This is a genomic window from Chryseobacterium sp. 2P, assembly GCF_059579425.1.
In genome coordinates, this window is sequence record NZ_CM184194.1 from 1,211,099 (window position 1) to 1,268,769 (window position 57,671).

The 57,671-nt window shown below is 35.9% G+C and carries 53 protein-coding genes (2 of these 53 running past the window's edge); 37 read left to right on the plus strand and 16 right to left on the minus strand.

Annotation, left to right across the window (positions count from 1 at the left end):
- Positions 1–1,967 carry the 5' portion of a TonB-dependent receptor gene (locus AC52CF_RS05515; protein ID WP_496517918.1) on the minus strand. It extends 835 nt beyond the left edge of the window, so only the first 1,967 of its 2,802 coding nucleotides appear in the window; its start codon is at positions 1,965–1,967; its stop codon lies off the left edge, out of view.
- Between the two features lie 192 nt (positions 1,968–2,159).
- Between AC52CF_RS05515 and AC52CF_RS05520 the strand changes: the two genes are divergently transcribed.
- The 10 genes from AC52CF_RS05520 (at position 2,160) to AC52CF_RS05565 (ending at position 13,042) form a co-directional block, all read left to right on the plus strand.
- Entirely contained in the window at positions 2,160–2,837 is a 678-nt protein-coding gene (locus tag AC52CF_RS05520) for a response regulator transcription factor (RefSeq protein ID WP_076396546.1), read from the plus strand.
- Between the two features lie 45 nt (positions 2,838–2,882).
- On the plus strand, positions 2,883–3,914 hold the full coding sequence (locus AC52CF_RS05525) for a sensor histidine kinase (protein ID WP_076396548.1): 1,032 nt from the start codon (positions 2,883–2,885) through the stop codon (positions 3,912–3,914).
- Between the two features lie 130 nt (positions 3,915–4,044).
- Positions 4,045–4,644, plus strand: coding sequence for an IS1096 element passenger TnpR family protein (locus AC52CF_RS05530; RefSeq protein ID WP_214590501.1), 600 nt, complete (start codon positions 4,045–4,047; stop codon positions 4,642–4,644).
- 316 nt (positions 4,645–4,960) lie between these two features.
- Complete coding sequence (locus AC52CF_RS05535) at positions 4,961–6,310, plus strand: alpha-amylase family glycosyl hydrolase (RefSeq protein ID WP_496517919.1); 1,350 nt, start codon at positions 4,961–4,963, stop codon at positions 6,308–6,310.
- Between the two features lie 342 nt (positions 6,311–6,652).
- Positions 6,653–7,093, plus strand: a complete 441-nt coding sequence (locus AC52CF_RS05540; protein WP_375180769.1) for a hypothetical protein — start codon at positions 6,653–6,655, stop codon at positions 7,091–7,093.
- A gap of 114 nt (positions 7,094–7,207) precedes the next feature.
- Positions 7,208–8,002: a thymidylate synthase gene (locus tag AC52CF_RS05545; protein ID WP_496517920.1), complete on the plus strand. Its 795-nt coding sequence runs from the start codon at positions 7,208–7,210 to the stop codon at positions 8,000–8,002.
- Positions 8,002–8,922: a hypothetical protein gene (locus tag AC52CF_RS05550; protein WP_375191076.1), complete on the plus strand. Its 921-nt coding sequence runs from the start codon at positions 8,002–8,004 to the stop codon at positions 8,920–8,922. Before AC52CF_RS05545 ends, AC52CF_RS05550 begins: the two co-directional genes overlap by 1 nt.
- Positions 8,923–8,970: 48 nt before the next feature.
- Complete coding sequence (locus tag AC52CF_RS05555) at positions 8,971–10,290, plus strand: serine hydrolase domain-containing protein (RefSeq protein ID WP_375180766.1); 1,320 nt, start codon at positions 8,971–8,973, stop codon at positions 10,288–10,290.
- Between the two features lie 4 nt (positions 10,291–10,294).
- Positions 10,295–10,513, plus strand: coding sequence for a hypothetical protein (locus AC52CF_RS05560; RefSeq protein WP_375180765.1), 219 nt, complete (start codon positions 10,295–10,297; stop codon positions 10,511–10,513).
- Positions 10,514–10,528: 15 nt separating this feature from the next.
- A complete protein-coding gene (locus AC52CF_RS05565) occupies positions 10,529–13,042 on the plus strand; it encodes a M1 family metallopeptidase (RefSeq protein WP_214590494.1) in 2,514 nt (837 codons plus the stop codon).
- Positions 13,043–13,307: 265 nt separating this feature from the next.
- Here AC52CF_RS05565 and AC52CF_RS05570 read toward each other — a convergent pair whose 3' ends face one another.
- Positions 13,308–13,940: a hypothetical protein gene (locus AC52CF_RS05570; RefSeq protein WP_375180764.1), complete on the minus strand. Its 633-nt coding sequence runs from the start codon at positions 13,938–13,940 to the stop codon at positions 13,308–13,310.
- A 107-nt stretch (positions 13,941–14,047) separates the two neighbouring features.
- On the opposite strand from AC52CF_RS05570, the gene lipA reads away from it, so the two are divergent.
- On the plus strand, positions 14,048–14,914 hold the full coding sequence (gene lipA / locus AC52CF_RS05575) for a lipoyl synthase (RefSeq protein WP_214590493.1): 867 nt from the start codon (positions 14,048–14,050) through the stop codon (positions 14,912–14,914).
- Positions 14,915–14,973: 59 nt separating this feature from the next.
- Here the strand turns inward: lipA and AC52CF_RS05580 are convergent, their stop codons facing one another.
- From AC52CF_RS05580 to AC52CF_RS05595, 4 genes are all read right to left on the minus strand, one after another.
- Entirely contained in the window at positions 14,974–15,513 is a 540-nt protein-coding gene (locus AC52CF_RS05580) for a lipocalin family protein (protein WP_394666679.1), read from the minus strand.
- 277 nt (positions 15,514–15,790) lie between these two features.
- On the minus strand, positions 15,791–16,525 hold the full coding sequence (locus AC52CF_RS05585) for a LytR/AlgR family response regulator transcription factor (protein ID WP_496517921.1): 735 nt from the start codon (positions 16,523–16,525) through the stop codon (positions 15,791–15,793).
- 42 nt (positions 16,526–16,567) lie between these two features.
- Positions 16,568–17,284 carry a PA3715 family protein gene (locus AC52CF_RS05590; RefSeq protein WP_496517922.1) on the minus strand — a complete coding sequence of 239 codons (717 nt, stop codon included), beginning with the start codon at positions 17,282–17,284 and terminating at the stop codon, positions 16,568–16,570.
- Between the two features lie 7 nt (positions 17,285–17,291).
- A complete protein-coding gene (locus AC52CF_RS05595; protein WP_496517923.1) occupies positions 17,292–19,070 on the minus strand; it encodes a tetratricopeptide repeat-containing sensor histidine kinase in 1,779 nt (592 codons plus the stop codon).
- Between the two features lie 130 nt (positions 19,071–19,200).
- Here AC52CF_RS05595 and AC52CF_RS05600 point away from each other — a divergent pair, with 130 nt between their 5' ends.
- The 4 genes from AC52CF_RS05600 to AC52CF_RS05615 all read left to right on the plus strand — a co-directional run bounded on the left by AC52CF_RS05600 (position 19,201) and on the right by AC52CF_RS05615 (position 23,196).
- Positions 19,201–20,586 (plus strand): vWA domain-containing protein, encoded by a 1,386-nt coding sequence (locus AC52CF_RS05600; protein WP_375180761.1) that lies wholly within the window; start codon positions 19,201–19,203, stop codon positions 20,584–20,586.
- A gap of 123 nt (positions 20,587–20,709) precedes the next feature.
- The gene (locus AC52CF_RS05605; protein WP_375180760.1) at positions 20,710–21,063 is read left to right on the plus strand and encodes a hypothetical protein; all 354 of its coding nucleotides are present in this window, start codon (positions 20,710–20,712) and stop codon (positions 21,061–21,063) included.
- Positions 21,064–21,324: 261 nt separating this feature from the next.
- On the plus strand, positions 21,325–21,999 hold the full coding sequence (locus tag AC52CF_RS05610; protein WP_375180759.1) for an SIMPL domain-containing protein: 675 nt from the start codon (positions 21,325–21,327) through the stop codon (positions 21,997–21,999).
- A 12-nt stretch (positions 22,000–22,011) separates the two neighbouring features.
- Positions 22,012–23,196 (plus strand): VWA domain-containing protein, encoded by a 1,185-nt coding sequence (locus AC52CF_RS05615; RefSeq protein ID WP_496517924.1) that lies wholly within the window; start codon positions 22,012–22,014, stop codon positions 23,194–23,196.
- Positions 23,197–23,403: 207 nt separating this feature from the next.
- Here AC52CF_RS05615 and AC52CF_RS05620 read toward each other — a convergent pair whose 3' ends face one another.
- A complete protein-coding gene (locus tag AC52CF_RS05620; RefSeq protein ID WP_214590485.1) occupies positions 23,404–24,609 on the minus strand; it encodes an NAD(P)/FAD-dependent oxidoreductase in 1,206 nt (401 codons plus the stop codon).
- A 111-nt stretch (positions 24,610–24,720) separates the two neighbouring features.
- Between AC52CF_RS05620 and AC52CF_RS05625 the strand changes: the two genes are divergently transcribed.
- Complete coding sequence (locus AC52CF_RS05625) at positions 24,721–25,101, plus strand: SpoIIAA family protein (protein WP_214590484.1); 381 nt, start codon at positions 24,721–24,723, stop codon at positions 25,099–25,101.
- A 176-nt stretch (positions 25,102–25,277) separates the two neighbouring features.
- Positions 25,278–25,622, plus strand: a complete 345-nt coding sequence (locus AC52CF_RS05630; RefSeq protein ID WP_214590483.1) for a mannan-binding lectin — start codon at positions 25,278–25,280, stop codon at positions 25,620–25,622.
- 53 nt (positions 25,623–25,675) lie between these two features.
- Here AC52CF_RS05630 and AC52CF_RS05635 read toward each other — a convergent pair whose 3' ends face one another.
- The gene (locus AC52CF_RS05635; RefSeq protein WP_496517925.1) at positions 25,676–26,878 is read right to left on the minus strand and encodes an MFS transporter; all 1,203 of its coding nucleotides are present in this window, start codon (positions 26,876–26,878) and stop codon (positions 25,676–25,678) included.
- Positions 26,879–27,048: 170 nt separating this feature from the next.
- On the opposite strand from AC52CF_RS05635, the gene AC52CF_RS05640 reads away from it, so the two are divergent.
- Positions 27,049–27,912 (plus strand): AraC family transcriptional regulator, encoded by an 864-nt coding sequence (locus AC52CF_RS05640; protein ID WP_496517926.1) that lies wholly within the window; start codon positions 27,049–27,051, stop codon positions 27,910–27,912.
- A gap of 206 nt (positions 27,913–28,118) precedes the next feature.
- On the opposite strand, the gene AC52CF_RS05645 is transcribed toward AC52CF_RS05640, so the two are convergent.
- Positions 28,119–28,595, minus strand: coding sequence for a DUF7832 domain-containing protein (locus AC52CF_RS05645; RefSeq protein ID WP_496517927.1), 477 nt, complete (start codon positions 28,593–28,595; stop codon positions 28,119–28,121).
- A 111-nt stretch (positions 28,596–28,706) separates the two neighbouring features.
- Here AC52CF_RS05645 and AC52CF_RS05650 point away from each other — a divergent pair, with 111 nt between their 5' ends.
- From AC52CF_RS05650 to AC52CF_RS05710, 13 genes are all read left to right on the plus strand, one after another.
- Positions 28,707–29,960, plus strand: coding sequence for a CinA family nicotinamide mononucleotide deamidase-related protein (locus AC52CF_RS05650; RefSeq protein ID WP_496517928.1), 1,254 nt, complete (start codon positions 28,707–28,709; stop codon positions 29,958–29,960).
- Positions 29,961–30,044: 84 nt separating this feature from the next.
- Positions 30,045–33,443, plus strand: coding sequence for a trifunctional glycoside hydrolase family 18/polysaccharide deacetylase/glycosyltransferase family 2 protein (locus tag AC52CF_RS05655; RefSeq protein ID WP_496517929.1), 3,399 nt, complete (start codon positions 30,045–30,047; stop codon positions 33,441–33,443).
- Positions 33,444–33,770: 327 nt separating this feature from the next.
- On the plus strand, positions 33,771–35,798 hold the full coding sequence (locus tag AC52CF_RS05660) for a M13 family metallopeptidase (protein WP_496517930.1): 2,028 nt from the start codon (positions 33,771–33,773) through the stop codon (positions 35,796–35,798).
- Between the two features lie 578 nt (positions 35,799–36,376).
- Complete coding sequence (locus AC52CF_RS05665) at positions 36,377–38,476, plus strand: M13 family metallopeptidase (protein WP_496517931.1); 2,100 nt, start codon at positions 36,377–36,379, stop codon at positions 38,474–38,476.
- A gap of 156 nt (positions 38,477–38,632) precedes the next feature.
- A complete protein-coding gene (locus tag AC52CF_RS05670) occupies positions 38,633–39,181 on the plus strand; it encodes a type VI secretion system contractile sheath small subunit (RefSeq protein WP_214590475.1) in 549 nt (182 codons plus the stop codon).
- 21 nt (positions 39,182–39,202) lie between these two features.
- Positions 39,203–40,564 carry a DUF5458 family protein gene (locus AC52CF_RS05675; protein ID WP_214590474.1) on the plus strand — a complete coding sequence of 454 codons (1,362 nt, stop codon included), beginning with the start codon at positions 39,203–39,205 and terminating at the stop codon, positions 40,562–40,564.
- Positions 40,565–40,639: 75 nt separating this feature from the next.
- Positions 40,640–41,092, plus strand: a complete 453-nt coding sequence (locus AC52CF_RS05680) for a hypothetical protein (RefSeq protein WP_375180750.1) — start codon at positions 40,640–40,642, stop codon at positions 41,090–41,092.
- Between the two features lie 136 nt (positions 41,093–41,228).
- Positions 41,229–42,272 carry an A/G-specific adenine glycosylase gene (gene mutY / locus AC52CF_RS05685; RefSeq protein WP_336733284.1) on the plus strand — a complete coding sequence of 348 codons (1,044 nt, stop codon included), beginning with the start codon at positions 41,229–41,231 and terminating at the stop codon, positions 42,270–42,272.
- 1,281 nt (positions 42,273–43,553) lie between these two features.
- The gene (gene gldD, locus AC52CF_RS05690) at positions 43,554–44,111 is read left to right on the plus strand and encodes a gliding motility lipoprotein GldD (RefSeq protein ID WP_087709026.1); all 558 of its coding nucleotides are present in this window, start codon (positions 43,554–43,556) and stop codon (positions 44,109–44,111) included.
- A gap of 28 nt (positions 44,112–44,139) precedes the next feature.
- Complete coding sequence (locus tag AC52CF_RS05695) at positions 44,140–45,063, plus strand: PfkB family carbohydrate kinase (protein ID WP_214590471.1); 924 nt, start codon at positions 44,140–44,142, stop codon at positions 45,061–45,063.
- Positions 45,064–45,150: 87 nt separating this feature from the next.
- Entirely contained in the window at positions 45,151–46,521 is a 1,371-nt protein-coding gene (locus AC52CF_RS05700) for a peptidylprolyl isomerase (protein ID WP_214590470.1), read from the plus strand.
- A 126-nt stretch (positions 46,522–46,647) separates the two neighbouring features.
- A complete protein-coding gene (locus AC52CF_RS05705) occupies positions 46,648–47,592 on the plus strand; it encodes an NAD(P)H-dependent flavin oxidoreductase (RefSeq protein WP_214590469.1) in 945 nt (314 codons plus the stop codon).
- 17 nt (positions 47,593–47,609) lie between these two features.
- Positions 47,610–48,392, plus strand: coding sequence for an alpha/beta fold hydrolase (locus AC52CF_RS05710; protein WP_214590468.1), 783 nt, complete (start codon positions 47,610–47,612; stop codon positions 48,390–48,392).
- Between the two features lie 99 nt (positions 48,393–48,491).
- On the opposite strand, the gene AC52CF_RS05715 is transcribed toward AC52CF_RS05710, so the two are convergent.
- The 3 genes from AC52CF_RS05715 to AC52CF_RS05725 form a co-directional block, all read right to left on the minus strand.
- Positions 48,492–49,109, minus strand: coding sequence for an HD domain-containing protein (locus AC52CF_RS05715; protein WP_496517932.1), 618 nt, complete (start codon positions 49,107–49,109; stop codon positions 48,492–48,494).
- A 33-nt stretch (positions 49,110–49,142) separates the two neighbouring features.
- On the minus strand, positions 49,143–49,442 hold the full coding sequence (locus tag AC52CF_RS05720) for a rhodanese-like domain-containing protein (RefSeq protein ID WP_214590466.1): 300 nt from the start codon (positions 49,440–49,442) through the stop codon (positions 49,143–49,145).
- 75 nt (positions 49,443–49,517) lie between these two features.
- Entirely contained in the window at positions 49,518–50,732 is a 1,215-nt protein-coding gene (locus AC52CF_RS05725) for a tRNA modification GTPase (RefSeq protein WP_214590465.1), read from the minus strand.
- Between the two features lie 88 nt (positions 50,733–50,820).
- On the opposite strand from AC52CF_RS05725, the gene queG reads away from it, so the two are divergent.
- The 4 genes from queG (at position 50,821) to AC52CF_RS05745 (ending at position 54,830) form a co-directional block, all read left to right on the plus strand.
- Positions 50,821–51,765: a tRNA epoxyqueuosine(34) reductase QueG gene (gene queG, locus AC52CF_RS05730; RefSeq protein WP_214590464.1), complete on the plus strand. Its 945-nt coding sequence runs from the start codon at positions 50,821–50,823 to the stop codon at positions 51,763–51,765.
- A 350-nt stretch (positions 51,766–52,115) separates the two neighbouring features.
- Positions 52,116–52,799, plus strand: coding sequence for a TIGR02117 family protein (locus AC52CF_RS05735; protein ID WP_214590463.1), 684 nt, complete (start codon positions 52,116–52,118; stop codon positions 52,797–52,799).
- Positions 52,800–52,805: 6 nt separating this feature from the next.
- On the plus strand, positions 52,806–53,453 hold the full coding sequence (locus AC52CF_RS05740) for a murein L,D-transpeptidase catalytic domain-containing protein (RefSeq protein ID WP_214590462.1): 648 nt from the start codon (positions 52,806–52,808) through the stop codon (positions 53,451–53,453).
- A gap of 78 nt (positions 53,454–53,531) precedes the next feature.
- On the plus strand, positions 53,532–54,830 hold the full coding sequence (locus AC52CF_RS05745; RefSeq protein ID WP_214590461.1) for a cryptochrome/photolyase family protein: 1,299 nt from the start codon (positions 53,532–53,534) through the stop codon (positions 54,828–54,830).
- A gap of 21 nt (positions 54,831–54,851) precedes the next feature.
- On the opposite strand, the gene AC52CF_RS05750 is transcribed toward AC52CF_RS05745, so the two are convergent.
- Together AC52CF_RS05750 and AC52CF_RS05755 are read right to left on the minus strand one after the other, a co-directional pair.
- Positions 54,852–55,349 (minus strand): hypothetical protein, encoded by a 498-nt coding sequence (locus AC52CF_RS05750; protein ID WP_214590460.1) that lies wholly within the window; start codon positions 55,347–55,349, stop codon positions 54,852–54,854.
- Between the two features lie 206 nt (positions 55,350–55,555).
- Positions 55,556–55,855: a helix-turn-helix domain-containing protein gene (locus AC52CF_RS05755; protein ID WP_214590459.1), complete on the minus strand. Its 300-nt coding sequence runs from the start codon at positions 55,853–55,855 to the stop codon at positions 55,556–55,558.
- A gap of 159 nt (positions 55,856–56,014) precedes the next feature.
- Here AC52CF_RS05755 and AC52CF_RS05760 point away from each other — a divergent pair, with 159 nt between their 5' ends.
- Entirely contained in the window at positions 56,015–56,239 is a 225-nt protein-coding gene (locus tag AC52CF_RS05760; protein ID WP_496517933.1) for a hypothetical protein, read from the plus strand.
- Between the two features lie 93 nt (positions 56,240–56,332).
- Positions 56,333–56,587, plus strand: a complete 255-nt coding sequence (locus AC52CF_RS05765) for a hypothetical protein (RefSeq protein ID WP_496517934.1) — start codon at positions 56,333–56,335, stop codon at positions 56,585–56,587.
- Positions 56,588–56,748: 161 nt separating this feature from the next.
- Here the strand turns inward: AC52CF_RS05765 and AC52CF_RS05770 are convergent, their stop codons facing one another.
- The gene (locus AC52CF_RS05770) at positions 56,749–57,165 is read right to left on the minus strand and encodes a very short patch repair endonuclease (RefSeq protein WP_496517935.1); all 417 of its coding nucleotides are present in this window, start codon (positions 57,163–57,165) and stop codon (positions 56,749–56,751) included.
- A gap of 3 nt (positions 57,166–57,168) precedes the next feature.
- Positions 57,169–57,671: the 3' portion of a hypothetical protein gene (locus tag AC52CF_RS05775; RefSeq protein ID WP_496517936.1), read on the minus strand. Its footprint extends 871 nt past the window's final position; the window shows 503 of its 1,374 coding nt (coding positions 872–1,374); the start codon falls outside the window, past its right edge — the gene reads right to left on this strand; its stop codon occupies positions 57,169–57,171.

Sequence of the window (57,671 nt, forward strand, 5' to 3'; positions counted from 1 at the left end):
GTATTTACAAAACGGTCATCACTTCTTTTCGTACTTCCTACCAACTGATCGAAGTTTTCAACTCTTAATCCCCAAACTGCTCTGAACCATGAAGTAAAGTTGTTATCCATCTGCAGATACCCTGCATTTAAAATTGTATTTGCGATATATCTGTACTGGTTTCCTGCAATTTCGTCGAAAGTAAACTTGTTTCCTGTAGTACCGAAATTTTCAGAATTGAAAATAGTTTCGAAAGGTTGTGAAAGCAATGACTGATTGTATCCTGCAAGTCTTACAGAGAAAGGTCTTGAGTTGTAAACCCTGTCTTTCACCTGAAATAAATATCCTCCTTTAATGGTTTGTTTCTGGCCTCCGAACATTTCGAAAGTTTTGGAAATATCACCTCCTGCATTGTATAAATAATCGCTAAGTGTAGAGTAGAATACACTTCCTGATTTTTGAGAAAGACCGTTAGAGATCAAAGCCAGATAAGGGCTTCCGCTGATATCGGGATATTGGTTGTACTGTAAACGCTGTAACAACGGAATGTACTGATCCAGGATTCCGAAACTTCCGTACCAGTTAACCGTAAAACCGCCCAGAGCATCAATCTTATGAGTTCCGTTAAGAGTAGAGTTATAGAAAGTAGTTTCTTTAAATCCAATCTCTCTTGCCATGATATTTGTTCCGTTTACCGGATCAAATTCAAAATCTTTTCCTGTTCTGAAAGACATATGGTTTACCGTATTGTTGGTAATAATATTTTTCAGGGAGATTTTGTTATTATTATTCAGCTTCAATGTTAAATTTAAGAGACCTCCTAAAATAACATCATTCTGATATTTTTCTGTATAGTAATCGAAGTTGGTATCTGCTTTCGTTCCGTTGATCGTAAAGAAGCTGTTTTGCGTTTCAATTCTTCTTTTATTGTTGCTGTAGTTTAAAACTGCAATTACTCCCAGATCTTTCCCGAAAACTTTAGTATTGAATCCACCATCAAGCTGTAAGCTTATATTCTGTGGAAAACCATTCGTATCATACCCCAGATTTTTCACATATTTTCTTCCATAATCTGTTTTATCTGCATCACTAAGAAGCGTGAAAGAATTCTTGGCAGGCATTCCTGCAGGAAGTTTTCTTGTTCCGTCATCAATTCCTAAGAAATCCCACTTTCCTCCTTTCTGCATTTTAAATTCCTGCCCCATTGTAATAGAATTTCCTCCTACACCCACTTGCGCGTTGAAGAAATTTTTATTGGGAATATCCTTAGTATTTACCTGAATTAATCCGCCTCCCCATTCTCCGGTATATTCCGGAATAAATGTTTTATTGATTACCAGTGTTTCAATAACGTTAGCAGGGAAAAGGTCGAAAGAGAACGTTTTTCTGTCCGGCTCTGTACTGGATAACTGGACGCCGTTAAGCATTGCCTGATTGTAACGGTCAGATAAACCTCTTACAACAATATATTTTCCGTCAAATAAACTCACTCCGGAAACTCTTTTCAGAACTTCACCCGTGTTTCTGTCCGGACTTCTTTTAATAGCTTCCACACCAATCACCTGAGAAACAACACCTGCATTTCTTTGCAGACCGATGGTAGAAGCAATCGTTTCTTTTCTTGCGTTGGATTTAATAACAACCCCTTCAATCTGTTTTTCTTTTGCAGACGTATTAGGCTTATCTAAGACAATATCAAGGTGAGTATTGGCATCACTTTTTACAACCACTTCACTTATTTCTTTTCGGTTGTATCCGTTAGAAGTTACCGTGATGACGTAATTGGTTCCAGGGGGAAGGCTCAGAGAGTAGTTTCCGGAAATGTCAGTTGTTACTTCCTGATCATTTACCTTGATTTTTACCCCTTCAATAGGCGTATTATCTTTCTCGTCCAGTACCCTGCCTTCTAGAACCTGGCTTTGTGCAAATGCATAGCCGGCGGAAAACAAGGCAAGCAGCATAATGCTCTTGTGGATTTGTTTTTTCATTTTTACTATATCTTACTCGATTCTTTCGGTGCAAAGGAATAAAGAATTTATGGGTTAGGTAGTTTAGCAAAATTTAATTTTTTCTTAACTAAACATTAAGAAAAGAATATAATTGTTAACTTTATGTGAACGATATCCGTTTTGTTAAACAGTGATTAAAATATTATTAACTTTGACTCGTAAAAATTAAAAATGAACCAAAAGAAAATCCTCTTAATCGACGACGAACTGGATATTTTAGAGATTCTGTCTTACAACTTGGAAAAGGAAGGCTACGACATTTATACAGCCACTAATGGAAATGAAGGTATCGACAAAGCGAAGGAAATTGTTCCGGATCTGATTTTATTGGATGTCATGATGCCCGAAAAAGACGGTATCGAAACCTGCCAGGAACTTAGAAAAATTAAAGAACTTCAAAAAACTTTAATTGTTTTTCTTTCTGCAAGAAGCGAAGAATTTTCACAATTAGCCGGTTTTCAGGCAGGTGCAAACGACTACATTGTTAAATTAATTAAACCGAAAATCCTGATTTCTAAAGTAAATGCTTTATTGCAGTTAACTTCTCAGGTTTCAGACAACTCTAAATTAATTGAAATCGGAGATTTAATTATTGATAAAGATAACTTCAGGGTTTCTAAAAACGGACAGCAGTTTCTACTTCCTAAAAAAGAATTCGATCTTCTGTATTTGCTGGCTTCCAACACAGAAAAAGTTTTCAAAAGAGAAGAAATTCTGGAAAAAGTCTGGGGAAATGACGTTATCGTGGGAGAAAGAACCATCGACGTCCACATCAGAAGACTGAGAGAAAAACTGGGAATCAACACGATTCAGACGTTAAAAGGAATTGGGTATAAACTTATTGTTTAATACTCAATTTCTTACCTTTATATCAACCAATAAAACTTTGTAAAATTGAAATTTTACAGACTTACCCTCGTCGCCTCTTGTCTTCTGACATTGGTGATGTTTCTTTTAGTAATCATTTTCGATTCACTAAAAGATATTTATTACAGTACACCATTTTTTAAAATCGGACTGGTTATTTGCCTTGTCCTGATTTTTATCATCAATTATATCGTTTTAGAGCTTTTATTCAATTATTATGGCAAAAAGCAGGTTCGCGGTCTTTCGCAGCTTTTACCTCAGGAAATTGTTCATGATGATGATGAAAACATCACCATTAAAGAATTGGGAGAAAGATTTTCAGACCTCAACCAAAGAAAAGTGACTGAACTGGATATGATGAAAGAAATGGAAAGTTACAGGAAAGAATACATCGGAAACGTTTCCCACGAGCTGAAGACACCCCTTTTTTCCATTCAGGGATATGTGGAAACGCTGCGCGACGGCGGAGTAGATAACCTTACGATCCGGGATAAATATCTGGAAAGAATCGATAAATCTGTAGAACGTTTAATTGCGATTGTAACGGATCTTGATATGATCAACAGGCTGGAAGCAGGAGAAATAAATCTTACCGTTTCTAAATTTGACGTTAATTTATTAATTAAAGAAATTTTTGATCTTCTCGATCTCGAAGCAGAAAAGCATAATGCAAGCTTGCAGATCCAGACTTTGCAGCCACAGATTTTTGTGGAGGCAGACAAACAGAAAATTTCGCAGGTCTTTATTAACCTGATTTCCAATGCAATTCACTATGCAAACAGACAGGAAGCAAAAGTGGTGGTAAAAACCAGCGTTCTTAAAAATAAAGTTTTAATAGAAGTTATAGACAACGGGATGGGAATTAAATCCGAAAGTTTACCAAGAATTTTTGAAAGATTTTACCGTGTGGAAACCAGCCGAAGCAGAAGGGAAGGAGGTTCCGGGCTTGGTCTTGCCATTGTAAAACATATTCTTGAAGCCCATAACGAAAACATCACCGTAGAAAGTGTTTATCTGGAAGGCACGAAATTCAGTTTCATGCTGGAGAAAAGCAAATAATTTTTGCAAAATGTATGAAAAAAAAATGTTTTAAAAAATGATGAAATATTTTTTTGTCACATCTCATTTATTTTATATTTGCAACAGAGATTTATCATAATAACAACGGCAAAAAGTAATTTAAAAACTGATGGTTTATAAAATCCGCGTAATATTAGATGCAAAAGAAGATATTTTCCGGGATATCGAAGTAAAAGGAAAACAGACGCTATGGAACTTACATTTAGGTATTAAGAGTGCATTCAGCTTGCAGGGAGATGAGCTTTCCACTTTTAATCTGCTTGAAGAAGACGGAACAATAGTAAAAGGTGTTCCGTTAGAAGATATGAGTGACGATGGCGACGGAGAAATTATGTCGGATGTGTACATCGATGAGGCGTTCGAAAATCTAGGAGATAAAGCTCAGTTCCAGTACGGACTTCTTGACCTTTGGGAATTTTTCTGCGAATTGGTAGAGATTATCGAAGAAACCAAAGGAGTTAATTATCCGATTACGGTCTACAGATTTGGAAACGTTCCTTTGAAAGCGCCAGGTAAAAACGGAAGCGCAGGAGGTTCTAAAAAGAAATCGGCAATGCCATTAATGGACGATGATTTCGGTTTTGAAGACGACTTCGGAACTACCGGAAACTTTGCAGACGAAGATGATGATGCTTTTGATGATGAGGAAGAAGAAGACTACAACGACGATGCTTTCGATGATGAAGACGACAACGATGATGAAAGATAATCGGAAGAATTTGTAAAATATACCGCCCTGAACATAAGTTTGGGGCTTTTTTATTCTGTACTTGTAATCAGGAGCTGTTTCGCGCTTTCGCTACTCGCTTTTTCGTTTTTTTCGGCGCGGCAGTGAAGCTGCCGCGCCGAAAAAAACGAAAAGAGCTCAGACATGCCGCTCAATCTCGGCTAGGATCTCGGGCTTTCGATCAAAATAGGTCAGAATACAGCTTATTGCATACTTTAATTTCATTTTCTGTACAAAAATAGAGACTCAGATTTCCTTTTTTCCGATCACAATCCCTATTTTTGTTAAAAGAGAATTAATGAAAAAATTAATTTTAATCGCTGCGATAGGTTTGGGAATCGTTTCCTGTACCACGCAAAAAGCTGCAAAAAACATGATGGATTTACCTAAGGACTGGAAACACACTACCAACATTTACGAAGTAAACGTAAGACAATATACAAAAGAAGGAACCTTCAGAGCATTTGAAAAAGAAATGCCGAGACTCAAATCAATGGGCGTAAAAACCCTTTGGTTTATGCCAATCACTCCGATTGCACAGCAAAATAAAAAAGGAAGTCTGGGAAGTCCTTATGCTGCATCAGATTACACCTCCATTAATCCCGAATTCGGAACGCTGAACGATTTCAAGCACATGGTGAACGAAGCGCACCGATTAGGCTTTAAAGTAATTATCGACTGGGTTGCCAATCACACCGGTTGGGATCATATCTGGACAAAAACCCATCCCGAATTTTACCTTAATGATCCGGACGGAAAATTTCATATTGCTTCCGGAATGGATGATATTATCGAACTCGACTATAAAAATCCGGAAATGCGTCTGGCAATGATTGATGCCATGAAATACTGGGTAAAAGAAGCCAACATCGATGGATTCCGTTGCGATCTTGCTTCCTGGGTTGAAGTAGATTTCTGGCAGCAGGCGCGTCCTGAAGTAGAAAAAGTAAAACCCCTTTTCTGGCTGGGAGAATTCGATGAACTCGAAAGTCCGGAATACGGGAAAGTTTTTGATGCAAGCTACTCATGGAAATGGATGCACAAATCTGCAGATTATTACAAAAAAAATGAACCGCTTTCAGAACTTACGGATCTTCTGAGAAAATATTCTGCAATTGGAGACAGCTCAATGAGAGCGTGGTTTACAACCAATCACGACGAAAACTCATGGAACGGAACAGAATATGAAAAATATGGAGTGATCACAAAACCGATGGCTGTATTTTCTACAACCTGGAATGGCGTTCCGTTATTATATTCCGGTCAGGAATTACCCAACATGAAACGTCTGGAATTTTTTGAAAAAGATGTCATCAAATGGAGCAACGTGTATCAGAACGCAGATTTTTATAAGACCCTTCTCAACTTAAAATCTTCAAATCCTGCATTAAGAGGAGGCGATTCTAATGTTACCACGTATCTTCTCAACACAACAGCTAACGACAAAATTTTAGCATATATAAGGAAAAACGGAAACAATGAAGTTTTAGTGGTTCTCAATATGTCCAAAGATCCTGTAAACTTCTCTATTGAAGACGAACATCTTTCAGGAAGCTTTAAAAATGTTTTTGAAAAGGCAAAACGCGACTTTAACAGCGGAAAAGATTTTAATTTCAAACCCGGAGATTACGCGGTTTTTGAAAAATAAATTCCTGTTAAATCTCCGCTTCTTGGCGGAGATTTAACTTTAATCAGCGTATTTTAAACTTAATTTACTTCGTTTTATTTGTTTAAGATATGTTAGGAGATAAAAAGTCTGTTTAAACTTTTATTTAACCGCAAAAGCCACAAAAGATCTACTAATTTTTTTATTTAAAGTTGATCATTATCAATGAAAAAGCTCAGCATAGTTTTTAAAAATCTTTGATTTTTATTCTTTTGAGCGCTTTGATTATTCTGCAAATTCGCTTTAACATTATCTTTTGTCGCTTTTGCGGTTAATTCTGAAATTAGTTTAAACAAGTTTAAAATATAAAATGAAATTCTGTAGATGGAAAAATCAAAAATATTAGAAGCGGTAAAAAGCAGAATTGCTGAAAAAATTCAGAAATTTGAAAAACTGATCGAAGAAACACGCGCTTCCAACAACGACACCAAAAGTTCAATGGGCGATAAATATGAAACCGGACGCGAGATGCTTCAGCAGGAAATCAATAACCTGCAAAGGCAACTAAACGAATCCTTAAATCAGCAATCCATCATTCAGAAAATATCATCCGATCCATCATCAAAAGTGCAAAACGGAGCCTTAGTAAAAACGGATAAAGGACTTTTCTATATTTCAGCATCGGCGGGAGAAATTATCATAGATCATCAGAAAATAATGACGGTTTCGGCAGAATCACCTCTGGTAAAAGCAATGTACGGACTAACTGAAAACCAGAGTTTTTCTGTTAATAATGTTACTCAGAAAATTGTAAAAGTATGGTGAGATTTATTTAAATCATGAAATCTGTGTACAGTCATTACTACTTTTTTCCTAACTTATGATAACAGAAAATCGGTAAGATTTTTCTAAATTTGAACCTCAAAATAATCCTTCAACATGCAAAATTACCTAGACCTTTTACAGCATATTTTAGACAACGGAACGGATAAAACCGACAGAACCGGAACGGGAACGAGAAGTGTTTTCGGCTATCAGCTGAGATATGATTTATCGAAAGGTTTTCCTTTGGTAACCACCAAAAAAGTGCATTTGAAATCCATTATTTATGAACTGCTTTGGTTTCTGAAAGGAGACACAAACATTAAATACTTGAAGGACAATGGTGTTTCGATCTGGGACGAATGGGCAGATGAAAATGGCGATCTTGGGCCCGTTTACGGAGCGCAGTGGAGAAGCTGGAACGGAGCAGATGGAAAAATCGTGGATCAGATTAGTGATGTTATTGATCAGATCAAAAAAAATCCGGATTCCAGAAGACTTATCGTTTCTGCATGGAATGTTGCCGAAATTCCGAATATGGCTTTAGCGCCTTGTCATGCCTTATTCCAGTTTTATGTGGCAGATGGAAAACTTTCGCTTCAGCTGTATCAGAGAAGTGCCGATGTTTTTCTGGGAGTTCCCTTTAACATTGCAAGCTATGCGTTATTGATGATGATGGTTGCGCAGGTTTGCGATCTGGAAGTTGGAGATTATGTTCACAGTTTTGGAGATGTTCATATTTATAACAACCATTTTGAACAGGTTAAAAAACAGCTTTCCAGAGAACCCAGACACCTTCCTACGATGAAACTAAATCCTGAAATCAAAGATATTTTCAGTTTCGATTTTGAAGATTTTACGCTTGAAAATTATGATCCGCATCCGGGAATTAAAGCGCCTGTTGCGATTTAATGAGATTTTCCAGATTTTTATATCTACCTTTTCTGGCAGTTTTTCTTTTGGGTTGTATAAAAGAAAAGAAGGCTGATTATTCGGAACTCATAGAAGTTGTTGACTATTCCAAAGATGTAGTTTTTGATACATTACATGTTCCGGAGCATTTACGGAGCATTGTGAAGCAAATTTCAGAAATTAATGTATATCAGACGAAAAACATTGGGAAAGGTGCAGAAAAATCTGCTAATTTTGAAAATTTCAAAGAATTAAAAAGATTGGCTTCAGATGAAGAATTATTAGCTCTTATCCATAATAAAAACAGAATTGTTGCTGTTTATTCGGCTATCGGATTATTGGATCGGAAACCCGAAGTTTTAGATAAAATTTTTCTGAATTTTTTAAATTTAAAATCTCAGATTCATATACAAGACGGCTGTATTATTGGAGATCAGAATCCTGCGGAACCTTTATATTATGCTTATTTGTATTCTTTAGACAATGAAAATCTTCGCACAGATTCTAAGTTGCAAAAACTGGATAGTATAATCATTTTTAGTTCAAACTCTTCGGAAAGTCTCTTACAGGAAGCATTAAGATACAAATTGTATCCTAAAACTTTCAGAAAGCCGATTGAAATTCAGGCATTTAAGAACCATAAAATTTCGGCTATTAATTATCTTAATCACTGGTATAAAGGAAATTACAGTAACCTTTTACAAAAAGAATATATTTCCATAATTAAGAACGATTCTTTTGGCTACAGTAAAAGAAAAGTTTTAACCGAATTGCTGTCTTTTAAAAATCCGGCTAACAAAAATGTCATTTTAGATTATCTTAAAAAAGATACTCTCTTGGAAGATGAAAACGAAATTATCTGGAAACTTAATGATAACGGTATTTTGGATGGTGAATATCCTCTCAAAAAAGGATATTAATGTAACAAAATTTGTGTTTTCACTACTTATTCAGCAAATCTCAAAAGTATGTTGAAAAAGTTACTTTTCCTGTCTGTCATCAGTCTTTCAATGACTGTATTTTCTCAGACTAATGTAAAGCAGAAATTAGCAGGCTATATCGATTCTCTGTTCGTACACCATAAGGTAATGGGGAGTTTTGCCTTTGCTGAAAACGACCGTCCTACGTTTATAAAAGTTGTCGGATTTGCAGACGTGGAGAAAAATCAGAAAGCAAATGTCAATACACAATACAGGATCGGATCAATCAGCAAGACCTTTACTGCCGTTTTAATTATGAAAGCTTTTGAGGAAAAAAAGATTTTCTTAGATCAGAAACTTTCTGAATTCTACCCTGAGATCCCAAATGCTGAAAAAATTTCCATCGAAAATTTACTGCAGCACAGAACAGGAATTCATAATCTGACCAGTGAAGCAGAGTTTTGGCAGTACAACACCAAACCTCAGACAGAAAGCAGCTTAATCAGCATTATAAAAAAATACAAAAGCGATTTTGAACCCGGCTCAAAACACGAATACAGCAATTCCAATTACATTCTGCTCGGTTTTATTCTCGAAAAAATTTATAAAAAACCGTATGCTGTTTTGCTGAAAGATAAAATTACAAAACCTTTAAAATTAACGCTTACAGAAGTTGGAGGAAAAATAGATCCATCGAAAGATCAGGCAAAAGCGTATCAATACATCAACGGAAAATATGTGGCTTCATCTGAAACGGATATGAGTATTCCGATTGGTGCAGGAAATATCATCTCTACTCCAAGAGATCTCCTCACTTTCATTCTTGGTCTTGAAAACGGAAAATTAGTGAAGAAATCCAGCCTTGAAAAAATGAAAACTTTTGTGGATGATTACGGATATGGCTTGGTGAAAGTTCCTTTCGACAAATATTCGGGATTTGGTCATACCGGAGGAATAGACAATTTCAGTTCCGCACTATTTTATTTTCCGGATCTGAAAATTGCCACCGCTTTCAGCACCAATCAATCGGAAATGGATACCAATGACATTTCCATCAAAATGATTGAAACGGCTATGGGAAAAGATTTCGAAATGCCCAATTTCAAGACCTATGAAATTTCTGAGAATGATCTTCAGAAATTTACAGGAACTTATTCAAGCAAAGATGTTCCTTTAAAGATTACCATTTTTATTGAAGATAAAAAACTGATGGCTCAGGCAACAGGACAAAGTGCGTTCCCTTTAGAAGCAATTTCCGAGACAAGTTTTAAATTTGACATGGCAGGAATCGTGATCGATTTCTATCCGGCAAAAAAACAGTTTGTCATTATTCAGGGAGGAACAAAAAATACGTTTACAAAAGAATAAAACAATGAAATATTTAAAAATAAACACCGAAGAAACTGCCGATCCTGAAGCACTTAAAAATGCAATTCTTCAGATGAAAGGCATAGAATCCATAGAAATTATCGACGACGAAAATCCTGAGAGTGAGCTGAAAAAAGCATTTGCCAAAACCAAAGAACAGTTCAAAAAAGGAGATTACGAAACATTGGTAAACGATATTTTTGATATTTTAACTAAAAAATAATTTAAGAAAGAAATAATGAAAAAAGCCATTTTATCGATTGCTTTACTGGGCGGAATTTTATTTTCTGCAAATGCAGCAGCACAAACCGAAACTTCGGGAAGAGAAAAAGTATACAGAGCCACTCATACCAAAGTAACGGAGCTGAAACACACGAAGCTAAAAGTAAATTTCGATTATCAGAAAGAACAGATGAACGGGGAAGAATGGCTTACTGCCGCACCTTTTTTCTATCCGACCAATGAACTTACACTTGATGCAAAAGGAATGCTGATCCATGAAGTCGCTTTGGATATCAATGGAAAAAAATCTCCTTTAAAGTATGATTATAAGGATGATGTTTTAAAAATTACTTTAGACAAAACCTATCAGAAAAATCAGGATTACACAGTTTACATCAAATATACAGCACGTCCGAACGAAGTAAAACAGGAAGGAAGCATGGCAATTAGTGATGCGAAAGGTCTGTATTTCATTAATGCACAGGGAACAGATCCCGATAAACCAACGCAAATCTGGACGCAGGGTGAAACGGAATCTTCTTCAGCCTGGTTCCCGACCATCGATAAATCCAACCAGAAAACAACACAGGAAATTTACATGACGGTTCCTGATAAATACGTAACCCTTTCCAACGGATTGCTGAAAGATTCCCAAAAAGAAGCAAACGGTCTTAGAACCGATCATTGGGTGATGGATAAAAGACATTCTACCTATCTTTTCTTCATGGGAGTGGGAGAGTACGCTATTGTGAAGGATAAATGGAGAAATATAGCAGTTGATTATTATATCGAGAAAGAATACGAACCGTATGCAAAACAGATCTACGGAAACACACCGGAAATGATCGAGTTTTTCTCTAAAAAGTTAGGCTACGATTTCCCGTGGTCAAAATACGCTCAGATTTCCGGAAGAGATTATGTGAGCGGAGCGATGGAAAATACAACGGCAACGTTACACGGAAGTGATATTTTACAGAAACCGGGACAGCTTATCGACGAAAATACATGGGAAGATACCATTGCCCACGAATTGTTTCACCAATGGTTCGGAGATCTCGTAACGGCAGAAAGCTGGAGTAATCTTACGGTAAATGAATCTTTCGCTAATTATTCCGAATACCTTTGGAACGAATACAAATACGGAAAAGATCAGGCAGATTATCACCAGATGAAAGATGTAAACAACTACATCCATAATCCGGCGGATTTCAAAAAAGATTTGGTAAGATTCGATTACGATTCCCGTGAAGATGTTTTCGATTTGGTAACCTATCAGAAAGGAGGGGGAATTCTTCATATGCTGAGAAACTATTTAGGAGACGATGCTTTCTTTGCAGGAATGAACGATTATCTGAAGACCTATGAATATCAAAACGGAGAAGCGCATCAATTAAGATTATCTTTCGAAAAAGTTTCGGGAAGAGATCTTAACTGGTTCTTCAACCAATGGTATTTCGGAAGCGGACATCCGAAAATTAAATATTCTTATACTTTTGAGCCGGTTAAAAAACAGGTTGCCGTAACCATAGAGCAGACGCAGGAACAGCCGTTCCAGTTTCCTCTGGCAATCGATGTGTACGATAACGGAAAACCGAGAAGATACAATGTTTGGGTAAATGCAGAAGCAAAAAATACTTTCAATTTTGATGTTTCTAAAAATGCAGACCTCGTAAATATTAATGCCGACGGAATTTTAGTGGCAGACATTACGGATACCAAAACACCGGAGCAATATGCAATGCAGTATGCGGGATCAAAAGAATTTAAAAGCAGATATCTTGCGCTGAGCGGAATTAAAGATCAGGTGGGAAAAAATCCGGCAGCTACAAAATTACTGGCAGCCGCTCTTAAAGATCCGTTCTTCAGAACGAGAATAAAAGCTTTACAGTTAATGGATTTATCAAATCCTGAACAATTTAAAGCGATGGGAGCAGAAGTAGAAAAATTAGCTTCCAATGATCCTAAAACTTTAGTACAGGCTGCAGCCATTTCGGCTTTGGCAAAAACGAAGGATAAAAAATACCTTCCGGTTTTCGAAAAAGGAGTAAATGCCGTTTCAAACGCAGTGAAAGGAAGTTCGGTGAGTGCTATTGTTGAAATCGATCCGGCAAGAGCAAGTACTTTAGCCGATAAGATTGATCTGGAAGGCGCTCCCGAAAATTTATTGAGTAAGCTGTTACCAATTATTGTTAAAAATAAAGTGACTTCACAAATGCCAAACATTGCACAGATGGCAGCATTTTATCCATTCCTTAAATTCCAGAATCCTGAACTGGGCAAAAGTGCGGAAGAAGGCTACAACTGGATTATGAGTTCTGATAACCTGAAAGCGACAGAAAGCATCACCAAAATGCTGAATCAGGCAAAAGGACAGATCGGGAACAATCCTCAGGCGAAAATGATGATCTCCCAAATGCTGAAAGACGGTCTTGCCAAAAAAATGGAACTTCTGAAGCAGAATCCTCAAAATGCAGCAAGCATCAATAAACAGATTGACGCAATCAACAAATCCATTGAAGATTTTAAATAACCTTTAAAATTATATTGAAGTTGTTTAACTAGCTTTAAATTTAACCTCAAAAAAGAAAAAAGACTTTATGGATTTATCTAAAGTATTTAATAAAAGTTTAGAAAGAGAAAAAATCTTTGATTTTTTTAAACTTATGTGTTCTTTTTTTCCATTGAATGATTAAACTTAAGAAACTAAAGTGTTTAAATCTTTTGTGGTAAAAAAGTTTAAACAAATTTATTAAAAAAGCACTTCTGCAAAGAGGTGCTTTTTTACTTTAATATCATCAGATGTAAATTTTTTCCTTTGTTTTAGGCAGCAGAATTTCTCTTCTTTTTTCCTGATTTCTGTTTTGCAGATTGATTTTCATTCCTTTTTTAATGAAGACTTCTTTCTTCGAATTTCCGTATTCTTTTTTGTTGGCAACCTCCTTTTCGTAAACAATCTTTCCTGTGGAAAGATTAAAGTCTACTGTTGTCCAATATTCTTCAGGTTTTCCGCTTTCAGAGAAAAAGCCGATTAATTCGAAATGACCGTTCTGAAATCTGTACTTGTCTGTACCGCCCCATTTCCAGCTGCTTCCGCCGTAATGGCTAATTTCCAGAATTCCGTTTTTTATCTCGGTTCCCTGATACGGATCGCCCATCATTCCACCGTCTTTACTGCCCAGAATTGCTTTTCGGGATTTTTCCAAAACAGTCCATTTATTATTTACCTTCTTCAGAATCTGAATTTCGCGGACGTCTCCGGAATCACTGTTGGTCGGAATATCATAAACCATTACTTTTTCAGGGATTTTATCTCCGTCAAGATCGCCCTCAACAGTTTCATTGATTTTAGAATTTTTCGGCTGAAATTCCTTCTGCGCAAAACAGAATGTGCTGAAAATAAGGGCTGCAATGCAGAATGTAGTCTTCATACAATATTTTGTACTCTAAAATTACGAAATTATGTGTTTCATCAATGCGTGTCTTTGATTGTTTCGATAAAAAAATCACTAACTTTGAACCTCAATTTGAGAAATAAATGGAGAATTTAATTCAGGATACTACCGTTCAGAAACCAAAGTGGATTCGTGTAAAACTTCCTACCGGAAAAAACTACCGAGAACTGAGAACTTTGGTTGATAAATATAAATTAAATACCATTTGCCAGAGCGGAAGCTGTCCGAATATGGGCGAATGTTGGGGAGAAGGAACAGCTACTTTCATGATCCTTGGAAATATCTGTACCCGAAGCTGCGGATTTTGCGGCGTAAAAACCGGAAAACCGATGGATGTAAACTGGGACGAACCTGAAAAAGTGGCACGTTCCATTAAATTAATGAAAATCAAGCACGCTGTTTTAACATCTGTAGACCGTGATGATCTGAAAGATATGGGATCTATTCTCTGGGCAGAAACCGTAAATGCAGTAAGAAGAATTTCTCCGGGAACCACAATGGAAACTTTAATTCCGGATTTTCAGGGGATCACAAAACACATCGACAGATTGGTGGATGTAGCTCCGGAAGTAATTTCTCACAACATGGAAACGGTAAAACGTCTGACAAGAGAAGTGAGAATTCAGGCAAAATATGAAAGAAGTCTTGAGGTTTTAAGATATTTAAAAGAAGCAGGACAGAGAAGAACAAAAACAGGCGTAATGCTTGGTTTAGGCGAAACTAAAGATGAGGTTTTCCAGACGATTGAAGACATCAGAAACGCAAACGTAGATGTAATCACTTTAGGACAGTATTTGCAGCCTACAAAAAAACACCTTCCTGTAAAGAAATTCATTACTCCAGAAGAATTCGATGAATTTGGGGATTTTGCAAGAAGTTTAGGATTCAGACATGTAGAAAGTTCGCCTTTGGTAAGAAGTTCTTATCACGCAGAAAAACATATTCATTAAAATAAAAAATCGCTCTGTTTTCGGAGCGATTTTTATTTTGTCTGATATTTTAATTCTGATTAATTATGTTTAACCCAGATTAGTTTATCGGTATTATAACCTACATTTTTTGCTTTTTCTAAAAATCTCTGGCGAATGCTTTCAGGGATTTCTTTTGTTCGGGACAGAATCCAAAGATATTCCAGATTATTTCCCATAATCAGAGCATACTGATAATTATCATCAATATCCACAACATTATATCCTGCCCAAAACGGCTTAAAAAAAGAAACTTTCAGGCGTGCCTCATCTTCTTTTCCTACAAATCTGGCTTCACCAATCGATTCCTTCCATTCTTTTTTAACGTAGTTGTAGCCTTTGTTATCTACTTTTATGGTTCCGTTTGGATTTTTGGAGTAGGTTGCCGTTACATTATCCATATTTTTCTCAAATTTATAATCGAAGCGGGCTATTTCATACCATGTTCCAAGATATTTATCGGCTTTAAAATTCTGTACAGCCGTTGCTCCTTTGGGAATCCCTACCGAACAGGAATTGAGAATAAATAATCCTAAAATACCCAAAGAAACAGGGATGGCTATTTTCTGAAAAGTTTTCATTATAAGATATTTTTTAAGTAGAATGGATTCTTCAAAAATGATGCCTGAAAGTTTAATAGATGACTTTAATTTTTTTAAACGCAAATCTTCGATTTCACTTAAACTAAGATCATAAAAAATGAGATTTTTAATTTTATCTGAATACTTTTATTTTAATGCTGAATCTTTGCAGCCCGACTTGAGCGGAGCTCTTTTTGTGAAACAAAAAAGCGGGAGCGGAAGGCATAAATGAGAGAAAAGTGAAGGCTTTTATCGAAGTTTTAAGCTGCCCAAAAAATCAGGAAAAAACTTTCAGGAAATTGTCTTTGAAACTTCCGGAAACTTCAATTTCCGTATGGTCGGAAAGGGTTACGGTTCCGCTTTTGTGGTAAGATTTCACAAAACCGGTATTGATGATGTGGGAGCGGTGAACCCTCACAAAAGGATTTTCCAACAAATCATCAAAATGCTTTAAAAAGCGGCACACCATTTTTTTAGAACCATCAATAAGATACACCTGCGTGAAATTTCCATCCGCCTGAAGTCTTACAATGTCTTCCGTTTTCACCACATCAAAGCCTTGTAAAGTCGGGAGAATCAACTGTTGTTTTTCGGGTTTTAATTTTAAATTTTCGAGAAGAATTTTATTCCGGTTGAGTTCTTCTTTGCTTTCCAGACTTTCTGCCACTTTATTAACGGCTAAAATAAGTTCATGAATGTCAATTGGTTTTAAAATATAATAACTTGCCGATTTATTAAGAGCCTGTAAAGAATATTGAGAAAATGCCGTGATAAAAATTGTTTCATAGGAAAATTCTTTTGTTGCTTCCAGAACATCAAAAGCATTTCCGAAAGGCATTTCAACGTCTAGAAAAACCAATTGAGGCTGTTTTTCGGCAATCAACGGAACGGCTTCTTTGATATTTTCCGCTTCCCCTAAAATTTCAACCTGCGGACAGTATTTTGTAAGATAATTCCTCAGAACATCTCTTGCAATCAATTCATCGTCTACAATTACAGCTTTTATTTTCATACTTTAGGTTTTAGGTGGCAGATTTTAGGTTGCGGAAAAAAACTATTGATATTTTCCGTTGGAGAATTTTAAAGTTTTGTAGGTTGTTTTTGAGGTCTCAAAGTCTTTGCAATCTCCTTTTATCAGTTTTGTTCTCCTGTTTATATTTTGTGTCTTGATGATAAGATCTGTAAAATTAGCGGTTGTTTTTTTGTCGAGATCTATTGTGGAAGTGGTCTCATGAAACTCTCCTGCACATCTTGTGTCCCATTCTCCGCTGTACGAATACACTTCGAATCTGTTCAGAATTTTTTTCAGGCTTCTGTTTTCTCTGTAAAAAAGAGAAAGCTCTTCTGTTGAATAAGGATTCGGTTGGCTTTGTCCTCTGAAGCTGACTCTGATTCCGAAAGCACGGATGTCTTTACTGACGGTATATAAACCCGTATCAATCGTTATTCCGCTTATTCCAATCGCATCCGAAGTAATTTCTTCTGGATCATAATACTTATTTTTAATACTGCCTTTTTCATCGGTAATCAGGATATAATTTCTTACAGTATACATTCCTTCATCTTCCTGCCCGTCGAAAATAGGCAATACAACGATGTAAGAATCTTTCTCATTCGGAATTTTCTTTTCCGTGTAAAATTCTGTTCTGATCTGTGATCTGTTTATTTTCAGTGCTTTAACAATAGTTTCAAAACGGGCAGAATTGATTTCCTGTCCGAACATCATGAAAGATGATATTAGAAATACAAAAGCTAAAATTTTTCTCTTCATTGGGTTGTTACAATACATTTAATTTCAAAATAACCAAAACACCTGAATTATTTTCTTTATCTTTCACCGTGCAGGAAATCTCTTTTTTATAAAGATCGTTTAACAGATCGATTCTTTCGAGGGTGTTTTTCATTCCGCGACCTTTTCTGGCTTTCTGATGTTCCGTTTTCTGCTTTTTGCTTTCTTCAATCCCGATTCCGTTGTCTTCAATTATAATTTTGAGCTGTTCGTTTTCTTTTTCAAAACTAAGGTTCAAAAATCCTTTGGTTGTTCTGTAACGCAAACCATGCCATATTGCGTTTTCTAAAAATGGCTGAACCAGCATTCCGGGAACTTTTAGACTTTGAGTGTTTAAACTTTCGTCTACATCAATTTCATAATCAAATTTATCGGCAAAACGTGTTTTTTCCAAAGCCAGATAATTCTGCAACAGATCCAGCTCCTGCTGAAACGGAATGAAATCTTCGGTGGAATTTTCCATCACGCCGCGCATTAGTTTAGAAAATTTGGTTAAATATTGGTTGGCTTCCAGTTCATTATTGGTCGCAATAAAATGATTCACAGAATTTAAGCTGTTAAAAATAAAATGCGGATTCATTTCGCGGCGCAGCGACTGCAAAGCGATTTTTTTATTCTTGATCTGAACTTTTTTAAGGGTTCTGAAAATGAAGATTATCAATCCAATCAGAACAATCAATGCAAAAATCAAACTGTAGTTGAAAACATTTTTCTTGCGGATGAGTTCATCTTTTAGTTGTTTTTCCTTTTCCAGTTGAGCAATTCGCTGTTCGGTATCCTCCAGAATCTTTTCGTCGACCAGACTTTTGTCTTTTGAAACCAGATCCGGCAGTTTTCCGAGAAAATCACGGTACAATTTTACCGAAGCATCCGTATTTTCGGAAACGTTATACAAACTGTCGAGCTTTTTTACACTTTTCTGAGCTTCCAAAGTGTGACCTTTTTCGAGCGCGATTCCGTAAGATTTTTTTAACAGATCAATGGCCTCTTTCGGATCATTTTTTTTGATGTAAATATCAGCAAGCTCCTGAATCTGTTCTACCTGTTTTTTAGAATTTTCTTTAACGAAATCTTCTTTTAAAACGGTCTTTTTTGCTTCAATTGCTTTGTCGAAATTTTTATTTTCAACGTAAAAATTCGTTAATTTCTGGTTGATTTCCAATGCCTGTTGCGGTGCTTCTTTTTTAGAAATTTTATAGGCATTCGTAAGATTTACTTCCGCTTTCGGAATATCATTCTGCTGAATATTGATGTCTGCCATTTGTGTGTAATTCGCAGCCAGTTCGCCTTTATCTTTTTCCTTTTCGTTAAGCTGGATATTATTCTGGATCGCTTCTTCTTTAGCTTCCGCAGAATTGACGGAAAGTCTCGTCACGTCATTGGAATTTAAGGCACGGCTTTTAGAATAACTTACTTCTGCGGCTCTGTTGTAATTGCTGATTGCCGGAGAAATTTTGTTCTGCTTTTCCTGAGACTGTGCAAGTTTGCGGCTTGCTTTTTCAATATTCGGTTTGTCGTTTAATTTTTCGTAGATATTTTTGGCTTTGGTGTAATATTCTTCACTTTTCTGGAAATTTCCGTTGTTAAAAAACGATTCTCCGATGTTGTAGTAAGAATCTGCCTGTGAAGATTCGTCTTTAGTATCGACCGCTTTTTTTAATCTTTTGCTTTGCGTCTGAACTTCCTGAACAACATTACTGCTCTGGGAAAACAGGAGATTTCCCAAAAACATTAATACAAAAAGGACAAAAAGCCGGATCATTTTCATAAAACAAAGATATACATATATATAATGTACAAAAAATTATTCACCAAGTGAAATTCGTCATTCACCAAGTTTCGTATTTTCTGCGGGATTTATGAGGCTAAGTTTGTGGCATAATTCAAATTTAATCATCATGAAAAATTTATCTTTTTTAAACAAAAGTACCTTGATTTACCTTTTTTCTTCAACATTTATTTTCAACATCTCAAAAGCACAGTTTGGGGTTTCTTCTGGCTCTGTTTCCCATACGGTGAGCAACGGTCTTTCAAGTGCAAATGAAAGTGGATTTCTTAATGAAAACACTATAATTGTGGAAGATTTTATGAATTACCACAAACATCAGATTAAAATTCCGAAAAAAAATGAAGTGGCTTTAAGCATTGATTATGACAATACAATTCTGAATTCGGACGACAATTTTTTACTGCAAATCGGGCTCGCAACGCAAAATGTATCAAATCGTCAGAATTCGAACAAAGTAAATGTTTCTCTGGTAATCGATAACAGCGGATCGATGGGTGGCGGAAAACTTGAAAAAGTAAAAACGGCACTCAAAGTTTTTGTAAAAGGATTGAAACCCGAAGATCTCATTTCCATTGTAAAATTTGATGATACTGCGAATCTTGTTTTAAAATCATCAAAAATAAAAGAAGTTGCAGGAAATTTAGATGCCATTATTGAAAGTATTTATCCTTCGGGTTCCACCAATATTCATTCAGGGATGATGATGGGTTATTCTGAAGCGCAAAAATACAATACCAAAGATTATAACAGCAAAGTAATTCTTCTTACCGACGGAATGACAAACTCCGGAATTACAGATCCTGAAACAATTTTGAAACAGTCGAAAGAATTTAACGATAAAGGAATAGACATCAGTACCATCGGAGTCGGGCAACAACTGGATTTCGATCTGCTAAGGAGAATCGCTACTTACGGAAGAGGCTCCAATTATTTTATCGGAGATGCTGAAGAAGATATTCAAAAGACCTTTAAAGATGAATTGGAAAGCCTTTTATACAATATCGGGAAAAAGCCGAAACTAACGATCAATCTTCCCGAAGGAATGAAAATTAAAACATTTTACGGTTATCAGCCAAAATATATTTCTGATCATCAAATTGAAGTAGAACTTGAAAATTTAGATTGCGGGCAAACCCAGATTTTCCTGATGGAAGTTGAGAAAAATGAATTAGAAGATTCTTCAATTACGGCTTCTTTGGTTTATGAAAAGAATGATGAAGTGAAAAATATTTCTTCAAAAAAAGAATATGATGAAATGACGGAAACAACTCAACAAGAATTAAAGAAAAATTTTCAGATTGCAAAACTGTCAACAGAACTCAAAAAAGCGGCGAAAGATTTTTCACAAACCAATATGGGAAATAGCAAAAAATCCATGCAAAACATCATCCGTTATTATCAGTCTTTCTGCGATAAAAATGATGAAGATCTGAAGAGAATTTATAATATCGCCTTAAAATATTCATCCGGAAAACGCACAAAATCTTATTATTAAATCTTTTGGGCAATTTTAATTCTTTATCAACTCTTATATGAAAAAATTGTAATATGAAAATTGAAATTCTGTTAACAGTCAACTATTTAGCAATGCATACTTTTGTTAAAACCAAATACGACTATGAAAAAACAACTTTACTTTCTTCTTTTACCTGTATTATTCCTGCAGAGTTGTTCGTTTCTTGAACAAAACAATTTCATTGAAACCAAGATCATTTCCAGCGATCTCAATGAAAAAATTGTTTATAAATTTTATCAGACCGGACTTAATGATTACAAAGTAGATTTTTACTCTGTAGATCAGTCCGGTTCTACCAAGCTTTTTGAACATGATATCGACGATGCACATGTAACATCTGATCCGTATAACATTTCAGAAAAAAATGATGAACTCATCATCCGAACCACACTTTTCTCCGAAGTGAAAAAACTGGTCACGCCAAGCGGAAAATCAATTATTCTTACCAACAGATAAACAGTTCTTTTCAGGACTGTTTTTTATTCATCACAAAACATTATTTTCAGTTATCATTTGCTGAACCAAGTGCCGTTGCGCACGAAGAATACTCACAATAATTTCAATGAAAATCTTTGCGACCATTGCGTTAAAATAATCATCATTTCCAATTTTTTTTGATTTCACCAAGCCAAACCTTCATTTCACCAAGTCTCCCGATTTTCAGTTTTAAATCAATGTAATTTTACTCTAGAAGTTTAAAATTAAAAAAAGAAAATTATGAAACTGAGACATTTTTTACTGATCGGATTATTTCTGATAGGCGGTCTGATCAACGCACAGGAAACAAAGAAAAATTTCATTGAAGTAACCGGAATTGCAGAAATGGAAGTAGAACCGGATGAAATTATTTTTAATGTAGGAATTAAAGGAGATAACAAAAATCAGCTTGCCGAGAACGAAAAACAGCTTTTTGAAATCCTTAAAAACAACGGAGTGAAAAACGAAGACATCAAATTCAAATCGATGTACCAGAATATTTATTCCAAAACGAAAGTTTTCACTAAAAATCTTCAGTTTAAGGTAACAAAGAAAGCCGATATGGGAAATCTTTTTGAAAACCTGAATCAGAAGTGGGTTAGCAACGTCAACATTGCGGAAATTAAAAACACAAAAATCACAGATTTCAGAAAAACCGTAAAAATCAATGCTCTAAAAGCGGCAAAAGATAAGGCAGATTATCTTCTGGAAAGTATGGGCAAAAGAACCGGGACTCCGCTTGAAATTGTAGAAATTGAAGATTATACCAGTGATATGATGATGCCGATGAACTTCAGAGCTAAAGTTTCCAATATCCAGCTTGAAGCAGCAGATTCTAATGTAGATTATTCTTTTGAAAATATTGATAATATTAAGCTGAAATACAGCATTAAAACAAAATACGAAATCCTTTAAAACACAAAAATCATGACAGCTTTTAAAATTTTAACATTAGCAGCCGGAACCGCCGCTTTATTAAGCGCACAAAATTCGAAATTTGAGTGTAAAGAACCCGCCGTTCAGAGAACAATGGTTCAGAATATCAATTCATCTTCCAAAACGAGTATCAAAGAAAATAAAATTCAGGTTGCTTTGCTTTTAGATACTTCCAACAGTATGGACGGATTGATCGATCAGGCAAAATCCCGGCTATGGAACATCGTGAATACTTTAACAACTTTAAAATACAACGGCAAAGCGCCGCAAGTGGAAATTGCTTTGTATGAATACGGAAATGACGGTCTCAGAGATGAGAATTATATCCGACAGGTAACTCCGCTTACTCAGGATCTGGATCTGGTTTCGGAAAAACTGTTTGCTTTGAGAACCAACGGCGGAAGCGAATATTGCGGAGCGGTAATCCGTGATGCCTCGATGAACCTGAAATGGGATGATAATAACCAAAGCATGAAACTGATTTATATTGCAGGAAACGAGCCTTTTGATCAGGGAAAAATCAGCTATAAAGAAGTAATTCCGAGTGCGAAAAGAAAGAATATTTACACCAACACGATTTTCTGCGGCAGCCGTGATGAAGGAATACAGACTTTCTGGCAAAACGGCGCTTCTTTGGGCGAAGGGAAATATTTCAATATCGACAGCGACCAGAAAGTTATTTATATAGAAACTCCCTATGATGTCAGAATTTCAGAATGCAATGCCAAGCTGAATGACACCTACATTTATTACGGAAGTCACGGTTCGGAATTTAAAGCCAAACAGATGCTTCAGGATAAAAATGCCGAAGTGCAGTCGGTTTCCAACGCCGTGGAAAGAACGGTCGCAAAATCTAAGAAAAATGCCTATAAAAACGATCATTGGGATTTGGTCGACCGCTCCGAAAAGGATGTGAACTTCATGTCGGATGTAAAAGCAGAAGAGCTTCCTGCTGAATTGAAAGGAAAAAGCAAAGAAGAAATAAAAAAAGCGGTTGCCGAAAAATCAGCCGAGAGACAAAAAATTCAGAAAGAAATTGAAGTATTGTCTAAAAAGAGACAGGATTTCATTGATGCCGAAATGAAAAAACGAGGAAATTCTGAAGCCGATGATCTTGGAAAAGCAATTGAAAGGTCTGTTCTGGAACTGGCAAAGAAAAACGGCTATAGCCTCTAACTGAAAGATTATCAGCAGAAATTAAATTTAAATATCAGAAGTGATTAAAAACTAATAACCATTAAAGTTGAATAAAGAATAAATGTTGTTTTCAAAGTTCCGACAACAAATATTTTGAGTGTGGTGATCCGCGGCAATTTTTGCCGTGGATTTTTCAGGGTTTCGGCGGAGGCTTCGCCTCCGCCGAAACCCTGAAAACTTCAGAAATCATCTCCCAAATTGAAAATACTTTGAAAGCAGATGCTTCTTACCTTTCATGAATCGAGAAACCATTTCCATTCCGGTAACCGAGAACGTAATTCCGTTTCCTCCGAAACCCAATACAAAATAAGAGTTTTTAAAATCCTTATGTTCCCCGATATAAGGCAGCCCGTCCTTAGTTTCGCCAAAAGTTCCTGCCCATACAAAATCTGTGTAAAAATGATAGTCGGGCTTTATTTTCTTCAATGTCTTTAAAATCTCCTTTTCTTTTTTATTTAAAAGAGAATCGCGTTTTTTAGCATCATAAAAATCTTCGTCGCCTCCTCCGATCAGCATTCTTCCGTCATCTGTTGTCCGCATATACATATAAGGTTCATCGGTATTCCAGACCAGAGTATTGCTGATGTTTTTAAATTTTTTCTTATCAATTTCAGAAACAATGGCATAGGTACTTTTTAAATTCACAAAATGTTCTTTGATAAGATTTTTACTTTCATAGCCGATGCAGTAAATGATTTTTTTAGCCCTGATCTGAAAACCGGAATCCACTGTAATTAAATTATACCCTTTAAAATATTCAACATCTGTCATTTCTGTTTTATCAAAAATTTTTAATCCTTTGCTTACATTCAGTTTAAACAGTTCGTGGGCAAATTTAAAAGCATCAATACTGGCTCCCTGCTCAGATACAATTCCGCCAAAAGTATTTTCGAATCCGAATTGTTTTGAAACCTCATCACTTTCAAGCCATTTTATCTTGAATCCGGCATTTTTTCTCGCTTCATATTCTTTTTTCAGCCATACAGCATCTTTCTTCTTTGAAGCAAAATACAGCGATTTTTTTCTTTTAAATCCCGAATTCGACTTAATTTCATCGGTTAATTTTTCAAGCTTATCAATGGAATCCGAACATGCCTTATAACTTGCTACAGCTCCCTTTTTTCCTATTTTTTCAATAAGTTCATAAAGAGGAACATCAATTTCGTATTGAAGCATGGAAGTTGTTGCCGAAGTACTGCCATTGCAGATCTCACGCTTGTCGATAAGAATCGTTTTATACCCGTCGGAAATCATCTGATGGGCAATCAGGCTTCCGGTAATTCCGCCGCCGATAATCAGCACATCACATTCTTCATTGGATTTCAATGAAGGATAGGAAGAAACTAATCCGTTTTTTAAAAGCCAGAAAGGTTCGTTAGATTTAAGATCCATTGTATTATTTTTTTCTAAATTAACAATAATTACACCTTTTATTCATTTAACATTCATATTGGTTTAATATTTGTTTTCACCGTTCCATCAAACCACATTAAAAATAAAAATATGATAACGATTATTCCAGAGGCTCCGGAAAATGTTGCAGCATTTAACGCAACAGGAGAAGTGACGAAAGAGGACTTTGAAAATCTTGTTTTTCCAAGAGTGAAAGCAAAGATTGAGCAGTTTGGAGAGCTGAATTATCTGATGTATCTTGACACAGATCTGGATAATTTTACAGCCGGTGCATGGCTTGAAGACGCTCTTCTCGGATTGAAGAATCTTACCAAATGGAATAGGGCGGCTATTCTTACCGACAATCAGAATGTACAGAATTTCACAGAAATTTTCAGTGTACTGATGCCAGGAGAATTCAAATCCTTCCCGAAAGGTAACCTTTACAATGCGTTGTACTGGTGCAAAAACGGGAATGAAGTAGAAGCGTAATCTGCTTATTATAAAAACAACGGAGGACTGTCTTTTTTAAGGCAGTCTTTTTTATTGATCTGAAAATTAAACTGTAAGTATAAATACCTAATTATCAATTTAGTACATTCTGCGTATAATATTTCTCATTATTGTGACTACATTTGTAATGTTAAACAAACAAAAAACTAAAAATCATGTCAACATTCAAAATCAACATCATTGCGGGACCACTTTGGAGCAATGACGAAGCACAAAAATTAGGCGGACGAATTGCAGCCGCACATTTAGGAAAATTTACAGGACAATGGTCTACCATTGTGGAAGCACAGATGAGCGTTATCGAAGTTGAGCTTAATACTCAGCCTACAGGAGATTCAGAGTATACTTTAGATGTTTTGGCCGGTCCGATCTGGAGCGACGAAGATGCTAAAGAAGTTTGCCCATCTATCTGTGCGTCTTACGGAGGAACATGGAACGGACAATGGACTACTGTTGTAGAAGGTAAAATGAGCGTTTGCGGATGCACATTTAAATTCTAAAAAGTTTAAAAATTATGAAAATCGGCAGTTTCCGGAGGAAACTGCCGATTCTTTTATTGTTCGCAGGAAATACATTCGGTTGTTATTTCTTTTTCTTCAGTTTTTTCCAGGCTGTATAATTGCTTATATCTGAAAGCAATGATAAGCCCGATTAACGTCATTCCAACACCTACCAAAGAAGGATAATTGAAGGAATAACCATTTTCTAAAGGAATACCTCCCAAAAACGCTCCCAAAGCATTCGCACAATTAAATCCGGCCTGCATAAAAGCAGCAGCCATCATTTCACTTTTAGGTGCGGCTTTCATCATCATAATATTAATCGGTGCAGCAACCGACATCGACAGTGCGCCGCAAACAAAGGTAAGAACTAACGATATAGTTTGATATTCTGAAAGAAAAAATACCCCCACTAAAGAACTCATCATTAAGAAAAGTAATAAAACACAGGTCTTTTCAGGGCTCAGTCTGTCAGACAAATATCCGCCGACTAAATTTCCTACAACCATTCCGGCTCCGGCGAGAATCATCACATATGCCATCTGATTTTCTTTAATCCCCGAAACAATAGTCATTAAAGGTGTAATATAACTGAACCAGGTAAATAATCCTCCAAAACCAATCGCAGTAATCATTAAAACCATCCATGACTGCTTTTTCTTCAAAAACTTCATTTCTTCCATGAAGTGAGTGTCTTCATTGGTTTCAAGCATCGGAAGCCAGAGTTTTAAAAATAATAAGGCAAATAACCCGATCACAGCAACAATGGCGAAATACCATCTCCAGTGAAATGCATGACCTATATACGTTACCAGCGGAACCATCGCGAGATTCGCAATCGTAAGTCCTGTAAACATCAACGATATATAGAACGCTTCTTTACCTTTTGTCGCTAATCTCGTGGCAACCACGGTTCCCACTCCAAAAAATGCTCCATGCGGAAGACCGGAAAGGAAACGGATAATCATCATCGTATTATAATCGGGAGCAATTGCTGATAATGCATTGAACAGAGTGAAAATCATCATCAAAACAATCAGCACTTTTTTAGGTGGAAACTTTACAGAATATCCAATAAGGATCGGTGCTCCCACAACTACTCCAAAAGCATAAGCCGAGATGAGATGTCCGGCTTCAGGAATACTGATCTGCAGACTTTTTGCTATATCGGGAAGCAAGCCCATTATAGTAAACTCGGTGGTTCCGATTCCCAGACCTCCGATGGCGAGCGGTATTATTCTTTTATCAATCTTCATTGTAATTCCTTTTAACTGTAGTTTTTTTGGGTAACTAATTCACGATCTCTTTCGAAAGTGCAAAATTCGATAGAAATAATCACTTATACTTTAACAGTAATGACTCATATTTGCTCTGTATTAACTTTTTTAATTAATTTTGAATTGAATATTAATCAAAAGAGAACATAATGAAAATTCAGAAAGAAAATATTGAATTTGAAGAGGGGAAATCTTTTAAGCTGTTTTCGCCATCTCTTAAAAACTGTTTTTACTGGCATTATCATCCGGAAATCGAGCTTGTATATGTAGAAGCCTGCAACGGAATCCGCCATGTCGGTAAAAATATTTCAGATTTTAAAGACAGCGATCTGCTTTTAATAGGTTCTAATGTTCCTCATCTTAATTTTGATTATAAAATTCAGACCGAATGCAGACAGATGGTTTTGCAGATGCGTGAAAATTTTCTTCAGGAATACATTATGCCCGTTCCTGAATTTGAAAACATTAAAAAACTGCTGGAACGATCTTATCTGGGATTATCCTTTTCCGGTGAAACCAAACAAACAGTCGTTGAAAAACTACACCAGATAAAAAACGAAAATTCCTTTCATGCTTTTGTCGGGCTCATTGAAATTTTACAGATTCTTGCAGATTCCGAAGAAGTAAAAGAACTGAACAGCGAAGATACCCGAATCAAATGGTTTTTAAATGATAAAATCCGGATGGGAACTATTTATGATTATATTCATGAAAATTATGATCAGAACCCAAATGTAAATATTATCGCAGAAAACGTGAACTTAAGTACTCCCGCATTCTGCCGCTATTTTAAAAAGCAGACCAATATGACGTTTACGGATTTTGTCAATAATTACAGGATTAATCAGGCAAAACTTTTATTGCTGCAAAATCACGGTGTTACAGAAGTCTGTTTTCAGGTAGGTTTTGAAAGTCTTTCTTATTTTAATAAATTATTCAAAAAATACATCGGAGAAACGCCTTCCGCTTTCAAGAAAAAACATCTGAGCAGAGTTGAAAGTAATGCAGTTTGAAACTAAGTTTAAACTCATTTTAAATGTAACCGTAAAAGATACAAAAAACTTTATTGGATTTATTTAAATTAAAGTCTGCAAAGAGACAAAATCTTTGATTTTTTTAACTTATGTGCTCTTTTTTCACTTAATTATTCAACTTAAGAAACTAAAGTGTTAAAATCTTTTGCGTTAAAAAAGTTTAGACAAGTTTACTGATATTTATATTAAACCAATCCTTTATATTCTTTCCACTCTTCAAAACGATAATCGATAACCTGCTTCATCAGATCGTAATTTTCGTACGTATCTTCGATGTGATAAAAGGTTTCATATTCGTAATCATTCTCTTCCGCTTTTGTATCGAACAGATTCACATAATCATCTGCGAAAGAGCTGAACCGGTTTCCGAAGTCCGTGTCGTCTTTATAGTAATCTTCAGCAAATGCATTACCAGTATCATTGAGATCATATTCAGAAAATTTTTCGTCCATGAAATCCATGATGAATTCAGCGCCTGTAATTTCTCTTCTTTTTAAACTTTGAATATCTTCTTCATGATCTTCTTTAAATTCTTCCGAGATGAAATCGTTATTAATACACCAGTTCAGAAACATTCCGGTGTGGGTTGCGCCGTTTTTTATTGGAAGTTCTTCAGGAAAATCGCTGCCGTAATGCCATGAAGCATCATCATATTTAGACATATTGAATGATAGTTTTAAACAATTTTATCCAAAAATAGAAAAAATCAATTTATATTGCCCGTCACAGGGAAATTTCCGTCATTTGTAAAGAAATTTTTTTCTACCTATTATATGAAAAATGCCGTTCTGATCACTATTGGTGACGAAATCCTTTCAGGAAGTACCGTAGACACCAATTCTAACTTTATTGCTGCCGAACTGAAAAATATTGGGATAAAAGTGGTACAGATTTTTACCATTTCAGACCAGATTGAAATAATTAAAAAGACCATAACATCTGCTTTTGAACTGGGAGATATCATCATTACAACCGGAGGTTTAGGTCCCACAAGAGACGATAAAACCAAAAAAGCCATCGCTGAATTTTTCAATGATGAAATCGCTCTGGATGAAGAAACTTTTGCCCATCTTAAAGCGTACATGGAAAAGAGGGGAAGAACAGAAATTCTTGAAAGAAACCGCGAACAGGCTTTTGTCCCTACTAAATCCAAAGTATTTCAGAACCATTTCGGAACTGCACCCTGCATGATGATGGAAGAAAACGGAAAACTCCTTTTCAGTCTTCCCGGAGTTCCTTATGAAGTAAAACCTTTAATTAAAGATCAGATTGTTCCTTATTTAAAAGATAAATTCAGTCTGCATTATCTTTCCACGAGAATTGTTTCCGTAGTCGGAATTCCCGAAAGTATTCTTGCAGATACAATTGAAGACTGGGAGCTTGCCTTGCCGGAAAATCTTTCTTTATCCTATCTTCCTGTAGGAACCCGTGTAAAACTGAGGCTTACTGCAAGCGGAGAAGATGAAAACATTCTGAAACAGCAACTTGAGGAAGAAATTAAGAAACTCCTTCCTTTAGTGAAAGATCATGTAATCGCCACTTCGCAGGATAGAATAGAAAAAATCCTTGCCGATATTTTAACAGAGAAAAAGCTGACACTTTCTACTGCCGAAAGCTGTACCGGAGGCGAACTCGCAAAAATGATTACTTCTGTTTCAGGAAGTTCGAAATATTTCCTCGGCGGAATTGTTTCTTATGCTACAGAAAAAAAGACCGATATTCTAAAAGTAAAAAAAGAAACCGTAGAAGAATTTACGGTTGTGAGCGAGCAGGTTGCGGCAGAAATGGCAGAAGGCTGTCAGCAATTATTTCATACAGATATTTCTTTGTCTACAACCGGAGTTGCAGGTCCCGGAAAAGGGGAGGACGGAAAAGAGATCGGAACTGTTTTTTACACCATAAGAATCCACGATAAGGAAGTGACTTCAAGATTATATATGCCACATCTGGAAAGACAGGATTTCATGCACTTTGTATCGCAGAAAGTTATTCAGGATTTGGTGGCTGTCTTGGTAAACAATCAGTAATCTTATAATTTTTTAATTTTTTTTTAATTAATTCTGTATAGGTTTTTCACGGTTTTTGACGTTAGTGAGAAAAATATCAAAATCGTGGAAAACTCAAAGCAGATTTTTCAGACCGACAGTAAAAAACGCTGGAGAAACGTTCAGTGGGGAAGCCGGATTTTTATCTTCGTAGCCATCCTGCTTTTTCTGGCATTAGGTCTTATGATGAAATTGGACAGAAGTCCCAAAATTCCCTTTAAAGAAGATTACAAAGCGGTTATAACAGCAAACAGACCTTATCTTCAGGAGAACAAAATTTCTAAAGAATATAAAGGATTCCGAAGTTTCATTTCCGAAAAAACAATGCACACCAACCTTGCTAAAATTGAAAAAGCAAGAGCCGAAAGACTTAAAAACCAAAACAGAAACTGGGCGCAGTTTCCGGGCGGAATACGTTCTGCATTTTATGTGGCATGGGATCCGCAGTCTTTAATGTCTTTAAAAAGAAATATCAGACACATCAATCTTGTTTTTCCGGAATGGTTTTTCCTTGATCCGAAAACCGGTGATCTTAAAACCAATGTAGATCCTGCCGGTTATAAAGTTATTAAAAGAACAGGAGTTGCGGCAATGCCGATTCTCAGTAATAATTTTGAACAGGAATTCCATTCTGAAGGACTGGGGAAAGTGTTGAAAGACCCGAAAAAAAGAACCCAGCTTATTCAGAAATTAACGCTTCAATGCCAGAAACTCAATTTCAAAGGAATCAACATCGACTTTGAAGATATGAATCTGGATTCTGATGAAAACCTGATCGCTTTCATGAAAGAGCTTTCCGAAACATTTAAGCAGAATAAATTATTGGTTTCCATGGATATCATGACGGATAATGACGATTACAATATCCAGAGACTGAATCCTTACGTAGATTATTTTGTATTAATGGCGTATGATGAATATGCACTGGATAGTGACGCGGGACCTGTTTCTTCTCAGAAATGGATCGAAGCACAAACCGGAAAAATTCTGGCAAAAACTTCACCGAATAAAATTATTTTAGGATTGGGAGCTTATGGCTACGACTGGAGTACAGACAAGGAGCAGAATGTTTCCATAACGTATATGCAGGCAATCACCAAAGCGAGTGCAAGTAAAGCGAGCATTAATTTCGACGACAATACCTTTAACTTAAATTATTCCTATACAGATTCAAAAAACAATACACATACCGTATTTTTTAACGATGCTGCTTCTATTTTTAATACGATGCGTTTCTCTGCCGAATATCCTCTTGCCGGAACAGCGCTCTGGAGACTGGGAAGTGAAGACAGCCGTATCTGGAATTTTTACGATAGAGATCTTACGTTTGCAGGTTTATCAAAATTAAATTTAAAAACCCTTGAGAATGTAAAAGGTCAGACGATGGTCGATTACATTGGCGACGGGGAAGTTTTGGATGTTCTGAATACACCTCACGATGGAAAAATTGCTCTTGAGATTGATCCCAAAGAAAAAATCATCACCGATGAAAATTATATAACCTACCCAAGTTCTTACGAAGTTAAAAAATATGGAGAAGCTCCACAGAAAGAACTGGTATTAACTTTTGATGACGGCCCCGATGAAACCTACACTCCGCAGGTTTTAGACGTATTGTCAAAATACCACGTTCCGGCCGCCTTCTTTTTGGTGGGATTAAATGCAGAAAAAAACCTTCCTTTGGTAAAAAGAATTTACAGAGAAGGACATGAAATCGGAAACCATACCTTTACCCATGAAAATGTGGCTAAAGTAAGTCCCCAAAGAGCCCTGCTGGAAATGAAACTCACCAGACTGCTCATCGAATGTATCACAGGACACAGTACTATTCTTTTCAGAGCACCTTACAATGCGGACTCTGAGCCTACAACTTCCGAAGAAATTATACCTGTTGCATTGGCAAGACAACAGAATTACCTTGATATTGGCGAAAACATCGATCCTGAAGACTGGCAGCCGGGAATAAAAGCCGATGAAATTGTAAAACGTGTTTTGGCTGGCGTAAAAGCCGAACGCGGAAACATCATACTCCTTCACGATGCAGGAGGTGAAACCCGTGAAGAAACCGTAAAAGCTTTGAAAGTTTTAATCCCGACTTTACAGAAACAAGGCTATCATTTCACCAATCTTGCCAGTATTCTGCATAAAAACAAAGCAGAACTTATGCCTTCTGTTCCAAAAACAAGAGCCTATTACGTAATGCAGCTTAATCTTCTTTTGGCTACCATTATTTACGGAATCAGTCATTTTTTAGTGGCATTGTTTACCATTTTTATCGCATTAGGACTCATCAGATTGCTTATTATGTTATTCTGGGCGTTTAAGGAACGTCGAAAAGAAAAAAAATCGGGAGAATTTCCTGTTTTGGCATCCTATCCGAAGGTTTCAATTATTGTTCCGGCGTACAATGAAAAAATCAACATTGTGTCATCATTAAATAATCTGTTAAAACAGACCTATCCCAATTTCAATATTATTCTGGTAGACGACGGAAGCAAAGATTCGACCTACGAAAAAGCAAAAGAGGCCTTTTCTGAGCATCCGAAACTGAAAATTTTCAGCAAAACCAATGGCGGAAAAGCAACCGCTCTGAACTTCGGGATCTCCCAAACCGATGCAGAATATGTGGTCTGCATAGATGCCGATACAAAACTCGAAAAAGATGCCGTAAAATATTTAATTGCAAGATTTTTAAACTCAGATCCGAATGAAAAAATTGCAGCCGTGGCTGGAAATGTAAAAGTGGGAAATACCGTAAACTGGCTTACAAAATGGCAGTCCATTGAATATACAACCAGTCAGAATTTTGATCGTTTAGCGTATGCCAATATCAATGCGATTACTGTAATTCCCGGTGCTATCGGGGCATTCAGAAAATCTGTAATTGAAGAAGTTGGCGGATATTCTTCCGACACTTTAGCCGAAGACTGCGATATTACGGTTAAAATCTTAAGAGAAGGTTACACCGTTGCCAACGAAAACCGTGCAGTTGCCGTGACAGAAGCTCCGGAAAGCGTAAAACAGTTTTTAAAACAGCGTTTCAGATGGACGTACGGAATCATGCAGATGTTCTGGAAACAGAGACAGACTTTCCTTAACCCGAAATACAAAGGTTTAGGACTCTGGGCAATGCCGAATATTTTACTCTTCCAGTATATTATTCCGTTCTTCTCACCGCTTGCCGATGTCATCATGTTTTTTGGAATATTATCCGGAAATGGCGGAAAAATATTCAGTTACTATTTAATTTTCCTTTTGGTAGATGCGTCTCTTGCTTTTATTGCGTTTATCATGCAGAGAGAGAAATTGGTAAACCTGCTGTATGTGATTCCGCAGCGTTTCGGATATCGCTGGCTAATGTATATTGTACTGTTCAGAAGTCTCCGAAAAGCTCTGAAAGGCGAAATGCAGACCTGGGGATTTTTAAAACGTACCGGAAATGTAAAAGAAATTGCAACATCTTAAATTTAGGATTGTAAAAAAGTTGTCTTTCAAAATTAAATGAAACGCCTTTGTTTATCTTAAATTTTTTAAACAGAGTTTTTAATAATTCCTTGTCTGGCATTGCGTTTAAATTATCGCAAGGGTAAACGACGTTTTTTAATATTAAATTACCTAACTAAAGATAGAAAAAAGGCGTTTCACTTAATTTCGAAATACAAAGACTGATAAGAAGAGATTTTCAAATTAAAAATTAAAATATAAACAGATCTTAATATTTAATTAAATTTGTTTTCATAAAAAGTAACGAAATAAAAAAAAGTTACACTTATTGTAAAAATTGTAATTATAATGAAAAAATTAACGCTTTCTCTGCTTTTATTAGGAGGAATTTGTTCACAGACCGTGAACGCTCAGGCGACAGACAAAGGTTTAGACCTTAGCTTGATGGATAAATCAGTACGTCCGCAAGATGACTTTTATAACTATGTAAGTGGAACATGGATGAAAACTGCCAAAATTCCTTCCGATAAACCAACTTGGGGAAGTTTCAACAAACTGGCTGAAGATACAGACAACAACTCCATGACGATTCTGAACTCTCTTCTGAAAGATAAATTTGCTGACGGAACAGAAGGAAAGAAAATTCAGGACTTGTACGCAACGTACATGAACATGGCAAAAAGAAATGCAGACGGTATCAAACCGATTCAGGCAAATCTTAATAAAATCGATGCCATTAAATCCGTTGGAGATCTTCAGAAATATTTAATCTCTGTAACCAAAGAAGGAGAAAACAACTTCTACGGATGGGGAGTAGATGCAGATCTTAAAGACTCTAAAATGAACGTCGTTTATCTTGGTGACGCATCTTTAGGTCTTGGAAGAGATTACTATCAGAAAGTAAACGAAAAAAACACAGAAGCTTTGGCAGAATATACAAAATATGTAGCTTCTATGTTAAAAGAACTAGGATATAAAAACGCTGATGCTGCCGCTAAAGGTATCGTAGATTACGAGAAAAGCATTGCAAAAACATATTTAACCAACGAGCAGAGCCGTGATAATACACTTCAGTACAATCCGCAAACAATGGCTCAGCTTTCAGCTTTGGTGAAAAATGTAGACCTTCCGGCTTATCTTAAAGCAGTTGGCGTAAATACAGATAAAGTAATTATCGGAGAATTAGGGTACTACAAGAATTTAGATAAATTCATCAATACGCAGAATCTTCCTGTGATTAAAGATTATCTTAAATTCCACATGATCCACGGAAGCGCGGCTTACCTAAGCGAAAAATTAGGTGATATGAGATTCGCTTTCTATGGCAAATATTTAAGAGGACAGCAGGAGCAGAGAGCCTTAAACAAGAGAGGATACGAATTAATTAACGGATCTTTAGGAGAAGCTTTCGGTAAACTATATGTTGAAAAATATTTCCCTGCAGAAGCGAAAGCACAGATGGTTGAACTGATCGATTACTTAAAGAAAAGCTTCGCGGTTCACATCAACGGATTAACGTGGATGTCTTCTACCACCAAGCAAAAAGCAATGGAAAAGCTGAATAAGTTCACTGTAAAAGTTGCGTATCCGGACAAATGGAAAGATTATTCTAAATTAACCATCACGCCGGAATCAAAAGGCGGAAATCTATATGCCAATCTTCAAAATATTGCAGAATGGCAGTACAACAAAGATTTAGCTAAAATCGGGAAACCGGTAGATAAAACAGAGTGGGGAATGACACCGCAAACAGTAAATGCTTACTACAACCCGGTAAACAACGAAATCGTATTCCCTGCTGCAATCCTACAGCCGCCTTTCTTCAATCCTAAAGCAGATGCTGCCGTGAATTTCGGAGGAATCGGTGCGGTTATCGGTCACGAAATGAGCCACGGATTTGATGATTCCGGTGCACAGTTCGATGCAGACGGAAACTTGGTAGATTGGTGGACTCCGGAAGATAAAGCCAACTTCGAAAAAGCAACAAAAGCTCTTGCAGCACAGTACGACAAATACGAGCCTGTAAAAGGAACTTTCGTGAACGGAACCTTTACCAACGGAGAAAATATTGCAGATTTAGGAGGGGTAAACATCGCTTACGATGCTCTTCAGATGTATCTGAAAGACAAAGGAAATCCGGGAGTTATCAGCGGTTACACACAGGATCAGAGATTCTTCCTGAGCTGGGCAACCGTTTGGAGAACTTTATCCAGCGAAAAATACATGATCAATCAGGTAAAAACAGATCCGCATTCTCCGGGATATTTCAGAAGTTTCGGTCCTTTAACCAATGTGGATGCTTTCTACAAAGCGTTTGATGTGAAAGAAGGAGACAAATTGTACAAAAAACCGGCAGAAAGAATTAAAATCTGGTAATCACAATTTTTAAATATAACCAAAACCGTTCAGCAGTGAGCGGTTTTTTTTTGTTTTTTTGGAGCTTTTTCGCGCTTTCCGCACTCGCTATTTTCTGGGTTTCGGTGCGGCTCCGCCGCGCCGAAACCCAGAAAATGAGCTCAGACAAATGCTGCAATCGCGGCTAGGGAATAGTCTGTTTTTCAATATTTGAATTAGTCAATAAAGTTTCTTATCCTTTAGAAATCTCAACACAGTTAAATAAATTGCGTAAATATTCGAACTTATCTAAACCCTGTGTTTAGCCTTCATAATTATCATTTGCTGAGTGAAGCGCCGTTGCGAACAAAAATACCCACTACAATGCAAAACAAAACCTGGCGAACCTTTGCGTTTAAGAAGACTTATCCCGAACTCAGGTTATTTAAGAACTCTTTCGAACTTTGTGAGAAATACTAATACTCAGTTAATCAAAATCAAATAACAAAAATATCAAGTTCTTATTTACATCCTTTTCATCAATTATTATTTATCACTTATCATTTATAATCAAAATTCGTATATTTGGTAAGTTTGTGTAAAATCAAAAAATATCTTTAATGAAAAAGCTAAATATCGGGATACTTGCCTTTTCGGGTCTGGTATTCTTAAATTCTTGTGGTACAGCGAAAACGGGAGAAATTAAAAAACCTGAAACCATGAAAACGGTTGCTGTAGAGCCGGTGAAAAAAGAGGAAGTAAAAGAAGAAGGGATCAATCTGTCGTACATGGATAAAACTGTTCGTCCACAAGATGATTTTTTTAGCTATGTCAACGGAAATTGGGTAAAAACTACGCAGATTCCTTCAGATAAAGCAAGTTGGGGTTCTTTCAACGCACTCAGAGAAAATGTAGATGATGCTTCTTTAGATATCCTGAACAAAATTTTATCAGAATCTTATCCTGAAGATTCCGAAGGACAGAAAATTCAGAATTTATACGCATCTTTTATGGATACTGCTAAAAGAAATGCGGAAGGACTGGCTCCGATCAAAGGAGATCTTGCAAAAATTGATGCCATTAAAAACATCGGTGATCTTCAGAAATACCTGCTTGAAGCAACAAAAGTAGGCGACAATTCTTTCTACGGATGGAGAGTAGGAGCAGACCTGAAAGATTCCAAAATGAATGCAGTCTATCTTGGCGGTCCCGATCTTGGACTGGGAAGAGATTACTATCAGAAAGTAAATGAAGCCAACACAAAAACATTAGCAGAATATCAAACCTATGTCGGAAAACTATTCGGCGTTTTAGGCTATAAAAATTCAGAAACTTCGGCAAAAAACGTGGTGGATTTCGAAAAACAGTTGGCAAACTATTTATTAACGCTTGAACAGAACAGAGATGCCAATTTAAGATACAACCCTAAAAACGTATCAGAATTGCCGGCTTTGGTTAAAAATATCAATCTTCCTAAATATCTTAAAGATGCCGGAGTAAATACCGACAGAGTCATCATCGGCGAGCTGAAGTATTATCAGAATATGGACTCTTTCCTTACCCAGAAAAACCTTCCATTGCTGAAAGACTATCTGAAATATCACTTAATCAATGGAAATGCAAGCAATCTGGATGAAAATTTAGAGCAGATCAGATTCGATTTCTATTCCAAATATCTTCAGGGACAGAAAGAACAGCGTCCGATGAACAAAAGAGGGCTTTCTTTGGTAAACAGCGTTTTGGGAGAAGCCTTCGGAAAATTGTATGTGGAGAAATATTTCACACCGGAAGCAAAAGCGCAGATGGAAATGTATATCGATTACATTTTAAAATCCTTCAAAACGCACATCAACGAAATGGACTGGATGTCTCCGGAAACAAAAGTAAAGGCACAGGAAAAATTATCAAAATTCACCGTGAAAATTGCTTATCCGGATAAATGGAAAGATTACACCCAGTTAAAAGTAGAAGCTCCGAAACAGGGAGCAACCTTATATTCCAATCTACAGAATGTTTCAGCGTGGCAGTATCAGAAAAATTTAGATAAAATAGGAAAACCGGTAGACCGAACAGAGTGGGGAATGACGCCGCAAACCGTAAATGCCTATTACAGCGGATCAAACAACGAAATCGTTTTCCCTGCAGCCATTCTTCAGCCCCCTTTCTATAATCCAAAAGCAGATGCAGCCGTTAATTTCGGAGGAATCGGAGCCGTTATCGGTCACGAAATTTCTCACGGATTCGATGACAGCGGTTCAAGATTCGACGGAGACGGAAATTTGAATAACTGGTGGACCGATGCAGACCGTAAAAATTTTGACGCAAAAGTTGCTCAGTTGGCTGCACAATACAGCGCTTACGAACCGGTAAAAGGAAGCTTCGTTAACGGAAAATTCACAAGTGGCGAAAATATCGGAGATTTGGGAGGAGTGGCAGTGGCTTACGATGCACTTCAGATGTATCTTAAAGATCATGGAAATCCGGGATTAATCAGCGGATTTACACAGGATCAGAGATTCTTCATGAGCTGGGCAACAGTGTGGAGAACAAAATCCACAGATCAGTATATGACCAATCAGGTAAAAACAGATCCGCATTCGCCGGGAATTTTCAGAGCATTCGGTCCGTTAGTCAATCAGGATTCATTCATCAAAGCATTCGACATCAAACCGGGAGACAAAATGTATAAAGCTACGCAGGACAGAATAAAAATTTGGTAATACAGTCCAAAAATTGTTAGAAAATAAAAACGCATCAGAAATGGTGCGTTTTTTATTTAATTTTTCATAGTTTAGTGACATCGCAAAATATCAGTTTTTGGTTAATATTTAATTTAAAAAGTTAATATTTCAAGAAAAATCTTAACAAAATTTTGTATGTTACAGTTTTTTTTTAAATTTAAACATTGGATTGGTCAGCTATTTGATGCTGATAAAAACAATACACACCAACATCGAAAATCTCAAAATATTAATAATATGGCAATGTTCAATTATGGCGTTGGCGGAAACGAGGTAAAAGTAGACGCCAATGAAGCTATTCAGCAGATTCAGGAGAATAAATCGCTGATAGTAAGCCAGCTTACAACCGACGAATCTTATGTCCCTGAAATTGTAACAGGATTAAAAACAGTAGATGACGTCTTCAGACATTTCCAGCCTTCTGTAAGCGTTCAGCACGAAACGGAGGACGGTAATGTAGTAGAAGAGGAATTCCGTTTTCAGAATCTCGCGGACTTTACCCCAAAAAATCTCACTCAGAAATCAGATTATTTACAGCAATTAAGCATGGAGCAGGAACAGTACAACAAAATTGTACGACAGCTTAAAACCAATAAAATTCTGCGTAATATGCTGGAAAACGATCAGACGAGAGCTGCCTTCGTAGAGGTATTGAAAGAAGTGGCACAGGAACTTGAAAAATAATCTAAAGACGTTACATTAATCATGGATAGTAAATTACAGGCAGCTGAAAACCAACCACAGGGACAGCAGCAACATGCAGGACAGCCGAAAAGTAATCCGCTTGCCGAACTCAATAAAATAGGAGGTTTTGGTTTTGTAGAATCTGTTGTAGACGGAATCGCAAACATGAATCCCACCAGAAAAGCCAGAAAGGAAATCTTCCTTAATGACAGCAATAAAGCAGATGAAAGAAAAGAACTTCTCCAGAAAATCAATCTTTGGGTAAATCTTCTGGAAGGAAACGATTCTGCAGATAAGATGGCAGAAACATGCAAAGCTAAAGCGCAGGCTGCCGATCAGAATTTAAAACTAAATCTTAAAAATACGCTTGATGCAGTCCGTCAACTGGAAACAAACTACAGAACGGTCGCCCAATTCTATAAAAATACCGAACTCGATAAAGTAGACAATGTCAGCATAGTAAACGCAAGTTTAGATCAGGTTTCAGATTTAGATAATCCAATATTTATCGATGCTATTGCAGAAGAGTTTAAGAACTATTACGACCGTTTAGATCTTAGAGACAATTACTCTATTTTAGCAATTCCGGGATATTTGGGATCTAATAAAGTCATTGAAAAATGGGCAAAAATCTGTAACGAAAACAAAGTAATGATGGTGACGGATTTTGCGAATCTTGATAAACCGGATGACGTGGTGGATTTATTCCATTCTGCCAATCTTACAGGAGGTGAACTGCATAGAAGTAATGTCATCATGACTTGTAACTGGCTTGTTGGACGCGGAAAAGCTGAGGAAGTAGGAGAGGAGGAAAATGTAGAACTTCCGCCATCAACTTCATTGGCAGGAAAAATTCATAAAACATTAATGTCTCAGGTTGCAGCAGGTAAAAAGCACGGAAACATCAATGAAGTGGACGCCGTAAAATTCGAATTAAAGAAAAGCGAAATTTCCCAGTTGGAAAAGATGGGGCTTGTTCCCATGGTGAACGAATACGGAAAAATTATGGCTTTCTCTGCAAAAACATTATTTACAGGAGACAACATCGGACTTCAGACCTATTCCGTAGTTCGCGTATTCGATTATGTTACTAAAGTTCTGCTCGATTTCTTAAACAGAAGAGCTTTCGAAAACTGGAATGCAAGAAATGAAGATGATTTAAGAAAACAGATCGTAACCTTCCTTGATGGAATTAAAGGACCGGATAAATTGATCGAAAAATTCAAAATCGTCCGTTTCGAGCAGGATAAAGTGAACAAAGACAGAGTTTGGCTGGATATCCGTTTAACGCCTTATTTCCCTACAAAAAGTTTCGTTATCAAATTAGACGGACACAAAGGAGACGATGGAAATGAATGGGATGCGGAATATCTTCAGGATTAAATTAATCAAATTAAATATTAAAACCGATGCAATTTTTCATCGGTTTTTTTCTACCAAATCGTTAAAAATAGAAATATGAAAGGCAGGTTATTCTACTTTTTGCCCATAATTTTTGTGATTTTCAGTTGTGAAGATAAAAGAGTACAGCAAAATCATCCAATAAATCTTTTCGCCGACGAAATAAAAGAAGGAAAAGCTTATGTCATGAAACCGCAGGAATGCTTTGATGAAAGTGATATGGTGGTTTCTTCATCGAATATCAAACTTATCGATCAGTCTCATAGTCGTGGAAAATCCATATTTATTTACAGAGTTATTAATGGCAAAGTAGAGAAAACAACGAGAGATTCTATTGTGGATTTCCCGTTCAGTTTTCTGTCTAATCAACAGTTAAAATTCAAAAAAGATTCTGCTTCCTATGTTTATCTCAAAAAACTGGAAGGTTACCGCTTCATCGCAAAAGAAAAACATTTAAAATACCAGTGGCTGAAAGCGGCTCCTGTATATTCAGTTCAAAAAGAAAATTAAATTATCTTTGTATTTAATAAACAGATGCTTCGACAAGCTCAACATGACATTTCTAATACTAGTCGTTTTATTAAAAGTGAATTTTTAGCGTTGTCATGCTGAGCTTGTCGAAGCATAAAATGTAGCAGACAGACCTTTGGAAAAAACAAAACAATCAGACTTCAGACACATCGGCAATAAACTTCTTAACTGGTATAAAACAAATGCCCGCGATTTACCTTTCAGACAGACCAGGGATCCTTATAAAATCTGGATTTGTGAGATCGTTTTTCAGCAGACCAGAATTGCTCAGGGATTAGGACATTATAATAATTTTGTTCAGCGTTTTCCGGATGTAAAAACCCTTGCCGAAGCAGACGAAAACGAAGTTTTACTGTATTGGAAAGGACTAGGCTATTATTCCAGAGCGATCAATGTTCATAAGGCAGCGCAACAGATCATGAACGATTATAATGGCGTTTTTCCTTATGAATACGATGAAATCTTAAAGTTAAAAGGAGTCGGAAAATATACAGCCGCTGCAGTTTCCAGTATTTGTTTTGGGGGTAAAATTCCGGCTGTGGATGGAAACTTTTACCGCGTTCTGAGCCGAATTTTTGCAGATGATTTTGATATTTCAAGTTCAAAAGCCTTTAATTATTTTTCTGAACTCGCTCATTTAATTTTACCTGAAAATGTCGGTGACTTCAATCAGGCGATGATGGATTTAGGTTCCGAAATCTGTAAGCCTAAAAATTCTCTTTGCAGAGAATGCCCTTTACATGAAGACTGTCTGGCTTTTTCCATGAATAAAGTTTCTGAATTTCCGGTAAAAACAAAAAAAGTAAAAGCTGCTGACTTGGAGCTGAAATATTATTTCGTTCACAGAAATGGTCAGTTTTTAATTCAACAGAGAAAAGACGATTTCATCTGGAAAAAGTTATTTGAATTTCCACCTGAAATTTCAGATGATTTAATTCCATTCATCAAAAGTGTAAAAAATGTAAGCCATAAACTCACGCACAAAAATTTAAGCATTGAGATTTTTAATGTTGAAGTAGAATCAGAAGAAATATGGCAGAATTTCATCACTCAAAATAATTACATCGTAACCGATGTTGAAGGTTCACACGAAAAATCCTTCCCGAAACCGTTGGAGAATTATATCCAAAATTATGAAACGGCATATAGAATTTTGTAATGTCATTGCGAGAAGCGTTTAAAATAAACCATTAAGAATAGTTAAGCAGTTAAGAAAGATTAAGAATTTGCAGGCAAATTAATGGATAAGCTTAAAAAATAATTAGAATGTAATAAAAACGCTCTGTGTGCTTATTTAAGTGAAACGCTTTAGCGAACTTAAAAATATCCATTAAGTTTTAAAAGAAAAATCTTCGCGCATTTTGCGTTAAAATTAATTACATGATTAAAATGGAGATTCATTCACATATCTATCATTCGCTGATTGAAATGCCGTTGCGAACGAAAAATGTTTTCAATAATTTCAAATAAACTTTTGCGTCTATTGCGTTTAAAAAAAAACCATTAAGAATAGTTAAGCAGTTAAGAAAGATTAAGAATTTGCAGGCAAATTAAAGGGTAAGCTTAAAAAATAATTAGAATGTAATAAAAAACGCTCTGTGTGCTTATTTAAGTGAAACGCTTTAGCGAACTTAAAAATATCCATTAAGTTTTAAAAGAAAAATCTTCGCGCATTTTGCGTTAAAATTAATTACATGATTAAAATGGAGAATCATTCACATATCTATCATTCGCTGAGTGAAATGCCCTTGCGAACGAAGAATGTTTTCAATAATTTCAAATAAACTTTTTGCGCCTATTGTTTAAAAAGAAACCATTAAGAATAGTTAAGCAGTTAAGAAAGATTAAGAATTTGCAGGCAAATTAATGGATAAGCTTAAAAAATAATTAGAATGTAATAAAAAACTTTCTGTGTGCTTATTTAAGTGAAACGCCTCTGTGAACTTAAAAAAGCGGTTAATATTTAAAAACTCTTGCGAGCTTTGCGTTAAAATTAAGTATATGATTAAAATGAATATTCATTAACATATTATCATTCGCTGAGTGAAACGCCTTCGCGAACGAAAAATATTCACAATAATATTCAAAAAAGACTCGCGCTCTTTGCGTTAAAAAGATTCTTCACTCCGCTTCGCTCCGATCAGAATGACAAAATGCTACATAATGTACAACAAGTCATTATCTTTGTTGTCTTCGTTAAGTGAAACACTTTAGTGAACTTAAAACGAAAAGCTGTTAAAAAAAATCTTCGTGTACTTTGCGTTAAAATTAAATACATGATTAAAATGGGTATCCCATTTAGTTTTAAAAGAAAAAACTTCGCGAAGCTTCACATTCAAAAACAAAGCCTCAAAAGCAAAATTTAATCACAATCTCAAAACCCATTGAAATCCCGAAATTTGTCTTCCGAAATCTGAAATCTAATTTGTACTTTTGCAAAATGTTTAAAAACGCCATTTTTATTTTTGCAGCCTTACTTTTGGTATCTTGCGGAAAAGATCCGGTTCCGAAGCCTTACGGAGAACTTCGACTGGAATATCCCGCACCGAAATATCAGAAATTCGAAAACAACTGTAATTATACATTTGAATATTCAGATTTTGCAAACATTACCGATGCAAAAAAGCCTTGCTGGTATTATCTGAACTATCCGAAAATGAAAGCCAAAGTTTTTGTAACGTATTACCCGATACAGAATGATTTTGCAGCTCATATTCAGGAAGCTGAAAAAATGGTGTATGAACATACGATAAAAGCAAGCGCAATCGACACAAAATCTTTCGAATATCCTGAAAAAAAGGTATACGGAAATTTTTATGAACTGAAAGGACAGAGCGCTTCCAATCTTCAGTTTTACATTACAGACAGTACCAAACATTTTGTAACTGCCTATTTATACTTTAACACAAGACCGAAACCGGATTCTTTGGCTCCTGCGGTAGATTATATCAAAAGAGATATGAAACACCTGCTGGACACATTTGAATGGAAAAAATAATTTACTTTTAAAATACTTTGAAAAAAATATGAAACTTTTAGTTGTAGGAAGTGTTGCGTTCGACGCAATTGAAACGCCATTTGGAAAAACAGATAAAATTTTAGGAGGTGCAGCTACGTATATCGGGATCACTTCATCTATTTTGGGCGTTAAGTCCGGAATCGTTTCTGTGGTAGGAGGAGATTTTCCGCAGGAATATCTTGATATGTTCACAAACAGAGAGGTTAATGTAGAGGGAATTGAAATCGTAAAAGAAGGGAAAACATTCTTCTGGGCAGGAAAATACCACAACGACCTGAATACAAGAGATACTTTGGCAACTGAAGTAAACGTTCTTGAAAATTTTGATCCTAAAATTCCGGATTCTATGCAGGATGCAGAGATCTTATTATTAGGAAATCTTCACCCGGGAGTACAGCTTTCCGTACTTGAAAAAATGAACAACCGTCCGAAACTGGTTATTCTTGATACCATGAATTTCTGGATGGATACAGCTTTGGAAACACTAATGCAGATGATTGCTAAGACGGACGTGATTTCAATCAACGACGAAGAAGCAAGACAGCTTTCAGGAGAATATTCTCTGGTAAAAGCAGCTAAAAAAATCCACGAAATGGGCCCGAAGTTCGTTATCATCAAAAAAGGAGAACACGGAGCATTGCTTTTCCACGATCATAAAGTATTCGCCATTCCGGCTTTACCACTGGAAGAAGTTTTCGATCCAACCGGAGCTGGAGATACTTTTGCAGGAGGTTTTGCAGCTTATTTAGCTAAAAAAGGAACATTCGATTTCGAAACCATGAAGTCTGCGTTAATCGTAGGTTCTGCTATGGCTTCTTTCACGGTTGAGAAATTCGGGACAGAAAGAATTCAGGAAGTAAACGAATCAGACGTATTCGGAAGACTGAAGCAGTTTAAGGAATTAACAACTTTCAACGTAGAAGTACAATAAATACCTCTTTTTAAGAAATATTTATAATAAAAAATTTAGTGTAATTCATTAAGAATTCTAAATTTGCAACTTGTTTAAAATAGTAAAATGATAAATAAACTTAAGATCACTTTTCTTTTTGGAATTTTCATCATGTTGTTTGGTACAAATATGATGAATGCTCAGTTAAAACAGGGAGATTTAGTGGATGGAATTGCTGCTGTAATCGGTGATGAAATTGTTTTGGAGTCTGACATCAATGAGCAGATGAATTATGCAAAACAGCAGGGAGCTTCCAACATAGATAAGTGTGAGTTTTTAGAAAACTTACTGAATAATAAGCTTTTGGTATACGCTGCTAAAAGAGATACGTTAATCGATAACCGTTCTGCTGCAATTAAAGAACAGGCGAATGCAAAATATCAGCAGTTGCTTTCTCAGTTTCCTGATGAAAAAACAATGTTGGCAGCCTACAAGTTCAGAAACGGATATGAAATGAAAAACGCAATCGAAAAAATCGATACCGACCAATATTACGGACAGGCTAAAATTCAGAGAATTACAGACAAAGCGGACGTTACACCAAACGAGGTAACCGACTTCTATAATTTATATAAAAGTCAGCTTCCTGAAATTAAAGATGAGGTGTCGTTATCTCAGATCATGATGTATCCTAAACTTACGGATGCTCATAAAGACGAGCTGATTAATAAGCTGAAAAAAATCAAGAAAGATATTGAAGGAGGAGAGACTTTCGAAAGTCAGGCAAGGATTTTTTCTGAAGACAAAGGAACCGCTTCCAACGGAGGTTTAATGAAAAACATTTCCAAAGGACAGATGGTAAAACCTTTCGAGGCAGCCGCTTTAAATCTTCAGGAAGGAGAAATTTCAGAGCCTGTAGAATCGGAATTCGGATATCACCTTATCCAGCTTGTTAAAAAATCAGGTAAAATCTATGAAGCGAGACACATCCTTCTGATGGCAACTCCTACTGATGAGGAAATTAAAACAGCAAAAGCTAAACTGGACAGCATCAGAGGTTTAATTCTTAACGGAAAAATGACATTCAAAGACGCTACCTTCAGATTCTCAGACGATAAAAGAACAAAGTTCAATGCGGGAGTTATTCCGGGAGCGGACGGATCAAATAAAATTGAAAGAGAAACAGTTCCGGGAACAATCAGCTACGAATTGGCAGGATTAAACAAAGGAGATATTACGAACGCTTTCGATGATATGGATGAAAGAGAAAGAAAAGTGGTAAAAATCGTAAAAGTGGAAGATGTAATTCCGGCTCACCAGATCAAACTGGAAACAGATTACGACAGAGTGAAGCAGATGGCGCTAAATAAAAAGCGAAATGAAATGATCGAAAAATTTGTTAACTCAAAGCTTCCGACAACATTCATCTCCATCGACGGACGTTACGATTCTTGTAACTTCAAAGCCAACTGGAAAAGAGATTCAATTAAAAAATAATCATCAAAACCTTCAGAACTTCTGAAGGTTTTTTTATGCCCAAAATCTTCGCAAGACCGCTATTTTTATTATTTTTACAGCATGAGCAGTTTCATAGATTTTAATTCAGCAAAAAAGCTTCACCAGATGAATTCACAACAAAATAAGATTACACAACTCTTTAATATACAATATCCTATCATTCAGGCAGGCATGATCTGGCATTCCGGATGGAGACTTGCTTCTGCGGTTTCCAATTGCGGCGGTCTAGGATTAATCGGCGCAGGAAGTATGTATCCCGATATTTTAAGGGAGAATATCCGGAAATGTAAACAGGCTACAGACAAACCTTTCGGAGTAAATGTACCGATGCTGTATCCTAATCTGGATGAAGTAATTCAGATTATTCTGGAAGAAGGTGTAAAGATTGTTTTCACTTCCGCCGGAAACCCTAAAACATATACCGAAACTTTGCAGAAAGAAGGTTTGAAGGTTGCTCATGTGGTTTCTTCAACAAAATTTGCCATGAAATGCGAAGAGGCAGGAGTAGATGCCGTAGTTGCGGAAGGATTTGAAGCAGGCGGTCACAACGGAAGAGATGAAACCACCACATTCTGTCTAATCCCGAATGTAAGAAAGCATATTTCCAAACCGCTGATTGCAGCAGGAGGAATTGCTTTAGGCTCCCAGATGAAAGCAGCCATGATTTTAGGCGCAGACGGCGTTCAGATCGGTTCCCGTTTCGCTGCCACTGTAGAAGCAAGTGCCCATGAAAACTGGAAAAATAAAATTACAGAACTTCAGGAAGGAGATACCCATCTTACCCTTAAAGAACTCGCGCCTGTAAGAATGGTTAAAAATAAGTTCTTTAATGAACTGGAGGAGATCTACAACGTTGGAAGAAACAAAGAGTCTCTAATCGCTTCTTTAGGACGTGCAAGAGCCAAAAAAGGGATGTTTGAAGGCGATATGGAAGAAGGCGAACTCGAAATCGGGCAGGTTTCTGCGTTAATTGATGAAGTTCTTCCCGTAGAAACCGTTTTTCAGAATTTACTTAAAGAATTTAACGAAACCAATACGCCAAGTTTATAGAATTAATCTGAAAGTTAATGGAAGGAAGGATTGTTAATGTCAATGGGAAAAAACTATATACAGAATATCATAACTCTTTTGAAAATAAACCAACTATTGTTTTTCTGCACGATTCTTTAGGCTGCACTCAGCTTTGGAGAGACTTTCCTGAAAAACTGGCTTTGCAGACGCAATGTAATGTGTTGGTCTATGATCGTTTAGGCTACGGAAAATCTTTTCCTATGCTTACCTATGAAAGAGAAAATAATTATATGGAGCAGGAAGCCGATCTTCTGAATGACCTCTTAAAAGAACTGAATATAAATGATATAATCCTTTTCGGACACAGCGACGGCGGAACAATTGCCCTGATTTTCGCCGCCAAATATCCTGAAAAAGTCATTGCAACTCTTTGTGAAGCCGGACATATTTTCGTGGAAGATATAACAGTAAACGGTGTAAAAGATGCTTTTGAAGCTTATAAAACCACCAATCTTCCGGAACGTCTGGCAAAATATCATGGTGATAAAGTTGAAATGATGGTAAAAGCCTGGACGGAAATCTGGTTAAGCGACAAATTCAGAAGCTGGAATATTGAATATCTGCTGAAAAATATAACATCACCTTTGTTATTTATTCAGGGAGAAAATGACGAGTACGGAACACTGGATCAGGTTGAAAAAACAATTTCCCAGGTAAGCGGGACTTCAGAAAAATTCATCATCCCGAACATCGGCCATACACCGCATAAAGAAATTCCGGACACTGTTCTGCAAAAATCTACAGAGTTTATCTCCTCAATTATAAAGGCAGAATACTGAAAAATAGCTGGTAAAATTTAAGCAGCATTACATTTCCCTCCTCTGGAGGGGTGGCGAAAATTCAAAGAATTTTTGACGGGGTGGTCAATAAATGCAAGATCAAAACCCATCAATTTCTATCTGAATATTCTTTCTTGCAATATCCTCATACTTTTCTTTAAAAATGGAGGTCTTAAAAATATCCTTCTGTTCCAGAAAATGTTTTAAAACCTTTTTTCTTCCCGGTTTATAAAGCAAATCGAGATAGATGGCATATTCTTTCCTTATTTTTTTAGTGTAATCAATGTATACTTCAGAATCTTTTCCGAGAATCGACAGATCAGCATCTAAAAGATAATTGGTATCGCTGTTTTCAGATAAGTGATGCGATTTGGTGGCAAGAATCTGTTCAGAAACTTTTTGAATGAAATGAGAGTCTACATGAAGTCTTTTCAGTCTTACTGCTGCAAATTCAGCACTTTTTTCTTCATTTGATTTTGAAGCAGCATCATAAATTACATCATGATAGAAAACAGAAAATGAGAGAACAGGAAAATTTTCAATTTCATCTTTTAAAGCATCCAGTTCAGAAAACATATTTTCCAGATGCTCAAGATTATGATAATGTCTCCCTTTCTCGCTGTATTTCTTTTCAATTTCAGACCAAAGATCTCCAATAAGATTTTGATCTTCGGTAAATAAAAAACAGTTTTGAAGAAATCTTTCTTTCAGGTTCATTTTCAAAAATTTTCAGATAAAAAAAGGAACTTTTTAAAAAGTTCCCTGATTTGCTTCCAGATTTGCTTTCAGCTCAGCCCAGCCTCCGCCGTTGTAGCCGTCTTGCAAACCCTGAGAGTTAAGATATTCCAAAGCCTTTCCGCTTCTGTTTCCGCTTCTGCAGAACAAAATTACAGGCTTTTCAATAGACAGGATTTCTTCTTTTCTGTCTTCCACTTCTCCCAAAGGAATATTTTTAGCACCTTCTATGTTTCCGTCCATTTCCAGTTCCATAGGTTCGCGAACGTCGATTAATGCATAATTTCCTGATTTTATAACTTCTGATAAAGACATAATTTGTTTTATTAGATTAAACTTATAACGAAAATACGTAAAATTTAAAGAAAATTTACAATTTTACAGCTTTTTCTAAAACAGTGTATATCCTAAGATCACAGAAGAAGTCTGATATTTCGAAGTCCAGTTTAAATAGTCTTGCATCAGATTTCTATTGGTGGATGTTCTGAATTCCACCTGAAACTTATCATTATACTTAAATCCTACCCCGAAAACAAAGTTATTGCCGGAAAATATTTTCAAATTATTATAATCATATCGGATATTTGATCCCATTTCAATATCAAAAACATACGCCGCATTAATGAAGATTTTAGACTTGTCATTCAGAAAGAAATAATGTCTTATTCCCAAAGGAATTTCTATCGATTTATAATCTATATTTCTGATTGATGTTGTTTCGAAAGGCTGCCCTTCATAAACAACAGATTGCTTTTCTGTTTTGTAATACTGATAAGTAGGTTCTGCGAAAACGGCCCATTTATTTTTATTGAAAGGAAGAATAAATTCAGCTTCAAGACCTATTCTGAAAGATATTTTATTATCAAATTTCGCATTTCCGCTTCCGGAATAATAATCATTTACCATTTCAAAAGAAGAAAAATTCATCCCCGGTCTTATGGTCAGATTAAAAAGATCTCTTTTTTCGTAATTTTGATTGTAGTTTACCGCAGAACTGTTAGAACATTCGTTGTATTTCAGAAAAACTTTAATCAGATCTTTTGGTTTGTAATTCAGTTTATTAACGTCCGTAAGATCTACTCCGCAATTCAGATTATCCAGAATCTGCTTTTTATATTCTTCATTATAAGCAATTAATGAATTTTCAATGTAATAAGGTTTATAAACAAGCTGCTTTACTTCAGAATCGTTCACAGAGAAGAAAAATCTTTCAAGGTCTTCATTTTCATAATACAATAAGTCTGCTTTTCCTTCCACTACATATTTTAAGAAAACGGTTTTTTCTGCAAAATTCGCTTTTTTCTCGTAAGACATTGATTGCAACTGATCAGAAGAAAGATCTACCATCACCGTCTTTCTGATATATTTTTGCTCATTATCGATTCCGAATTCCTGAATATTTTTAATGGATTCTTTTTTTATTTCTGCAGAAGTTTCATCTGTTTTGTATTCAAATTCTGTAGGATTGTTTTTCCAGTCCAGATTTTTGATCAGAACTTCACTTCGTTGTCCTGAATTATTTACGAAATAACCTTTTTCGAATTTTATTTGTGCGTTAAAAAACGCTGCTGAAATAAGTCCGGTGAACAGACAGATTTTTTTCATGAGTTATTATTTTTTCCTTAGTTGTAAGGTCTGAATTTTTCAAACGCGGCAAAATTATAAAATAATCTTAATTTTGCAAGTGTAAATCATGATTTCAACCGCAGAAAAATATACGCAGCTTATAAAATCCAAGGCAAAAAGTTTTGGATTTCAGAACTGTGGGATTTCGAAAGCAGATTTTCTTGAAGAAGAGGCAAAACCACTCGAAAACTGGCTGAAAAATAATTTCCACGGCGAAATGAAATACATGGAAAATTATTTTGATAAAAGATTAGACCCCAGATTGCTCGTAGAAGGTTCCAAGTCTGTAATTTCTCTTTCCTACAATTATTTTCCCGAAGAAAAAATTTCAACTCTCGAAAATTTTAAGATTTCCAAATATGCTTATGCGGAAGATTACCATGAAGTCATCAAAGATATTTTACGTGAGATGGTTGTTGAACTTCAGGAAGAGATCGGGGAATTCGGATTTCGTGTTTTTGTAGATTCTGCGCCGGTTCTGGAAAGAAGCTGGGCGAGAAAATCAGGAATCGGATGGGTAGGAAAAAACGCGAATTTAATTACAAGACAGAGCGGTTCGTTCTATTTTTTAGCGGAAATTATCTGCGATCTGGAACTCGTTGCAGATCATCCGGTGACCGATCACTGCGGAACGTGCAGGAAATGTATTGATGCTTGTCCCACCAATGCGATTGTCTCAGAAAAGCTGATTGACGGAAGCAAATGTATTTCTTACGCAACAATCGAGCTCAAAGACTCTATTCCCGATTATTTTCAGGACAAGATGGACGACTGGATGTTTGGCTGCGATGTTTGTCAGGATGTCTGTCCGTGGAACCGTTTTTCGTCACCTCATCAGCAAATGAAATTCAAACCGAATGAAGCGCTGAAAAATTTTAAAAAAAGAGAGTGGAAGGAGCTTACGCAGGAACTGTTTTCCGAAATTTTCCGCAAATCGCCTGTCAAAAGAACAAAATTTGCCGGACTGAAAAGAAATATAGATTTTCTGGAAAAATCTTCACAAAATAAGTGAAATCATTTTGGCGGATAAACCCTTATCTGGAATTGTTGAAGTTCCAGAGTAAGAAGGTTGAACACCCATTCCTTAAATGGATCTTTAAGGAGGGAAAGATGGCTGGTAAGAATTTTAAAAAATTTTCAGACTAAAAAAAATGTATTCTGAAAATAAAATTTGTTAAAAATCAGCGTTTTTTCTGTATTCTTTTTGGGGCTACTTTTACTCTTACTTTGAATCTTTTGTTTGATTTCGTGTTTTTGTGCATATTTTTTAATATTTGGTACTTAAATTTAGCGAAAATTCCGATCAAAACAAATACTTTTACGAAAAATTAATAATTAAATTTTCATTAACTTAAATAAGACATGAACGTGAAAAAGATGTTGCTTCTCATCATTAAAGCTTTAGGAATTATTGTAGGAATTGTGGTTTTGTATATTGCTCTGGGTTATTTTCTGCCTTTTATTGAAGTTTCTGCGAAGGATGACGGCCAGAAAAAAGAAATTCCGGTTTATATTTACACCAACGGCGTTCATACGGATATTGTAATGCCTGTAAAGAATGAGATACAGGACTGGAGTACAAAAATCCCGTTCAGCAATACGAAATCCAAAAGTACAGATTACAATTATGTAGGAGTAGGATGGGGAGATAAAGGATTCTATCTCGACACTCCGACTTGGGCAGATCTTAAGTTTTCGACGGCTTTTAAGGCCGCTTTCTGGCTTAGCGAATCGGCAATGCACTGTACTTTCTATAAAACTATGAAGGAAGGCGACGACTGTAAAAAAATTATGATCAGCAAGGATCAGTATAAAAAACTGGTAGATTTTGTAGATGCTAAATTTGATAAAGACCAAAACGGAAACTACAATCTTGTTCCTACAAATGCTGTTTACGGAAGTAATGACGCATTCTATGATGCACAGGGAAAATACAGCTTCCTGAATACCTGCAACACCTGGGCAAATGATGCTCTGAAAGCGGCGGATCAGAAAGCGGCATTCTGGACGCCTTCAGATTATGGAATCTTCTTACATTACAAATAGGTTTCTGTGAATTTTTTAAGTTGGATAACGGCATTTCTGTTCCTGTTATCATGCAAACAGGAAGCGGAAAGTACCATCAAGCCACAGATTTCAGAAATCTCAAAGCAGGAAAAGAAACCGGAAATTGATTTAAATAAAACAAAATCGAAAGCCGAAGAAGCACTTACATTCTGCAAATCCAATCAGTTCAGTACAGATTTTTGCATTCTGATTGATATGAGTCTGCATTCCGGAGTGAAAAGACTGGTAGTTTGGAATTTTAAAACAAATTCTGCTTCAAAAAAATATCTTGTTGGTCACGGTTGCGGAAATAATCAGTGGAGCAGTGACGCATCAAAAGACCATCCGAAATTCAGCAATGAAGACGGAAGTCATCTTTCATCACTCGGCAAATACAAAATTCAGGGACGAGGTTACAGCGACTGGGGAATTCATGTAAAATATCTGATGCACGGTCTGGAAAAAACCAACAGCAATTCGCTGAAACGATTCATTGTTTTTCATTCCTGGAATCTGATGAGCGATGAAGAAGTCTTCCCGAAAGGTTCTCCTGAAGGTTGGGGCTGTCCTACCGTATCCAATAATGCGATGAAAGAGATAGATCCGATGCTTCAGAAATCTAAAAAGCCTGTTCTGATGTGGATTTATAATTAAAAAAATTTAAATACAATCTCTTTACTATTAGAAAAATTAGTCTGATTTTTGTAGAGAAAACAGGGTTAATAAATCATTATGTCTAAAAAAGAAAAAGTAAATATTTTCTGGTTCAGAAGAGACATCAGGCTGGAAGATAATACAGGATTGTTTCATGCACTTGAAGCCGGTTTAAAAGTAGTTCCGGTTTTTATTTTCGATAAGGAAATTCTTGATAAGCTTGAAAATAAATCAGACAGAAGAGTAGATTATTTTTATCAGGCTCTGGAAGAAATTCATACTGAGCTTAAAAAACATAAGAGCGGATTAACCGTTTTTCACGATAAACCTGTTGAAGCTTTCAAAAAACTGATTAAAGATTTTGAAATCGATACTGTTTTCTGCAACAGGGATTATGAACCGCAGGCAATAAAAAGAGACGAAGAAATACAGGATCTGCTTAAAAAAAGTGATATTAATTTTCAGGATTTTAAAGATCAGGTGATTTTCGAAAAGGATGATGTGGTAAAAAATGACGGAAAACCTTACACCGTTTATACCCCGTATTCAAGAAAATGGAAAGAAAATTTCAAGTCTGTCACCTTCAAAAAAATGGAAGTTGATTTTTCAAAATTTCATACATATTCGCCTTCCAAATTTTTAGCACTTAAAGATTTAGGTTTTGAGAAAACAGATCTGGAATTTAAAAAACCTTCACTGGAAAAAAAGATTATTGATGATTACAATCAATACAGAGATTTTCCGGCAATGGATCATACAACGCGTTTAGGAATTGCGCTTCGTTTCGGAACCATTTCCGTAAGAAAATGTGTGGAATTTGCAGAAAAACACAATGAAGTCTGGCTGAATGAACTGATCTGGAGAGAATTTTTTATGCAGATTTTATATCATTTCCCGAAAGTGGTCAACAATTCTTTTAAAGAAAAATATGATAGCATTAAATGGAGAAATGATGAAAAGGAATTTAAAAAATGGTGTGAAGGAAAAACCGGCTATCCGATTGTAGATGCAGGGATGAGACAGCTAAACGAAACGGGATTTATGCACAACAGGGTAAGAATGGTTGTTGCGAGTTTTCTTACCAAACATCTTTTAATCGACTGGAGATGGGGAGAAGCCTATTTCGCAGAAAAACTTCTGGACTACGAGCTGTCTTCCAATAACGGAAACTGGCAATGGGCTGCAGGATGCGGCTGCGATGCAGCTCCTTATTTCAGGGTTTTCAATCCTTCGGAGCAGACCAAAAAATTTGATAAAGATTTAAAATACATCAAAACATGGCTTTCCGAAAAAGACATCAATGCAGAACCGATTGTGGAGCATACTTTTGCCAGAAAAAGGGCTTTGGAAGTGTACGGAAATGCGGTAAAAGAGTAGTTGTATATGCTTATCTGATAATTATTTCTGAATTCCTATTTTCTTCAAAGCAGAACTGTTCAGATAGATTTCATCAAAAGAAGTTAGCGATTCAATATCTTTAAAGTTTTGGAATGTTTTTTCGTTTTTGTTGAATGAAAGTTCAATTGAAGTGTTGTAAGAAGCTACAATTCTCACGACGGAATAGCCGTTATAGGCAATTTTAAATCCTTCAAAAAGACATTTTTTTTCGGCTTTCTGATAGATTTTGTAATCTTCGAAAGCCTTACTTTCTTCATCATTCCTTTTTTTGGAATTATGCTCAAGAGCTTTCCACGATTCGTAGTTTCTGGGTTCCTTCAGGATTTCGCCCGAAGAATCTACGGGAACAAACATTCCCAATGTAAGCTCCTTTTTCAAAAGATTGGCGTAATTGTTCATCAGTTTAAGCGTCTGAAGATCTGCGTATCCTTCATGCGAATAATACTCGATGACAAAATCCGTCATGGGAATCAGTTTATGAGAAGCATTAATAGTCATATTTGTGATTTTGCGCAACTAACTTTTTAAATTTCAGAGGTGCGAAGATAAATAAATTGTTAAAAAGAGTACAACTAATTTTGCTATAATTAAGTAAAAGAATCACAGAAGGGATATTTCTCTCATTTACAGAAAAATAAAACCGGAAAAATTATTTGTTTTAATTTTCCGGTTGATGTATTAAGGTAATTAATCTTTTGTGGATATTACATTTCTTTTTGCAGGATCGCAACAATTTGGTCTATTACTTCCTGTTTTTTGGTTTTTTTATGATAAGGTGTTTTCGGTTCAGAAACAATGCTTTCTCTGTTCTTGTCAAAAAGAGCATAAAGATCCAGATCCGGATGTTTTTCCAGATACCAAACCAGAAAATTGAGTGGAATTGCATTTTTTCCTGAAAAATAAAGCTGAATAGCCTGCGGAGTCATGCCGTATTCTTCGGCTATTTCTCTTAAAGTTTCTCCTTTTGATTTGCTGTACTCGCGTATCTTTTCGTGAATTTTCATATCGAATAATTTCTTCTTTTTAATTTTATTTAATAATTAGTTGTTAAAATTTCAATTAATTATTGTTTTTAAATATATAGTTGTATATTTGTTTTATAATTATCTCGGAGAGATAAACACAAAATTACGAAAAAAGGTTAAACAAAAATATTTATTTGTATGAGCAAATTGATATATCCCTATCAGAACACCATCAATGAACGATTTGATTTTATTGATAAATGGTTACCGACGCGCTACACGGGTTCTGTGAACATAATTCTTAAGAAATCCAGAGATCCCAATTACATTAGAAAAGTAAAAAACAGGAAGGTGAATGACGAAGATGTTATTGATGCACTTTACAAAGTTTCTTTGTTTAATAAGGTACAGGTAGAGAATTAGACATATATTTGAATTCTGAAAACACAACTGACTGATGAAAAAATATATTTAGCTCCTAAAACGAGCTGTTAATAAAAAAAACACACAATTACCATGGAAAATTTCGAGACAGAAGAAATCATTATTACCGAATGCTTTAAATGCGGCAGAAGGTTTGAAAATTATTTCAACGCTTCCCCCTGCTGTACTTCTATTGTTGTAAAAGTAGATGAAAACAAAAACCGCACAACAATCACCTTTCTAAGTTCACTTTCAAAACCCAGATACGAATTGTTTGAAGAATTTTCAGAACACGAAGATCCTTATATTATGGAAGAGACTGAAAATAATGATGTTTTAGTAGAATAATAACACATACCAGTATTTTAATTTACCCGAACCGACTTTAATATAAGATAAGTTTTTTTAGATTTTAATAAAAAGAGTTTGTCCTGAGATTAGGGCAGGCTCTTTTGCTGTTTAGGTTTCTGGAAGCTATTTTCTTAATAAAGAGAAATTAGTATAAAGCTCTATTTATCAGAATCAATAATCGAAACTATTTTTTGAATGCACTCATCTAAATACTTCTTTACATCTTTACTCCAAAATCTCAAAACTGTCCATCCATTTTGGATAAGATAACTATTTACTTCCTTATCTCTCTGAATATTCCGTTCAATTTTCTTATGCCAAAACTCTGTATTAGATTTAATTCTGTGCTTTTCAGTCTCCCAGTTTTTGCCATGAAAAAATTCACTGTCAACGAAAATTGCTAACTTGTATTTCTTGAAAGTAAGATCAGGTTTTCCGAATATTGTTTTATTATTCTTTCGATATCGATATCCTAAACTCCATAAAGCTTTTGCCAGACGAACTTCATCTTTAGTCCCAGTAGCTTTAATTGCTCGCATATTTTTTGAGCGTTGTTCAGGAGTGTGGACATCCATAAATTATAAACTTGTAATTCCTATACGAGATATGTGACTGGCGTATTTATTTCCTAACATATCCATTATTTCCTTTTTCAAAACAAATAATGTTTCACCAAACCTTGAATCATCTGACTTAGCACTAAAAACATAATTTAAATTAACCCAAATATGACAGGGCTTTCCATTATAATAAAAACCACATCCTCCGAGATGATAACAGTTTTCTGGTTTATTTTTTAAATTTAGATCGCTATCTAATTTATCATTTAAATTTGTAGTTAAAATTCCTAAAATATATTTATTAATTCTTGATTTTTTATTAGAGAAATCACAGGCAGCGCTTATTTCTATAGCTATTATTTTCGAATTACTTAATATTTCTAGTCTTCTTTTTTTTATGTCTTCGGTATTTTGATCTCTAAATGGAATAGTTTTGCTAATCCAATCATTTATATTCTCTATGTTGAATGACCTTAGTGGTTCAATTGAGTTTTTATCAATTTCGATTAAACTACCTCGAG

Excerpts from the sequence above, each read along its gene's own strand:
- AC52CF_RS05520 (WP_076396546.1), top strand. The coding sequence starts at position 2,160 with ATGAACCAAAAGAAAATCCTCTTAATCGACGACGAACTGGATATTTTA.
- AC52CF_RS05530 (WP_214590501.1), top strand. The coding sequence starts at position 4,045 with ATGGTTTATAAAATCCGCGTAATATTAGATGCAAAAGAAGATATTTTC.
- AC52CF_RS05535 (WP_496517919.1), top strand. The coding sequence starts at position 4,961 with ATGAAAAAATTAATTTTAATCGCTGCGATAGGTTTGGGAATCGTTTCC.
- AC52CF_RS05540 (WP_375180769.1), top strand. The coding sequence starts at position 6,653 with ATGGAAAAATCAAAAATATTAGAAGCGGTAAAAAGCAGAATTGCTGAA.
- AC52CF_RS05545 (WP_496517920.1), top strand. The coding sequence starts at position 7,208 with ATGCAAAATTACCTAGACCTTTTACAGCATATTTTAGACAACGGAACG.
- AC52CF_RS05550 (WP_375191076.1), top strand. The coding sequence starts at position 8,002 with ATGAGATTTTCCAGATTTTTATATCTACCTTTTCTGGCAGTTTTTCTT.
- AC52CF_RS05555 (WP_375180766.1), top strand. The coding sequence starts at position 8,971 with ATGTTGAAAAAGTTACTTTTCCTGTCTGTCATCAGTCTTTCAATGACT.
- AC52CF_RS05560 (WP_375180765.1), top strand. The coding sequence starts at position 10,295 with ATGAAATATTTAAAAATAAACACCGAAGAAACTGCCGATCCTGAAGCA.
- AC52CF_RS05565 (WP_214590494.1), top strand. The coding sequence starts at position 10,529 with ATGAAAAAAGCCATTTTATCGATTGCTTTACTGGGCGGAATTTTATTT.
- AC52CF_RS05570 (WP_375180764.1), bottom strand. The coding sequence starts at position 13,940 with ATGAAGACTACATTCTGCATTGCAGCCCTTATTTTCAGCACATTCTGT.
- lipA (WP_214590493.1), top strand. The coding sequence starts at position 14,048 with ATGGAGAATTTAATTCAGGATACTACCGTTCAGAAACCAAAGTGGATT.
- AC52CF_RS05580 (WP_394666679.1), bottom strand. The coding sequence starts at position 15,513 with ATGAAAACTTTTCAGAAAATAGCCATCCCTGTTTCTTTGGGTATTTTA.
- AC52CF_RS05585 (WP_496517921.1), bottom strand. The coding sequence starts at position 16,525 with ATGAAAATAAAAGCTGTAATTGTAGACGATGAATTGATTGCAAGAGAT.
- AC52CF_RS05590 (WP_496517922.1), bottom strand. The coding sequence starts at position 17,284 with ATGAAGAGAAAAATTTTAGCTTTTGTATTTCTAATATCATCTTTCATG.
- AC52CF_RS05595 (WP_496517923.1), bottom strand. The coding sequence starts at position 19,070 with ATGAAAATGATCCGGCTTTTTGTCCTTTTTGTATTAATGTTTTTGGGA.
- AC52CF_RS05600 (WP_375180761.1), top strand. The coding sequence starts at position 19,201 with ATGAAAAATTTATCTTTTTTAAACAAAAGTACCTTGATTTACCTTTTT.
- AC52CF_RS05605 (WP_375180760.1), top strand. The coding sequence starts at position 20,710 with ATGAAAAAACAACTTTACTTTCTTCTTTTACCTGTATTATTCCTGCAG.
- AC52CF_RS05610 (WP_375180759.1), top strand. The coding sequence starts at position 21,325 with ATGAAACTGAGACATTTTTTACTGATCGGATTATTTCTGATAGGCGGT.
- AC52CF_RS05615 (WP_496517924.1), top strand. The coding sequence starts at position 22,012 with ATGACAGCTTTTAAAATTTTAACATTAGCAGCCGGAACCGCCGCTTTA.
- AC52CF_RS05620 (WP_214590485.1), bottom strand. The coding sequence starts at position 24,609 with ATGGATCTTAAATCTAACGAACCTTTCTGGCTTTTAAAAAACGGATTA.
- AC52CF_RS05625 (WP_214590484.1), top strand. The coding sequence starts at position 24,721 with ATGATAACGATTATTCCAGAGGCTCCGGAAAATGTTGCAGCATTTAAC.
- AC52CF_RS05630 (WP_214590483.1), top strand. The coding sequence starts at position 25,278 with ATGTCAACATTCAAAATCAACATCATTGCGGGACCACTTTGGAGCAAT.
- AC52CF_RS05635 (WP_496517925.1), bottom strand. The coding sequence starts at position 26,878 with ATGAAGATTGATAAAAGAATAATACCGCTCGCCATCGGAGGTCTGGGA.
- AC52CF_RS05640 (WP_496517926.1), top strand. The coding sequence starts at position 27,049 with ATGAAAATTCAGAAAGAAAATATTGAATTTGAAGAGGGGAAATCTTTT.
- AC52CF_RS05645 (WP_496517927.1), bottom strand. The coding sequence starts at position 28,595 with ATGTCTAAATATGATGATGCTTCATGGCATTACGGCAGCGATTTTCCT.
- AC52CF_RS05650 (WP_496517928.1), top strand. The coding sequence starts at position 28,707 with ATGAAAAATGCCGTTCTGATCACTATTGGTGACGAAATCCTTTCAGGA.
- AC52CF_RS05660 (WP_496517930.1), top strand. The coding sequence starts at position 33,771 with ATGAAAAAATTAACGCTTTCTCTGCTTTTATTAGGAGGAATTTGTTCA.
- AC52CF_RS05665 (WP_496517931.1), top strand. The coding sequence starts at position 36,377 with ATGAAAAAGCTAAATATCGGGATACTTGCCTTTTCGGGTCTGGTATTC.
- AC52CF_RS05670 (WP_214590475.1), top strand. The coding sequence starts at position 38,633 with ATGTTACAGTTTTTTTTTAAATTTAAACATTGGATTGGTCAGCTATTT.
- AC52CF_RS05675 (WP_214590474.1), top strand. The coding sequence starts at position 39,203 with ATGGATAGTAAATTACAGGCAGCTGAAAACCAACCACAGGGACAGCAG.
- AC52CF_RS05680 (WP_375180750.1), top strand. The coding sequence starts at position 40,640 with ATGAAAGGCAGGTTATTCTACTTTTTGCCCATAATTTTTGTGATTTTC.
- gldD (WP_087709026.1), top strand. The coding sequence starts at position 43,554 with ATGTTTAAAAACGCCATTTTTATTTTTGCAGCCTTACTTTTGGTATCT.
- AC52CF_RS05695 (WP_214590471.1), top strand. The coding sequence starts at position 44,140 with ATGAAACTTTTAGTTGTAGGAAGTGTTGCGTTCGACGCAATTGAAACG.
- AC52CF_RS05700 (WP_214590470.1), top strand. The coding sequence starts at position 45,151 with ATGATAAATAAACTTAAGATCACTTTTCTTTTTGGAATTTTCATCATG.
- AC52CF_RS05705 (WP_214590469.1), top strand. The coding sequence starts at position 46,648 with ATGAATTCACAACAAAATAAGATTACACAACTCTTTAATATACAATAT.
- AC52CF_RS05710 (WP_214590468.1), top strand. The coding sequence starts at position 47,610 with ATGGAAGGAAGGATTGTTAATGTCAATGGGAAAAAACTATATACAGAA.
- AC52CF_RS05715 (WP_496517932.1), bottom strand. The coding sequence starts at position 49,109 with ATGAACCTGAAAGAAAGATTTCTTCAAAACTGTTTTTTATTTACCGAA.
- AC52CF_RS05720 (WP_214590466.1), bottom strand. The coding sequence starts at position 49,442 with ATGTCTTTATCAGAAGTTATAAAATCAGGAAATTATGCATTAATCGAC.
- AC52CF_RS05725 (WP_214590465.1), bottom strand. The coding sequence starts at position 50,732 with ATGAAAAAAATCTGTCTGTTCACCGGACTTATTTCAGCAGCGTTTTTT.
- queG (WP_214590464.1), top strand. The coding sequence starts at position 50,821 with ATGATTTCAACCGCAGAAAAATATACGCAGCTTATAAAATCCAAGGCA.
- AC52CF_RS05735 (WP_214590463.1), top strand. The coding sequence starts at position 52,116 with ATGAACGTGAAAAAGATGTTGCTTCTCATCATTAAAGCTTTAGGAATT.
- AC52CF_RS05745 (WP_214590461.1), top strand. The coding sequence starts at position 53,532 with ATGTCTAAAAAAGAAAAAGTAAATATTTTCTGGTTCAGAAGAGACATC.
- AC52CF_RS05750 (WP_214590460.1), bottom strand. The coding sequence starts at position 55,349 with ATGACTATTAATGCTTCTCATAAACTGATTCCCATGACGGATTTTGTC.
- AC52CF_RS05755 (WP_214590459.1), bottom strand. The coding sequence starts at position 55,855 with ATGAAAATTCACGAAAAGATACGCGAGTACAGCAAATCAAAAGGAGAA.
- AC52CF_RS05760 (WP_496517933.1), top strand. The coding sequence starts at position 56,015 with ATGAGCAAATTGATATATCCCTATCAGAACACCATCAATGAACGATTT.
- AC52CF_RS05765 (WP_496517934.1), top strand. The coding sequence starts at position 56,333 with ATGGAAAATTTCGAGACAGAAGAAATCATTATTACCGAATGCTTTAAA.
- AC52CF_RS05770 (WP_496517935.1), bottom strand. The coding sequence starts at position 57,165 with ATGGATGTCCACACTCCTGAACAACGCTCAAAAAATATGCGAGCAATT.